Annotated in this window: 60 protein-coding genes and 1 pseudogene (1 of these 61 only partly in view); 28 read left to right on the top strand and 33 right to left on the bottom strand. The window is 66.2% G+C overall.

Going from position 1 to position 54,810, the window contains the following annotated elements:
- The 3 genes in view from NG698_RS18525 to NG698_RS18515 are tightly spaced (each overlapping or abutting the next) and all read right to left on the bottom strand, a layout consistent with a single transcriptional unit that may run on beyond the window.
- Positions 1–438, bottom strand: partial view of an NAD(P)(+) transhydrogenase (Re/Si-specific) subunit beta gene (locus NG698_RS18525; protein WP_252611505.1) — the beginning only. It extends 936 nt beyond the left edge of the window; 438 of the gene's 1,374 nt are visible here — the first part of the coding sequence; the start codon lies at positions 436–438; its stop codon lies off the left edge, out of view.
- Positions 435–770 (bottom strand): NAD(P) transhydrogenase subunit alpha part 2, encoded by a 336-nt coding sequence (locus NG698_RS18520; protein WP_252611503.1) that lies wholly within the window; start codon positions 768–770, stop codon positions 435–437. Before NG698_RS18520 ends, NG698_RS18525 begins: the two co-directional genes overlap by 4 nt.
- Positions 770–2,023, bottom strand: coding sequence for a Re/Si-specific NAD(P)(+) transhydrogenase subunit alpha (locus NG698_RS18515; RefSeq protein WP_252611501.1), 1,254 nt, complete (start codon positions 2,021–2,023; stop codon positions 770–772). The genes NG698_RS18520 and NG698_RS18515 overlap by 1 nt, the downstream gene beginning before the upstream one ends.
- A gap of 345 nt (positions 2,024–2,368) precedes the next feature.
- On the opposite strand from NG698_RS18515, the gene NG698_RS18510 reads away from it, so the two are divergent.
- Together NG698_RS18510 and NG698_RS18505 are read left to right on the top strand one after the other, a co-directional pair.
- On the top strand, positions 2,369–2,611 hold the full coding sequence (locus NG698_RS18510) for a helix-turn-helix transcriptional regulator (protein ID WP_252611499.1): 243 nt from the start codon (positions 2,369–2,371) through the stop codon (positions 2,609–2,611).
- On the top strand, positions 2,604–3,932 hold the full coding sequence (locus NG698_RS18505) for a type II toxin-antitoxin system HipA family toxin (RefSeq protein WP_252611498.1): 1,329 nt from the start codon (positions 2,604–2,606) through the stop codon (positions 3,930–3,932). Before NG698_RS18510 ends, NG698_RS18505 begins: the two co-directional genes overlap by 8 nt.
- Before the next feature lie 11 nt (positions 3,933–3,943).
- On the opposite strand, the gene NG698_RS18500 is transcribed toward NG698_RS18505, so the two are convergent.
- From NG698_RS18500 to NG698_RS18445, 12 genes are all read right to left on the bottom strand, one after another.
- A complete protein-coding gene (locus NG698_RS18500; protein WP_252611496.1) occupies positions 3,944–4,756 on the bottom strand; it encodes an IclR family transcriptional regulator domain-containing protein in 813 nt (270 codons plus the stop codon).
- 48 nt (positions 4,757–4,804) lie between these two features.
- Entirely contained in the window at positions 4,805–5,497 is a 693-nt protein-coding gene (locus NG698_RS18495) for a 3-oxoacid CoA-transferase subunit B (protein ID WP_252599658.1), read from the bottom strand.
- 2 nt (positions 5,498–5,499) lie between these two features.
- Positions 5,500–6,159, bottom strand: coding sequence for a 3-oxoacid CoA-transferase subunit A (locus NG698_RS18490; protein WP_252611494.1), 660 nt, complete (start codon positions 6,157–6,159; stop codon positions 5,500–5,502).
- A 3-nt stretch (positions 6,160–6,162) separates the two neighbouring features.
- On the bottom strand, positions 6,163–7,377 hold the full coding sequence (locus NG698_RS18485) for a thiolase family protein (RefSeq protein WP_252599660.1): 1,215 nt from the start codon (positions 7,375–7,377) through the stop codon (positions 6,163–6,165).
- Positions 7,378–7,482: 105 nt separating this feature from the next.
- Positions 7,483–7,962 (bottom strand): 4-carboxymuconolactone decarboxylase, encoded by a 480-nt coding sequence (gene pcaC, locus NG698_RS18480; RefSeq protein WP_252599661.1) that lies wholly within the window; start codon positions 7,960–7,962, stop codon positions 7,483–7,485.
- Positions 7,959–8,777 carry an alpha/beta fold hydrolase gene (locus tag NG698_RS18475; protein WP_252611492.1) on the bottom strand — a complete coding sequence of 273 codons (819 nt, stop codon included), beginning with the start codon at positions 8,775–8,777 and terminating at the stop codon, positions 7,959–7,961. The genes pcaC and NG698_RS18475 overlap by 4 nt, the downstream gene beginning before the upstream one ends.
- Positions 8,770–10,230 carry a lyase family protein gene (locus NG698_RS18470; RefSeq protein WP_252611514.1) on the bottom strand — a complete coding sequence of 487 codons (1,461 nt, stop codon included), beginning with the start codon at positions 10,228–10,230 and terminating at the stop codon, positions 8,770–8,772. Before NG698_RS18470 ends, NG698_RS18475 begins: the two co-directional genes overlap by 8 nt.
- Before the next feature lie 14 nt (positions 10,231–10,244).
- Positions 10,245–10,808, bottom strand: coding sequence for a protocatechuate 3,4-dioxygenase subunit alpha (pcaG, locus tag NG698_RS18465; RefSeq protein WP_252611490.1), 564 nt, complete (start codon positions 10,806–10,808; stop codon positions 10,245–10,247).
- A 1-nt stretch (position 10,809) separates the two neighbouring features.
- Positions 10,810–11,592 carry a protocatechuate 3,4-dioxygenase subunit beta gene (gene pcaH, locus NG698_RS18460; protein ID WP_252599664.1) on the bottom strand — a complete coding sequence of 261 codons (783 nt, stop codon included), beginning with the start codon at positions 11,590–11,592 and terminating at the stop codon, positions 10,810–10,812.
- A gap of 48 nt (positions 11,593–11,640) precedes the next feature.
- On the bottom strand, positions 11,641–13,563 hold the full coding sequence (locus NG698_RS18455) for a bifunctional sugar phosphate isomerase/epimerase/4-hydroxyphenylpyruvate dioxygenase family protein (protein ID WP_252611488.1): 1,923 nt from the start codon (positions 13,561–13,563) through the stop codon (positions 11,641–11,643).
- Complete coding sequence (locus NG698_RS18450) at positions 13,563–14,444, bottom strand: shikimate dehydrogenase (RefSeq protein WP_252611486.1); 882 nt, start codon at positions 14,442–14,444, stop codon at positions 13,563–13,565. Before NG698_RS18450 ends, NG698_RS18455 begins: the two co-directional genes overlap by 1 nt.
- A gap of 139 nt (positions 14,445–14,583) precedes the next feature.
- A complete protein-coding gene (locus NG698_RS18445) occupies positions 14,584–15,399 on the bottom strand; it encodes an IclR family transcriptional regulator (protein WP_252611484.1) in 816 nt (271 codons plus the stop codon).
- A gap of 232 nt (positions 15,400–15,631) precedes the next feature.
- On the opposite strand from NG698_RS18445, the gene NG698_RS18440 reads away from it, so the two are divergent.
- On the top strand, positions 15,632–16,951 hold the full coding sequence (locus NG698_RS18440) for an MFS transporter (RefSeq protein WP_252611482.1): 1,320 nt from the start codon (positions 15,632–15,634) through the stop codon (positions 16,949–16,951).
- Positions 16,952–17,099: 148 nt separating this feature from the next.
- Here the strand turns inward: NG698_RS18440 and NG698_RS18435 are convergent, their stop codons facing one another.
- Positions 17,100–18,176 carry an ATP-dependent DNA ligase gene (locus NG698_RS18435; protein ID WP_252611481.1) on the bottom strand — a complete coding sequence of 359 codons (1,077 nt, stop codon included), beginning with the start codon at positions 18,174–18,176 and terminating at the stop codon, positions 17,100–17,102.
- Positions 18,177–18,414: 238 nt separating this feature from the next.
- Here NG698_RS18435 and NG698_RS18430 point away from each other — a divergent pair, with 238 nt between their 5' ends.
- Positions 18,415–18,651, top strand: a complete 237-nt coding sequence (locus NG698_RS18430; protein ID WP_056341782.1) for a hypothetical protein — start codon at positions 18,415–18,417, stop codon at positions 18,649–18,651.
- A 137-nt stretch (positions 18,652–18,788) separates the two neighbouring features.
- On the opposite strand, the gene NG698_RS18425 is transcribed toward NG698_RS18430, so the two are convergent.
- The 3 genes from NG698_RS18425 to NG698_RS18415 form a co-directional block, all read right to left on the bottom strand.
- Entirely contained in the window at positions 18,789–19,076 is a 288-nt protein-coding gene (locus tag NG698_RS18425) for a MoaD/ThiS family protein (RefSeq protein ID WP_058930693.1), read from the bottom strand.
- A complete protein-coding gene (locus NG698_RS18420; RefSeq protein ID WP_252611479.1) occupies positions 19,069–20,205 on the bottom strand; it encodes a WD40/YVTN/BNR-like repeat-containing protein in 1,137 nt (378 codons plus the stop codon). The genes NG698_RS18425 and NG698_RS18420 overlap by 8 nt, the downstream gene beginning before the upstream one ends.
- Before the next feature lie 126 nt (positions 20,206–20,331).
- A complete protein-coding gene (locus NG698_RS18415) occupies positions 20,332–20,532 on the bottom strand; it encodes a hypothetical protein (protein WP_056342139.1) in 201 nt (66 codons plus the stop codon).
- Positions 20,533–20,816: 284 nt separating this feature from the next.
- On the opposite strand from NG698_RS18415, the gene NG698_RS18410 reads away from it, so the two are divergent.
- From NG698_RS18410 to NG698_RS18385, 6 genes are all read left to right on the top strand, one after another.
- A complete protein-coding gene (locus NG698_RS18410; protein ID WP_252599672.1) occupies positions 20,817–21,440 on the top strand; it encodes an LPXTG cell wall anchor domain-containing protein in 624 nt (207 codons plus the stop codon).
- Positions 21,441–21,556: 116 nt separating this feature from the next.
- Complete coding sequence (locus tag NG698_RS18405) at positions 21,557–22,315, top strand: class F sortase (RefSeq protein WP_252599673.1); 759 nt, start codon at positions 21,557–21,559, stop codon at positions 22,313–22,315.
- A 69-nt stretch (positions 22,316–22,384) separates the two neighbouring features.
- The gene (locus NG698_RS18400) at positions 22,385–22,903 is read left to right on the top strand and encodes a universal stress protein (protein WP_252599674.1); all 519 of its coding nucleotides are present in this window, start codon (positions 22,385–22,387) and stop codon (positions 22,901–22,903) included.
- 322 nt (positions 22,904–23,225) lie between these two features.
- Positions 23,226–23,573, top strand: a complete 348-nt coding sequence (locus NG698_RS18395; RefSeq protein WP_252611477.1) for a metal-sensitive transcriptional regulator — start codon at positions 23,226–23,228, stop codon at positions 23,571–23,573.
- A gap of 63 nt (positions 23,574–23,636) precedes the next feature.
- Complete coding sequence (locus NG698_RS18390; RefSeq protein ID WP_252599676.1) at positions 23,637–23,867, top strand: heavy-metal-associated domain-containing protein; 231 nt, start codon at positions 23,637–23,639, stop codon at positions 23,865–23,867.
- Positions 23,868–23,891: 24 nt separating this feature from the next.
- Positions 23,892–26,318, top strand: coding sequence for a heavy metal translocating P-type ATPase (locus tag NG698_RS18385; protein ID WP_252611475.1), 2,427 nt, complete (start codon positions 23,892–23,894; stop codon positions 26,316–26,318).
- 89 nt (positions 26,319–26,407) lie between these two features.
- Here NG698_RS18385 and NG698_RS18380 read toward each other — a convergent pair whose 3' ends face one another.
- Positions 26,408–26,680 (bottom strand): DUF2277 domain-containing protein, encoded by a 273-nt coding sequence (locus NG698_RS18380; RefSeq protein WP_104062916.1) that lies wholly within the window; start codon positions 26,678–26,680, stop codon positions 26,408–26,410.
- 234 nt (positions 26,681–26,914) lie between these two features.
- Between NG698_RS18380 and NG698_RS18375 the strand changes: the two genes are divergently transcribed.
- The gene (locus tag NG698_RS18375; protein ID WP_252611473.1) at positions 26,915–27,178 is read left to right on the top strand and encodes a WXG100 family type VII secretion target; all 264 of its coding nucleotides are present in this window, start codon (positions 26,915–26,917) and stop codon (positions 27,176–27,178) included.
- Positions 27,179–27,337: 159 nt separating this feature from the next.
- Here the strand turns inward: NG698_RS18375 and NG698_RS18370 are convergent, their stop codons facing one another.
- Positions 27,338–28,342 carry an EamA family transporter gene (locus NG698_RS18370; RefSeq protein ID WP_252599678.1) on the bottom strand — a complete coding sequence of 335 codons (1,005 nt, stop codon included), beginning with the start codon at positions 28,340–28,342 and terminating at the stop codon, positions 27,338–27,340.
- Positions 28,343–28,413: 71 nt separating this feature from the next.
- Here NG698_RS18370 and NG698_RS18365 point away from each other — a divergent pair, with 71 nt between their 5' ends.
- Positions 28,414–28,959: a CGNR zinc finger domain-containing protein gene (locus tag NG698_RS18365; RefSeq protein WP_252599679.1), complete on the top strand. Its 546-nt coding sequence runs from the start codon at positions 28,414–28,416 to the stop codon at positions 28,957–28,959.
- On the opposite strand, the gene NG698_RS18360 is transcribed toward NG698_RS18365, so the two are convergent.
- The 3 genes from NG698_RS18360 to NG698_RS18350 form a co-directional block, all read right to left on the bottom strand.
- Positions 28,956–29,327, bottom strand: a complete 372-nt coding sequence (locus NG698_RS18360; RefSeq protein WP_058930682.1) for a hypothetical protein — start codon at positions 29,325–29,327, stop codon at positions 28,956–28,958. The genes NG698_RS18365 and NG698_RS18360 overlap by 4 nt on opposite strands.
- A 103-nt stretch (positions 29,328–29,430) precedes the next feature.
- Positions 29,431–30,021, bottom strand: a complete 591-nt coding sequence (locus NG698_RS18355; RefSeq protein ID WP_252611472.1) for a hypothetical protein — start codon at positions 30,019–30,021, stop codon at positions 29,431–29,433.
- Positions 30,022–30,046: 25 nt separating this feature from the next.
- On the bottom strand, positions 30,047–31,399 hold the full coding sequence (locus tag NG698_RS18350; RefSeq protein WP_252611469.1) for an MATE family efflux transporter: 1,353 nt from the start codon (positions 31,397–31,399) through the stop codon (positions 30,047–30,049).
- Between the two features lie 128 nt (positions 31,400–31,527).
- Between NG698_RS18350 and NG698_RS18345 the strand changes: the two genes are divergently transcribed.
- The gene (locus tag NG698_RS18345) at positions 31,528–31,962 is read left to right on the top strand and encodes a DoxX family protein (RefSeq protein ID WP_252611467.1); all 435 of its coding nucleotides are present in this window, start codon (positions 31,528–31,530) and stop codon (positions 31,960–31,962) included.
- A 96-nt stretch (positions 31,963–32,058) separates the two neighbouring features.
- On the opposite strand, the gene aztD is transcribed toward NG698_RS18345, so the two are convergent.
- Positions 32,059–33,354, bottom strand: coding sequence for a zinc metallochaperone AztD (gene aztD, locus NG698_RS18340; RefSeq protein ID WP_252611465.1), 1,296 nt, complete (start codon positions 33,352–33,354; stop codon positions 32,059–32,061).
- Between the two features lie 64 nt (positions 33,355–33,418).
- Here aztD and NG698_RS18335 point away from each other — a divergent pair.
- Together NG698_RS18335 and NG698_RS18330 are read left to right on the top strand one after the other, a co-directional pair.
- Positions 33,419–33,751, top strand: a pseudogene (locus NG698_RS18335) (rhamnogalacturonan lyase family protein); the annotation flags it as partial.
- A gap of 123 nt (positions 33,752–33,874) precedes the next feature.
- The gene (locus tag NG698_RS18330) at positions 33,875–34,843 is read left to right on the top strand and encodes an acyl-CoA thioesterase (RefSeq protein ID WP_252599684.1); all 969 of its coding nucleotides are present in this window, start codon (positions 33,875–33,877) and stop codon (positions 34,841–34,843) included.
- A gap of 63 nt (positions 34,844–34,906) precedes the next feature.
- Here the strand turns inward: NG698_RS18330 and dnaB are convergent, their stop codons facing one another.
- Complete coding sequence (gene dnaB / locus NG698_RS18325; protein WP_058930676.1) at positions 34,907–36,289, bottom strand: replicative DNA helicase; 1,383 nt, start codon at positions 36,287–36,289, stop codon at positions 34,907–34,909.
- Between the two features lie 690 nt (positions 36,290–36,979).
- Between dnaB and NG698_RS18320 the strand changes: the two genes are divergently transcribed.
- Both NG698_RS18320 and NG698_RS18315 read left to right on the top strand, forming a co-directional pair.
- A complete protein-coding gene (locus NG698_RS18320) occupies positions 36,980–37,435 on the top strand; it encodes a hypothetical protein (RefSeq protein WP_056341733.1) in 456 nt (151 codons plus the stop codon).
- Between the two features lie 2 nt (positions 37,436–37,437).
- The gene (locus NG698_RS18315; RefSeq protein ID WP_252611463.1) at positions 37,438–38,010 is read left to right on the top strand and encodes a hypothetical protein; all 573 of its coding nucleotides are present in this window, start codon (positions 37,438–37,440) and stop codon (positions 38,008–38,010) included.
- 67 nt (positions 38,011–38,077) lie between these two features.
- Here the strand turns inward: NG698_RS18315 and NG698_RS18310 are convergent, their stop codons facing one another.
- Together NG698_RS18310 and NG698_RS18305 are read right to left on the bottom strand one after the other, a co-directional pair.
- Complete coding sequence (locus NG698_RS18310; RefSeq protein WP_252611461.1) at positions 38,078–38,458, bottom strand: TFIIB-type zinc ribbon-containing protein; 381 nt, start codon at positions 38,456–38,458, stop codon at positions 38,078–38,080.
- Between the two features lie 102 nt (positions 38,459–38,560).
- The gene (locus NG698_RS18305) at positions 38,561–39,187 is read right to left on the bottom strand and encodes a CE1759 family FMN reductase (protein WP_252611459.1); all 627 of its coding nucleotides are present in this window, start codon (positions 39,185–39,187) and stop codon (positions 38,561–38,563) included.
- A 452-nt stretch (positions 39,188–39,639) separates the two neighbouring features.
- Between NG698_RS18305 and NG698_RS18300 the strand changes: the two genes are divergently transcribed.
- The 8 genes from NG698_RS18300 to NG698_RS18265 all read left to right on the top strand — a co-directional run bounded on the left by NG698_RS18300 (position 39,640) and on the right by NG698_RS18265 (position 46,508).
- Positions 39,640–40,731 carry a hypothetical protein gene (locus NG698_RS18300; RefSeq protein ID WP_141138841.1) on the top strand — a complete coding sequence of 364 codons (1,092 nt, stop codon included), beginning with the start codon at positions 39,640–39,642 and terminating at the stop codon, positions 40,729–40,731.
- Complete coding sequence (locus NG698_RS18295; RefSeq protein WP_252611457.1) at positions 40,679–41,563, top strand: glycosyltransferase; 885 nt, start codon at positions 40,679–40,681, stop codon at positions 41,561–41,563. The genes NG698_RS18300 and NG698_RS18295 overlap by 53 nt, the downstream gene beginning before the upstream one ends.
- The gene (locus NG698_RS18290) at positions 41,553–42,836 is read left to right on the top strand and encodes a lipopolysaccharide biosynthesis protein (RefSeq protein WP_252611456.1); all 1,284 of its coding nucleotides are present in this window, start codon (positions 41,553–41,555) and stop codon (positions 42,834–42,836) included. Before NG698_RS18295 ends, NG698_RS18290 begins: the two co-directional genes overlap by 11 nt.
- A complete protein-coding gene (locus tag NG698_RS18285; RefSeq protein ID WP_252611454.1) occupies positions 42,833–44,611 on the top strand; it encodes a glycosyltransferase in 1,779 nt (592 codons plus the stop codon). Before NG698_RS18290 ends, NG698_RS18285 begins: the two co-directional genes overlap by 4 nt.
- On the top strand, positions 44,608–44,946 hold the full coding sequence (locus tag NG698_RS18280; protein WP_104062931.1) for a hypothetical protein: 339 nt from the start codon (positions 44,608–44,610) through the stop codon (positions 44,944–44,946). Before NG698_RS18285 ends, NG698_RS18280 begins: the two co-directional genes overlap by 4 nt.
- A complete protein-coding gene (locus NG698_RS18275; RefSeq protein WP_252611452.1) occupies positions 44,943–45,167 on the top strand; it encodes a hypothetical protein in 225 nt (74 codons plus the stop codon). Before NG698_RS18280 ends, NG698_RS18275 begins: the two co-directional genes overlap by 4 nt.
- Positions 45,164–46,216: a metallophosphoesterase family protein gene (locus NG698_RS18270; RefSeq protein ID WP_252611450.1), complete on the top strand. Its 1,053-nt coding sequence runs from the start codon at positions 45,164–45,166 to the stop codon at positions 46,214–46,216. The genes NG698_RS18275 and NG698_RS18270 overlap by 4 nt, the downstream gene beginning before the upstream one ends.
- A 112-nt stretch (positions 46,217–46,328) precedes the next feature.
- The gene (locus tag NG698_RS18265) at positions 46,329–46,508 is read left to right on the top strand and encodes a hypothetical protein (protein WP_308293052.1); all 180 of its coding nucleotides are present in this window, start codon (positions 46,329–46,331) and stop codon (positions 46,506–46,508) included.
- Between the two features lie 149 nt (positions 46,509–46,657).
- Here the strand turns inward: NG698_RS18265 and rplI are convergent, their stop codons facing one another.
- The 4 genes from rplI to rpsF all read right to left on the bottom strand — a co-directional run bounded on the left by rplI (position 46,658) and on the right by rpsF (position 48,456).
- Positions 46,658–47,110 carry a 50S ribosomal protein L9 gene (gene rplI, locus NG698_RS18260; RefSeq protein WP_056341694.1) on the bottom strand — a complete coding sequence of 151 codons (453 nt, stop codon included), beginning with the start codon at positions 47,108–47,110 and terminating at the stop codon, positions 46,658–46,660.
- 17 nt (positions 47,111–47,127) lie between these two features.
- Positions 47,128–47,367, bottom strand: coding sequence for a 30S ribosomal protein S18 (gene rpsR / locus NG698_RS18255; protein ID WP_003800144.1), 240 nt, complete (start codon positions 47,365–47,367; stop codon positions 47,128–47,130).
- 128 nt (positions 47,368–47,495) lie between these two features.
- Entirely contained in the window at positions 47,496–48,077 is a 582-nt protein-coding gene (locus NG698_RS18250; RefSeq protein WP_056341689.1) for a single-stranded DNA-binding protein, read from the bottom strand.
- 73 nt (positions 48,078–48,150) lie between these two features.
- Positions 48,151–48,456: a 30S ribosomal protein S6 gene (gene rpsF, locus NG698_RS18245; RefSeq protein WP_011693941.1), complete on the bottom strand. Its 306-nt coding sequence runs from the start codon at positions 48,454–48,456 to the stop codon at positions 48,151–48,153.
- Between the two features lie 362 nt (positions 48,457–48,818).
- On the opposite strand from rpsF, the gene NG698_RS18240 reads away from it, so the two are divergent.
- The 3 genes from NG698_RS18240 (at position 48,819) to NG698_RS18230 (ending at position 53,615) form a co-directional block, all read left to right on the top strand.
- Entirely contained in the window at positions 48,819–51,575 is a 2,757-nt protein-coding gene (locus NG698_RS18240) for an AAA family ATPase (RefSeq protein ID WP_308293051.1), read from the top strand.
- A 244-nt stretch (positions 51,576–51,819) separates the two neighbouring features.
- Entirely contained in the window at positions 51,820–52,983 is a 1,164-nt protein-coding gene (locus NG698_RS18235) for a DegT/DnrJ/EryC1/StrS family aminotransferase (RefSeq protein WP_252611446.1), read from the top strand.
- Positions 52,980–53,615, top strand: coding sequence for a NeuD/PglB/VioB family sugar acetyltransferase (locus NG698_RS18230; protein ID WP_252611444.1), 636 nt, complete (start codon positions 52,980–52,982; stop codon positions 53,613–53,615). Before NG698_RS18235 ends, NG698_RS18230 begins: the two co-directional genes overlap by 4 nt.
- Positions 53,616–53,833: 218 nt before the next feature.
- On the opposite strand, the gene NG698_RS18225 is transcribed toward NG698_RS18230, so the two are convergent.
- Positions 53,834–54,676 carry a glycosyltransferase family 2 protein gene (locus NG698_RS18225; protein WP_252611442.1) on the bottom strand — a complete coding sequence of 281 codons (843 nt, stop codon included), beginning with the start codon at positions 54,674–54,676 and terminating at the stop codon, positions 53,834–53,836.
- Positions 54,677–54,810: the final 134 nt, after the last annotated feature.

Here is a 54,810-nt window from a genome sequence, read left to right as displayed (position 1 = left end):
CATGAGCTCCTGGAGTTTGGCGAAGGTGACCCCGGATCCGGCGAAGGACACGGTCCCCACCAGGAGGGTGAACACGATGGCGAGGCGGACCCAGGGGTCGGCGGTGTGGCTGAGTTCCAGCAGCGCCACCAGGGCTGCGGCGCCGCCGCCCACGCCGTTGAAGAGGGCCACGAGCTGCGGCATCTGAGTCATCTGCACCCGCCGGGCCACCGGCGCTGCCACCGCGGTCCCCACCGCGATGGCACCGATGATCCAGGGGATGTTGTCCAGCCTGGCGGAAACGAAGACCGTGACGACGGCGAGCAGCGCACCGAAGGCACCGATCAGGTTGCCGCGGCGGGCAGTCCGGGGCGAGCTGAGGCCGCGAAGGGCAAGAATGAAGAACACCGCGGCGGCGAGGTAGAGGAGGGAGGTCCAGACAGGATCGAGGAGGGTCACTTTGCGTCCTGCCTGCCGGTGGCTTCCTTAGCCGGGGCTCCCTGGCGGGCGACGTCCTTGCGGGCACGGAACATGTGCAGCATCCGGTCCGTCACCACAAAGCCGCCCACCAGGTTGGCGGTGGCCAGCACCACGGCGAGCAGCGCCACGGCCAGGATCCACGGGTCCGCCGCCTGGCCGGCCACGATAATGGCGCCCACCAGGATGATGCCGTGGATGGCGTTGGCGCCGGACATCAGCGGCGTGTGCAGGGTGCTGGAGACCTTGGAAACCACTTCGAAGCCGACAAACACCGCCAGCACGGTGACCGTCAGCAGACTCATGCCGTCCATCAGATTCCCCCCTCGTTCTGGACCCTGTCGATCTGGAGCCCCTCGATCCGGATCCCGTCGTTCCGGACCCGATCGTCCTGGACCCGGGGCGCATGGTCGGGCAGGGCGGGGACAAGAGCCGCCAGTGCCTCTGCCGTGGGCAGGTGCCGCACCGCGCCGTCGTGCGTGAGGCACGCGCCGGCGATCACGTCGTCCTCGAAATCGGGGGCAACGGTGCCGTCCCGGACCATCAGGGCGAGCAGGTTGGCCACGTTCTTGGCATACAGGCGGGACGCGTCCTGCGCCATCGCGGACGGTGCGTCCTTCAGCCCCACCAACGTGACGTGGCCCTGCCCGTCGGCGGTCGGAACCAGGATGTCCTCGCCGGGAACAGCGCCCTCGACGTTACCGCCGGACTCCGCAGCGAGGTCGACTACGACGGAGCCGGGGCGCATGCCCTGCACCATTTGGCGGCTCACGAGGAGCGGTGCGCGCCTGCCCGGGACGGCCGCCGTCGTAATCAGGACATCCGCCACGGCGACGTGCGGGGCGAGGAGTTTTCGCTGGAGGGCGCCGCGGTCGGCACTGAGTTCGCGGGCGTAGCCACCCGATGCCTCCGCCGTTTCCAGGTCCAGCTTGATGAACGTGCCGCCCATCGACGCAACCTCGTCAGCGGAGGCGGGCCGGATGTCGTTGGCGGAGACCCGGGCCCCCAGCCGTTTCGCGGTGCCGATGGCCTGCAGCCCGGCAACCCCGGCTCCGAGCACCAGCACGCGGGCCGGCGGGACGGTGCCGGCGGCGGTCATGTACAGCGGAAAGAAGCGCGGGAGCCGGATCGCGGCTTCGAGCACGCAGCGGTAGCCAGCCACCAGGGCCTGGGAGCTGAGTGCGTCCATGGACTGGGCGCGCGAGATGCGGGGCACCAGTTCCAGGGCGAAGGCGGTGACGCCGGCCTCCACGAGCGCCTGCACGGTGGCGAGTTCGGACGACGGCGAGGCCAGGCCAACGGTGACGGCGCCCCTCTTCAGGGCTGCCGCCGTCGGGGGTTCCAGCGGGCGGACGTGGACCAGGACGTTCAGTTCGCCGGGATCCAGGTCCTGGACGATGCGGGCGCCGGCGTCGGCGTAATCGTGGTCTGAGTAGCCGGCGGCGGCCCCTGCTCCTGCCTCGATCAGGACGTCCAGGCCAAGCCCCGCCAGCTGCTTGACCGTTTCCGGCGTGGCGGCCACACGCCGCTCACCCTCATGACGTTCCCGCGGTATGCCCAGTTTCAAACCGCCAACTCCCTTACGGACGAGTGCTGCAGTACCTCTGGCGTTGGCTCCCAGCCGTGGTCCGGCTGTTTCAGGGCGGGGCTTCGAGTAGCGGGACTGCTGCACGTGGTTGGCTAGAGTCTATGGCGCTTTGATGGGATGCGGTGGCTATGTTGCTGCGGGTCAACCGGTTGGCTGTCTTTTGGGGCGTGTCTGCGGCTGCCCCGGGCATCGGTCCGAAGCTTGAAACGCCAGCGAGTGTTTGAATATCCACACATCCGACGATGTTGGTATATTCAAACAATGCGCAATGTTGTAATATTCATACACTTGACAGTGTTGCCATAATCAATCATGAGGAGTGGCATGCCCGCCTTCGAAGCCCGCAGCCCCAAGGAATTCGGCGCCGCAGTAAAGCACGTGCGCACTGGACGCGGATTGACGCAGGAACAGCTGTCGGAGGAACTCGGTATCCCCCGCCTGTATCTTGCGAGCCTTGAGTCCGGTACCCCGACCCTATGGGCCACACGCATGTTCCGGACTCTTCGTCGCCTTGGAATCAGGGTGACCATCAGCTACGACGTTCCCGCAGGATCCACTGGTGCCTGACCACTTGGACGTCTATCTCTACGATGATCACATTGGCACGGTAACGCCCACGCGGCGGGACCGGCGGCAGGTGACATTCACGGTGAACCCTTCATTCGCCGGGGCGCCGGGGCTTCTCAGCGAGGGTTTCTCACTCGTCCCGGGGACAACTGTCGACACCCGGCAGGTCTCCAATTTTCTCGGCGGTTACGCCCCCGAAGGAAACCACCGCATCCAGCTTGCACGTAAAGCCCGCATTGATGAGAGTGACCTGTTCGCATTCCTCAAGAAATACGGGCTAACCATGGCCGGGGCCCTCTCCTTCCGAACCGATTCGCCCGGCGACCATGCCCCCGGCGCTTACCGGCCTCTCAACAAGCGAGAAGTGATCCGTAAGCTCGAAACAGCCCAGCGGGACTTTGACCTGGGAAATGAGCCAGACAGCGGCCGCTCGATGCTCCCGGGGTTCCAACCAAAAGTTCTCCTGGCGAAATTCGCTGATGAGTGGGCCTACCCGGAGAATCGGGCGCATTCGACTCACATTCTTAAGCCGCCGCCACCACACCGCCCTGCAACAATCTTCGATGAGTACTACTCCCACGAACTGTCACGACACATGGGTCTGACAAGCTTCCAGAGTGAGCTGGTCACCTACAACCGAGTCACGTTCCTTGCCATCCAGCGATACGACCGCATCGTGGAGGGAGAAGCCGTCCGTCCCATCCATCAGGAGGACGCTGCACAGGCTCTCGGCCTCGACTGGACTGACTCCGCCGTCAAGTTTCAGAATCCCGAGCAGCCCCACTCGCCGCTAAGGCCCACGGCCCGGAAGATCGCGGAACTCTTTGGATCCTTCGGCGACGGGACAGATCTGGAGATTTGGTTGCAACACCTGGTCTACAACGTGATCATCGGCAATCATGACGCGCACGCGAAAAACGCCTCCATAGTTCATGATCCGAAGGGGGATTCACGGATCGCCGACCTCTACGACGCCGTCCCCATTCTGCACATTAACGACGATCCGTCGCGGATCGGTTCACGGAAGATTGGCGACGAGCTGTCGTTGGCGATCGGCGATGAGTTCAACCACCACCGGATCACCCTTGATCATTTCTACGCCGAAGCCGCCAGCTGGGGTGGAATAGGAAAACGACGCACCGAGTCGGTCATTCGCGACACGCTTGCCCGCCTGGCTGTTGCCCTGAACGAAACGCCGGTCATTTCCGGCGGCAGCCCCGCTCTCCGGGACAGGATCGGCTATAACCTCGACCGGATTGAATCCGGAAAGTCGATCGGAAAGCCAAAAAGGCCGATCGCCGCCTGGTCGAAACGCGCCTGACCTTACGGAGGCTACCGCCGGGCGGTCAGGTCCGCCGAGACGAGCTTCGCGGTAGCCACGATTCCCCGGGTCACTGCGGCCAGATACGCTTCCGGGTCCGGCTGGGCTGCTACCGACTGGGCCTGGAGGGACACGTTAACCGCGGCCACCACTTTGGTTGGCCCGTCGTACACGGGAGCGGCAACGGACATCAGCCCGATTTCAAGCTCCTGGTCCAGCAGGCACCAGCCCTGGGCGCGGACGGTTTCCAGCACCACCAGCAGCTCGGGGACAGTGCCCAGCCCGCGCGGCGTCAGCGGTTTAATCTCCGCCGCTTCCAGGTAGTCCTTCAGTCCGGCGGGCGGCAGGGCCGCGAGCAGCACCCTGCCCATGGACGTGGCATAGGCCGGGAACCGCGTGCCGACGGTGATGCCCACGTTCATGATGCGGCGTGTGGTCACCCGGGCGACGTAGGCGATGTCCGTGCCGTCCAGCACCGCCGCAGATGTGGATTCGCCCAGCTTGAGGGACAGTTCCTCCAAGTGGGGCTGGGCCAGCTGCGGCAGGGACAGCCCGCTGAGGTAGGCGTAGCCGAGCTGCAGCACCTTGGCCGTGAGCGCAAACGTTTTGCCGTCGGTCCGTACGTAGTCCAGCTCAACGAGGGTGTGCAGGAAGCGCCGGGCCGTGGCTCTGGTCAGGTCCGTCCGGGCAGCCACCTCGGTGAGGGTCATGACCGGGTGGTCGGTATCAAAGGCGCGGATCACGGCCAGCCCGCGCGCCAGCGACTGCACGTACTGGTCACTCGCCTGCGGGGCGGCCCGTGAGTCTGCGGGTGCATTGGTCATGGTTACCAATCCTATTCGGCGCTTGAGTGCCAGTTCGCGCCCCGTGGGTTAGAGCGCGACGGCGGCGGCTGACTTGAGCGGCACGGGCACCAGTTCCTGGAGTTCCTCGAAGGTGCAGCCGAACGTCTCGCGGACTGTGACGCCGTCGGGCCCGGTGAGGAAGACGGCCTTGTCCGTGTACACGCGGGTCACGCAGCCCACGCCGGTGAGCGGGTACGTGCACGCGTCCACGATCTTCGACGCGCCGTCGCGGGTCAGGAGCGTCATCATCACAAAGACGTCCTTGGCACCCGTGGCGAGGTCCATCGCGCCGCCCACAGCCGGGATGGCGTCCGGGGCGCCGGTGTGCCAGTTGGCGAGGTCGCCCGTGGCCGAGACCTGGAATGCGCCAAGCACGCAGATATCCAGGTGGCCGCCGCGCATGATCGCGAATGAATCCGCGTGGTGGAAGTAGGATGCCCCGGGCAGCTCGGTGACAGGGATCTTGCCGGCGTTGATGAGGTCGCCGTCGATGTCGTCACCCACGGCTTCCGGGCCCATGCCCAGCATGCCGTTCTCCGTGTGGAGCGTGATGTTCTGCTCCGGCTTGAGGTAGTTGGAGACCAGGGTGGGCTGGCCGATGCCCAGGTTCACGAAGGAACCCGGCGCGATGTCGCGGGCCACCAGTTCCGCGAGCTGATCGCGGCCAAGCGGCTTGTCGGACGTCTGAATGCTGGCCTGGCTGTTGGTCTGTGCGCTCATGTTCAGGCCACCTTCACGATGCTGTTGACGTAGATTCCGGGGGTCACAACGTTTTCGGGATCGAGCCCCCCGGTGGGGACGATCTCGGACACCTGGACCACCGTGTGCTTCGCGGCGGCGGCCATGATGGGACCGAAGTTCCGCGCGGTCTTGCGGTACACGAGGTTCCCCACGCCGTCGGCCTTCAGTGCCTTGATCAGCGCGACGTCGGCGAGGATGGGCGTTTCGAAAACCTGGCCGCGGCCGTCAATAATGCGGGTTTCCTTGCCCTCGGCCAGCATGGTGCCGTAGCCGGTGGGCGTGAAGAACCCGCCGATACCGGCACCGGCGGCGCGGATCCGCTCGGCCAGATTGCCTTGCGGCACCAGTTCCAGCTCGATCTCGCCAGCGTGGAACTTGGCGTCGAAGTGCCACGAATCGGACTGCCGCGGGAAGGAGCAGATCATCTTCTTCACCCTGCCTTCCTTGATCAGCAGTGCGAGGCCCTGATCGCCCTGGCCGGCGTTGTTGTTCACCACGGTCAGGTCCTTGGCGCCGCAGTCCATCAGCGCGTCGATCAGTTCGAACGGCTGGCCGGCGTTGCCGAACCCGCCGATCATCACAGTGGAGCCGTCCTTGATGCCGGCAACGGCGTCGGCCACGGTATCTACAAAAGTCAGCATCTCTTAGCCCTTCACTGGTTTTGCCGGCGGGGCGGCGGTGACGTTTTCGAGGACGACGGCGAGGCCCTGGCCCACGCCGATGCAGATGGCGGCGACGCCCCACCGCTCACCGGAGGCCTGCAGGGACCGGGCGAGGGTGCCCAGGATCCGGGTGCCGGACGCTCCCAGCGGGTGGCCCATGGCGAGTGCGCCGCCGTGGCGGTTCACGATGGTGGGGTCGATGTCCCAGGCGTTGATGCAGGCCAGTGACTGTGCGGCGAACGCTTCGTTAAGTTCGACGGCGCCCACCTGGTCCCAGCCGATGCCCGCCTTCGCGAGGGCCTTGTTCGCGGCCTCCACCGGGGCGTAACCGAAGAACTGGGGGTCGTTGCCGTGCGCGCCGCGGCCGGCGATGCGGGCCAGCGGTTCGAGCCCGAGCAGCCCGGCGGCGTTCTCGGAGCCGATCCAGGCCGCGGAGGCGCCGTCGGACAGCGGGGAAGCGTTCCCGGCGGTGACGGTGCCGTTCTCGGTGCGGAACACGGTCTTCAGCCCGGCCAGCTTCTCTGCCGAGGACCCGGCGCGGATGCCCTCGTCCCGGACCAGGTCGGTGCCGGGGACCGGTGCGACGAGGTTGTCGTAGAAGCCCTCGTCCCAGGCGGCGGCGGAGAGGTTGTGCGAGTTCGCCGCGAACTCGTCCTGGGCCTCGCGGGTGACGCCGTATTTCTCGCGGAGCCTCTCGGTGGCCTCGCCGAGGGAGATTGTCCACTCCTTGGGCATGGCCTTGTTCACCAGCCGCCAGCCCAGCGTGGTGGACGCCAGGGTCATGTCCCCGGCCGGGTAGGGCTTCTCCGTCTTAGGCAGGACCCAGGGGGCGCGGGACATCGACTCGGCGCCGCCCACGAGCATCAACTCGGCGTCGCCGGCGTTGATCTGGCGCGAGGCGATGATCGCCGCGTCCAGGGAGGAACCGCAGAGCCGGTTCACGGACGTGCCCGGGATCGAGACCGGCAAGCCGGCCAGCAGCGTGCCCATCCGGGCGATATTCCGGTTCTCCTCGCCCGCGCCGTTGGCGTTGCCAAACACGACCTCGTCAATCCGCTCGGGATCCAGCCCGGGGGCCCGCTTCACGGATTCGGTGATGACGTGGGCGGCAAGGTCATCCGGGCGGACGGCGGCAAGGCCGGAGCCGAACTTGCCGAACGGGGTGCGCACGGCGTCGTACACAAAAGCCTGATTCATAACTGGTCCTCAAAATTCTGCGCGGTTCCCAACTAGGTAGCACGAACTGTCGTTTTGAGGGCTCATAACGACAGTTAGTGCTACCTAGTTGGGTGGGTGGGTGGGCTAGTGGGGTGGGGTGGGCGCGTTATCCGGGGTGGTGGGTGGGGTGGCGGCGTCCAGTTCTTGGAATACCTGCTGGGCGGTCTTGAAGGCTGTGTTGGCGGAGGGAACTCCGCAGTAGATGGCGGTCTGCAGCAGGATTTCCTTGATCTCGTCCCGGCTCAGGCCGTTGGTGATGGCCGCGCGGATGTGCATGGCCAGCTCTTCCCAGTGCCCGTGCGCCACCATCGCGGTGATGGTCACGGCCGAGCGCATCTGCCGCGAGATGCCCGGCCGGGTCCAGATGCCACCCCACGCGATCCGCGTGATCATGTCCTGGAAGTCGTCGGTGAATTCGTCCTTGTTGGCGTTGGCCCGGTCCACGTGCGCGGCGCCCAACACTTCGCGGCGGACCACCATGCCGCCGTCGTAAATCTGCTGGCTGGTGGCGTCCGGCTGGACGACGCCGTGCCGTTCATCGCCCGGAAGTTCTGCGCCGCTCATTTGGCTGCTCCACGGGATTCGCTCCAGGTAATGAGGCTCCGCAGCAGGTCAGCAACGTGGGCGGGCGCCTCGGCCGGGGCCAGGTGGGCCACTCCCCCGAGCGTCACGGCGTTCGCAGTGCCGCCCCCGGCGGTAATGCCGGCAACAATTTCTTCCGCGAACGACGGCGGCACAACAGTGTCTGCCGCACCCGCCACTGCCTGGGTGGGGACGGTGATGCTGCCGAGTTCGGCACGGACGTCAAAGCCGGCAAGGGCTTCGCAGCAGAAAGCGTAGCTGAAGCGGTCGGTGTCGCGGAGGGCATGCAGGAGCCGGCTGCTCCGCTCGGGCTCACGGTCCATAAAGCCCGGCGCGAACCAGCGCTGCGCGGAGCCCTGGATCATCACGGGAGTGCCCTGGCTGCGCACGGTTTCGGCACGTTCCAGCCACGCCTCGGGGGTGCTGATCTTGGCCCCGGCGCACTGGATGGACAGGCTCTTGAGGCGTTCGCCGTGCTTGATGCCCAGCTGCAGGCCGGTGGCACCGCCGAGCGAAACCCCGGCGTAGTGGAAGACTTCGCCCGGGGCGATCGAGTCCACCAGGTCCACCACTGAATCCGCCAGGCCCGCGACGTCGAAGGTCTCGGTTGCGGCGGGTGAGACGCCGTGCCCGGGCAGGTCCCAGGCCACCACGTCGTAGTCGTTGCTGAGCAGGGTGGCCGCGTCGGACCACAGGACGGAGGACGTACCCAGTGATGGTCCAACCACCAGCAGGGGACGATCGCCAAAAGCCCGTTCGGGCGACAGCAGAACTGCCTTCAGGGTCGGTTTAGCCACGGTTGGCTCCGTTCTGGGTAGGTTTGGAAAAGTCGGGGTACGCGGCCAGGATGCGTCGCGATATTTCGGCTGCCTGGCCCAGGTAGCTGGCCGGGTCCAGGAGTTCGTCGAGCCGCAGATCGGTGAGCACGCCCGCCGGGATAGCCTCGCGGAGCAGCCGGCGGTAGGTGGCGCCCTGCTCGGCGGCGGGCGCCTGGAGCGCCCGGTCCACCACGGCCTGCAGCTGCTCCTTCCCGCTGCGGCCATCCTGTTCGGCCAGCAGCGGGGCAACTGCGGCGCCCACGCCTTCGGCCAGCAGCAACGGGCCGGCGAGCTCGAGGTTGCGGCGCATGGCGTCGGGGAAAACCTGCAGGCCCTCGGCAAGTTCCCGCAGGTGCCCGGCCGCGCCAAGTGCCAGGCGGAGAAGCTGGCGCAGGGCCGGCCATTCCGTATGCCAGGCGGCGTCGGGGCGTTCGTCGTTGAAGTTGGCGGCGGCCAGGTGCAGCTGGGCCACCAGCTGCGGCGCCTGGAGTGCGGCGCTGCGGATGAAAACCGACAACACGGGGTTCTGCTTCTGCGGCATGGCCGAGGAGACGCCGCGTCCGGCGGCGCGCGGTTCGCCGAGCTCGGCCACCTCGGGCCGGCTCAGAAACAGAACGTCGGTGGCGATCTTGCCGGCGGCATCCAGCGCCGAGGCCAGGGCATGTCCGAGGGACGTGACGGCCAGACGGTTGGTGTGCCAGGGCGCGGGCGCCGCGGCCAGGCCCAGTTGCCGGGCCAGTGAGTCGGCCAGATCAAAGGGGCTGGTGGCCGAGCCGGAAGTGAGCACGGTTCCGGCGGCCAATGTTCCGGCCGCCCCGCCGAACTGCACCGGGAACTGCACGGTGCCCAGCTGCCGGCCCGCGGCGGCCAGCCCATGGAACCACTGCGCCGCCCGCAGCCCGAACGTATACGGAAGCGAGTGCTGGGTCAAGCTCCTGCCCACGCCCAGCGTGTCCGCATGCTGCTCCGCCAAGGAGGCGAGCGCCGCCGTCGTGCATTTCAGGTCCGCAAGCACCGCCTCAACGGTGTTGCGCGCGAGCAGCATCAGAGCCGTGTCCAGAACGTCCTGGCTGGTCAGCGACGCGTGGACCGCCTTTACTGCGCCGATGCGGGCACCGTCCAACGCCGAGACATGCGTCCGCAGATCTGCCAGCAGCGGGATGACGGGGTTGCCGCCGCCCTGGGCCCGGAGCGCGATGTCTGCTGCGTCGTACCGCCCCGCCTCGGCGGCGGAGGCCACGACGGCGGCGGAACCGGCAGGCGCCAGGCCCGCCTTCTCCAGCACGGCGGCCCAGCCGGACTCGACGGCGAGGATCGCCGCCAGCACCGTGCGGTCACCGGTCAGCGCCGTCACCAGGGGCGACGCCGAAACAGGACTGAGCAGGCCGACGTCGCCGTCCGCAGCGGTTCCGAAGTGGCCGGTACCTTCCATGCCGGCGGCGTCCGTCACTGGAAGTCCAGGAAGACTGTTTCGCCCTCGCCCTGCAGGCGGATGTCCCAGGTGAGTCCGCCGTCGGGATCGCGGCGGGCCATGAGGGTCTTGCGGCGGTCCGGGTCCAGGGAGCTGAGCAGCGGGTCCTTGGCGAGGGCTTCCTCGTTTTCCGGCAGGTACATGCGGGTGAAAAGCCGGTTCATCAGGCCGCGGGCAAATACGGCCACGGAGATGAAGGGCGCGGCACCGGGTCCGGTGGGGCCGGGGTTCACGGTGGTGAAGGTGTACACGCCGGAGTGGCCCACGGACGCGCGGCCCCAGCCGGTGAAGGTGTAGCCGTCGCGGACCAGGGAGCCGGTCTGCTGCACGATCCTGCCGTCGGCGTCGGGCTGCCAGATCTCCAGGATGGCGTCCGGGATGGTCTCCCCGGCGCCGTCGTAAACGGTGCCCTGGAGGCGGAGGGAACCGGGCGAGCCGGGAGCCAGGAGTTCGTTGTCCTTATCGAACGGCAGGGCGTAACCGTAGAACGGGCCGACGGTCTGGCCGGGGGTGGGAACAAGATTGGTGGTTGTGCTCATGTTATTCCTCGTCTCCTGCTGCGCCGAGCGCCTCGTTTTCGGTCCAGGTCCGCTTGGAACCGGTGAGGACGATGTCCCAGTTGTAGCCCAGCGCCCACTCCGGCTCGGTCAGGTTGTGGTCGTAGCTGGCCACCAGCCGGTCGCGGGCGTCTTGGTCCACGATGGACTGGTAGATGGGGTCCAGCGGGAAGAGCTGGTCCCCGGGGAAGTACATCTGCGTGACGATCCGCTGCGTGAACTCCGTGCCGAACATGGAGAAGTGGATGTGGGCCGGCCGCCAGGCGTTGACGTGGTTCTTCCACGGGTAGGCGCCGGGCTTGATGGTGGTGAACCGGTACGAGCCGTCCGGGCCGGTGATGCAGCGGCCCACTCCGGTGAAGTTGGGGTCCAGCGGCGCCGGGTGCTGGTCGCGTTTGTGGATGTAGCGGCCGGACGCGTTGGCCTGCCAGATTTCCACGAGCTGCCCGGCCACGGGGCGGCCGTCGCCGTCCAGGACCTTGCCGGCCACGATGATCCGCTCGCCCTGGGGTTCGCCGTTGTGCTGGATGGTCAGGTCCGATTCCAGGGCGTGCACGTCCTGGTGGCCGAAAGCCGGCGAGTACAGCTCAATGGTTTCCGGGTCCGCGTGGTGCAGGCTTTTGGTGGGGTGCCGCAGGATGCTGCTGCGGTATGGCGCGTAGTCCAGCCGGGGCTGGGTCTCGGCCGAGGCGCCGTCCTTGAGCGCCCGCGCGTAGGCATCGCCCATGGCGTTTATCTCTGCACTGAGATCCTGCTGTGTCTCCACTGCGGCCTCCTCTTCTCTGGTTGTTGCTTCTGAGTGGTGGTGCTGTCTTTACCGGTGCTGCAGGTGGTCGTACTGGACTGCGTGGCGCACGGGGGCGTTGGGGGCGCCGTAGCCGTCGTAGGCCGCGCGGCGTTCCACCATTTCGAAGAACACACTGCCTACGGTGGCCGTGTAGAAGTGGAGGAATTCGCCATCCGCGTCCCGGTCGTACAGCAGGTTCAGTTCCTGCAGCGTGGCCAGGAAGTCCGGTACCAGCCCGAAGCGTGCGTCCAGGTCCTCGTAATAGTTGGCCGGGATCTGCAGGAACTCCAGCCCGCGGGCCTTGCAGTCCCTGGCGGTGGCCACCAGGTCATCCACGGCGAAGGCGATGTGTTCCTGGTAGGTCCTGCGCTGCTGGTTCAGCGGCGCCAGGTTCAGCACCAGCCGCACGGCGCGGTCCCCGGTGGCCATGACCTGCGAGCGGACCAGGCCGGTGGGGCTGGGCACCTCCGCGAACGGCTGCGGCTCCAGGGCCAGGGCGCTTGTGTAGAAGAGGACGGCCTCGTCGAAATGCTGCCACGGCTGCGCCAGGTTGACGTGGTCGATCACGGCGGAGGGTCCGGCGGCTGGCTTTTCGAGCCCCTCCCCGAATTCGCTGGTCCAGGCCGCGGTGCCGTCGGACGTGCCCTGGCACAGGAATATCTCCGTGGAATCCGGGGCGGCGAAGCCCTGGAACGCTTCCTCGTTGGCCTGGCTCTTGCGCGGGACCGCGGGGGCCTTCAGTTGCTGGGCGCGGGCGGAGGCAATCACGGGGGAGGCGACGTCAAAGCCAAGGGCACCAATAACAGGAGCGATGGCGGGCGACGCATCACGCGCTGACGTGCCCACCGTTGAGTCGTCCCCGTCTGCTGGTGCGGCCTCGTTGATGATCACCCGGGCGTGGCCCAGGCTCCAGAGCTGCACGTCCTTGGTGCGGTGCCGGCCGTTGAACTCGAAGCCCAGCTGGCCCAGGACGGTTTCCAGTCCTTTGGTGTCCGCGGCCCTGACTTCGGCGAAGTTGTAGCCTGCCGGTTCGGCTACCTGCGGGAGCGTGGCGAGTTCCATTGGATAACGACGGCGGCCGGGGGCACGGGTGCCAGCGGCACCCGTGCCCGTCTCGCCGTCAGAAGCAGCATCCAGCCACTTGGCGCTCTGCTCCTCCAGCCAGATGAGCGAGCGCATGGCGTCGACGGCGGTGCGCTCCACATCCGACTGGCGGAAGACGTCGTTGAAGATTTCCAGCGACACCGGGCCGCTGTACCCTGCCCGGACCACGTGGCCCATGAACTTGGCGAGCTCGAACTGGCCCTCGCCCGGGAAAACCCGGTAGTGCCGGCTCCAGGAGAGGACGTCCATGGAGAGCTTGGGGGCGTCCGCCACCTGGACGAAGAAGATCTTTTCCGGGTTGAAGGCCTCGATGGGGGCGGTATCCCAGTTGCGAGAGAGGATGTGGAAGGAGTCCAGGCACGTGCCCAGGTTGGGGTGGTCCACGGCTTCCACCAGCTTGTGGGCGTGCTCGTAGTCGCTGACGTACTTGCCCCAGGCCAGGGCCTCGTAGGCCGCCTTGACGCCGTGGTCCCCGGCCAGCGCAGCCAGTTGGCCGAGCTGTTCCACCCGGAGGTCGTCGCTGTCGATGCCGGCGGTGGCCACATTCGAGCAGACCAGGACGGTGTCCATGCCCAGCCGCGCCATGAGCTTGAATTTGGCTTCGGCACGCCGGAGGTTGGCGGCCAGGAGGTCTTCGGACACGCTGTCGAAGTCGCGGAACGGCTGGTAAAGATCCAGCGTGAGGCCGAGGTCCGCCGCCATCTTGCGGACGTCCTCGGGCGTGAGCGGCGACGTGACCAGGTCCTGCTCGAAGATTTCGATCCCGTCAAAGCCGGCGATGGCGCAGGCCTGCATCTTTTCCTTCAGGGTGCCGGAGAGGCAGACCGTAGCGATTCCGGTGCGCATCAGGCAGCCACCTCTTCCTTGGCCACAAGCTCCAGGAAGTGGCCGCGCATACGGTCAGCGTCGGCTTCCTGCCCGGTGAAAATCCGGAAAGAGTCCGCCGCCTGGCCCACGGCCATGCGGCCGCCGTCCAGGACCTCGCAGCCTTTGGCGCGGGCGCCGCGGACCAGTTCGGTGTCGATCGGGCGGTAGACGATGTCCGCCACCCAGTGCCGTGTTTCCAGCAGGTCCAGGTCCAGCGGGACGCCCGGGTGGGCGGCCATGCCCACGGGCGTGCAGTGCACCAGACCGTCGGCCAAGTGCATCAACTGCGGCAGCTCCGCCGTCGTACGCGCTGTGACGGTGCGGCCCGGGAAGAAGCCGGCCAGCTCGGCGGCGCGTGCCGCGCAGCGGGCGGGGTCCACATCCACCAGGTCCAGCGCCTTCACGCCGGCCGTGAGCAGGGCATAGGCGACGGCGGACCCAGCACCTCCCGCGCCAAGCTGGACCACGCGGTCCAGCCGCGCGCCCGGAAGGCCGGAGGCAAGCGCGGCGGCGAAGCCGGAGAAGTCGGTGTTGTGGCCGATGAAACGGCCGTCCTCGATGACGACTGTGTTGACGGCCCCGAGCCTGAGTGCATCCGGCGAAACCTCGTCCAGGTGCGCCAGCACAAGCTGCTTGCACGGATGGGTGATGTTCAGGCCGTTGAAGCCCAGGCTGCGGGCACTCTTGAGCAGATCCCCCACGGCATCGCCGGAAAGCCCGAGCTCCAGCAGGTCAATGGGGCGGTAGAGGTAGCGCAGGCCCTGCACATCGCCTTCGCGTTCGTGCATGGGGGGAGTGAGTGACGGCATCACGCCATCGCCGACCAGTCCCACGAGGTAGGACTCAGTTCGATTGCTCATCCGGGCAGCTCCTTTTGATACGGCACCCGGCGGGCAGCGGCGCTCGAGGCGTCTGCGGCGGGTCGGGTGATAGGGATTACAGTACAACACTTGTTCACTTCTCGCACGATTGTTCTAGATGCGAACATTTTGGAGTTATTTACCGTTGCGGCAAGCGCGCTGCCAGCTCCGCCGCGGCATCGTGCAGCAGGGGCACATGGGCCAGCAGGGCTTCCATGCTGAGGCGGAACACGGGAACGGCGGTGGCAAGGGAGGCGAAGGCGTGGCCCTGAGAATTGAGCAGCGGCACGGCCACGGCGCGCATGCCGTTCTCGTTCTCCTCATCCATCACGGCATACCCCTGGCGGCGAACCAGTTCCATTTCGGCGCGGAAGGCACCCCGGTCCGTGATGGTGTGTTCGGTGAGCGCTTCCAACTGGAGCTCCTCGATCAGGGCTTCCCGCTCCGCGTCCTCGGCAAACGCCACGAGGGCCTTGCCCACGGCGGTTGCATGCAGGGCGCCAAGGTGGCCGGGGTCGCTGGTGACGCGAAACGCCTGGGGGCCGTCAACCTTGTTAACGGTGAGGTGATGATGGCCGTCGCGGACGCTGAGGATGGTGGCCTCCCCCGTCTGCTCGGTGACGCGACGCAGGACCGGCAGGGCCGTGCCGGCAAATCCGTGATGATTGGAGACCCGCTGCCCCAGCTGGAAGATGCGGAGGCCCAGGTGGTAGCGGCGGCCGTCCGGCTCATAGTCCACAAAGCCGTCGCGCGTCAGGGAACCCAGGAGGCGGTAGGTAGTGCTGAACGGAAGTTCGGCCCGGCGCGAGATCTCCGCGGCGCTGGCACCGCGGGGTTCGTCGCCCAGGAGGACCAGCAGGCCCAGGGCCTTGCCCACCATGTCGGTACGGTCACCCTTGGGCGGCTGTGACTCGGCGGCAACGTCATCGACTGCTGTGGTTTGATTCACACTCATACGTCGATGTTGCCACATCGTGGGAACTATTTCTAGATGGTGATTATTTTCTTGACAAGTGACTGCGCTCACAGCCATCATTGCTGTATCGCACAAGTAGCTCCCACCATGTGGCTACTGGTCCGGGTCTTTCAACGGACACCAGCCGCACCGCGCTCCGCCATCACTCAGGCAGGTGCGGCTGCGCCCTCCAGATCCATCCGCGACAACGTCGTCACATCAAAGGAACTCCATGAGCCAGACACTTCCGTCCGCCGGGCCGGGCACCGTTGCCCCGGCCGGGACGCCAAAGAAAGCAGCCCTCGCCAGCTTCCTGGGCAGCGCCGTCGAATACTACGACTTCTTCATCTTCGGTTCCGCCGCCGCCCTGATCTTCCCCACGGTGTTTTTCCCGGACGCCGGGGCCAACGCGGCCATCATGTCCTTCGCCACCTTCGGTTTCGCCTACGTGGCACGGCCGGTGGGCGCCGTCATCCTGGGCCACTTCGGTGACCGGGTGGGCCGGCGGAAGGTGCTGATGTTCACGCTGCTGCTAATGGGCGCGTCCACGTTCCTGATCGGCTGCCTGCCTGACTTCAACACCGTGGGCTGGTGGGCTCCGGCACTGCTGGTGCTGGCAAGGCTTTGCCAGGGTCTCTCCGCCGCGGGCGAGCAGGCCGGGGCGTCATCCATGACGCTGGAGCACGCGCCGGACAACCGCCGCTCCTTCTTCACCTCGTGGACCCTCACGGGCACCCAGGGCGGCCAGATCCTCGCCGCCCTCGTCTTCATCCCCGTCCTGGCCCTCCCGGACGAGATCAAGTACGGCATCGGCTGGCGCATTCCGTTCTGGCTCAGCGCTGTGGTGGTGCTGGTGGCGTTCTTCATCCGGCGCACACTGCACGAACCGCCGGCCTTCGAGGAAGCCCAGAAGACCGCCCAGATCTCCAAGCTGCCCGTTGCCGACCTCCTCAAGGACCACTGGCGCGATGTGCTCCGAGTGGTCTGCTGTGCCTTCATCGCCGCTGTCTCCACCGTGTTCGGCACCCTCGCCATCAGCTACGCCAAGACCGTCGCCGGTGTTGACGGGACCACGACGCTCTGGCTGGTCGTCGGCGCCAACCTGGTGGCCCTGGGCACCCAGCCGCTCTTTGGCATGCTCGCCGACAGGATCGGCCGCAAGCCGGTCTTCATCTACGGCGCACTCTCCAGCGCCATCCTCACGCCGGTCTTCCTGCTCAGCCTGGAATCCGGAAGCGTCCCGCTGATGTTCCTCGCAGCGATCGGGTTCTTCTCCTGCGGTTACGCTGCCTCCAACGCCGTCTGGCCGTCCTTCTACGCCGAGATGTTCAGCACCAAGGTCCGCTTCTCCGGCCTGGCCATCGGAACCCAGCTCGGCTTCCTGATGGCAGGCTTCGCTCCCGCCATCGTGGCAGCGATGGGCGGCATCAGGCCCGGCGGCTGGGTCCAGATCAGCATCTTCACCGCCGTCATCTGCGGGATCTCGGCCATCTCCGCCCTGACAGCCAAGGAGACCTTCAACGTCCCCACCAAGCAGCTTGGCCTGAAGTAGGCCCGGCAGCCCAGACGTTACAGCCCGGACGCTGCTGCCCAGTTGCTTACCGGAAGGCCCGGCGTGTCCCCAGGACGCGCCGGGCTTTTCCGTACCCGCGCGGGGCAGATGGGCTGGAACGTTCGACGGCGGGAAGCGGGCAGGGTGCCTACGGCCGTCCGGTGTCCAGGACCGAGGCAAGGTCGAAGCTGACCGGTTCCTCCAGTTGGGCGTAGGTGCAGGATTCGGGATCCCGGTCCGGCCGCCAGCGGTTGAACTGGGCAGTGTGGCGGAAGCGGTCGCCCTCCATGTGGTCATACCTGACCTCCACCACCAGTTGTGGCCGGAGCGGCACAAAAGACAGATCCTTGCCCGCGCTCCACCTGCTGCCCTCCGCGTTGCGCGGGGTCCGTTCGCCTTCCTCCTGCTTGGCCCAGGCCCAAGGATGACCGTCGAAGTCCGTGACCAGCGTCTGGAGTCCCTCGAACAACTCCTGCCGGCGCTTCATGGGGAAGGCGCCGATCACGCCCACGCTCGCCAGGCCGCCGTCGTCCTTGTACAGGCCCAGCAGCAAAGAGCCGATCGCGTCCGGTCCGCTCTTGTGCACGCGGTAGCCGGCCACCACACAATCGGCCGTACGTTCGTGCTTGACCTTGAACATCACGCGTTTGTCCGGCTGGTAGCTCCCCTCCAGCGGCTTGGCCACAATCCCGTCCAGGCCTGCACCTTCGAACTGCTGGAACCATTGCTCGGCGGTGGCCTTGTCCTTGGTCGCGGCGGTGAGGTGGACGGGAGCCTTGCTGGCGGCGAGCGCCTTTTCCAGCGCTGCCCGACGCTCGGCGAAGGGCCGGCCGGTGTAGTCGTCGTCGCCCAGGGCCAGCAGGTCAAAGGCCACAAACTTGGCGGGCGTCTGTTCGGCGAGGAGCTTGACCCGGCTGGCGGCAGGATGGATGCGCTGCTGCAGGGCATCGAAATCGAGCCGGTCACCGGAGGCCCCCACCAGGACAATCTCGCCGTCCAGCACACAGCGGGGCGGCAGGTTTTCCTTCAGGGCTTCCACGAGCTCAGGAAAATACCTGGTCATTGGCTTTTCGTTGCGGCTGCCGATCTCCAGCTCATCGCCGTCGCGGAAAATGATGGACCGGAACCCGTCCCACTTGGGCTCATAGCTGAGGGCCCCGTCGGGCATCCCGCTGACGGCTTTGGCGAGCATGGGCGGGACGGGAGGCATCACGGGAAGTTGCATAGTGCTCATTCTTGCCCGGGAGGCCCGCCGGCGGTAGGCCTGAACCGGCACGATGCCCAACTGAAGGCCGCAGCGGGGTTTGACGTGTGGGATTCGCCGAATCTGTAGTGCCGGCGGAAACGAATCGATCGCGGAGAACTAACCGGCTCCTAACGTTGAGGAAACCAGGGCGCAACATTGCCCAGCCACACTGGAAGTGCCGGCAAGCGCAGGCACCAGCTCCAGCCAGGAGGCCCCCATGTTGAAGGAAGCCAAAGCCCATGTAACAAGAGTCCGCGCCCTGGACCAGCTCCACCGCGGCGATGAAATCGAGGCCCGCCTCTCCGTAGGCCCCAGCTACGACGACGTGGTCATCCGCCGTGGCCGTGTCCAGGAGACAGCACCGGGAATCGGCGTTGTCTGGATCATGGACCATCACACCGGCTCGCGGAAAGCGATCAATACGGACGAATGCAGCGTCTGGCGCATTGCCTGACCGCGTGTTGGGCCGCTGGCGCAGCACTACTTGCGGAATCTTGCACCCTTGAATCTTGTACTCCGGAGTCTTGCACGACGAGGGCGGGCGCAGTCAGTCAGGACTGCCCGCCGGACCGCCCGAGAGATACTTCGGCCCTAACCTCCGGCCACCGACTGGATGACCAGTACCTCCTGGCCGGGCGACACCTCAGTTTCCAGGCCCTGGAGCCGACGCACTTCGTCACCGGCAACGTAAATATTCACGTACCGGCGAAGCGCCCCGGTTTCGTCCCGCAGCCGCCTGGCCAGCACCGGGTAATCCCCGGTCACCGAATCCAGCAGGCTTCCCACCGTCACCGTCCCGTCGGCGGGCGCAGTCAGGATGGACTGGCCGCCGGCCAGCGGCTGGAGGATGCTGGGTAGTACGACGCTGATGTCAGGCACCGCGGGCCGCTGCCGTTTCCGGAACCGGCAGTCCAGCCGTAGAGACTACGCAGGCGCGGACACACAGGACGTCGGGGAGATGGCTGACAACCTCAGCAAACGTCTCCCCCTCATCCGCGCTGGCGTACACGGTGCCGCCGCGCGTTCCGAAGTAGACGCCGGCCGGCTCGGATGAATCCACGCCCGCGGCGTCGCGGAGGACGCTGTTGTACTCCCCCTTGGGCAGGCCCGTATCCAGGCGCTTCCAGGTGGCCCCGGCATCGTCCGTTCGGTGCACGGCAAGCTTCCCTTCGGGCGGGATCCGCTCGCCGTCGGCCTTGAGCGGCACAACCCAGGCGGTTCCTTCCCGGCGCGGGTGCGTCAGCATCACAAAACCGAAGTCGGCCGGAAGTCCCTCGGCGATGGAGTTCCAGTTTTCGCCGTTATCATCCGTGCGGTAGACGCCGTGATGGTTCTGCGCGTACAGCCGTCCTTCCACCGCAGCATCCGCCGCGATCTTGTGGACGCACTGGCCGAACTCAGGATTGGGGTCCGGCATGAAGTAGGCCGAAATACCCTTGTTGCGGGGTTCCCAGGACTCACCGCCGTCGAGCGAGCGGTACACACCGCCGGTGCTCATGGCGACGTGGACGTTGTCCCCGGCCGGATTCACCACGATGGAGTGGGCGGCGGCGCCGCCGTAGCCCGCACCCCAGTCGCTGCGGTGAGGGTGGTCCCATAGCCCGCGGTTGAGTTCGAAATGCTCGCCGCCATCGGTGGATTTCCAGACCGAAATCGGTTCGGCACCTGCCCATACCACCCCTGGCCGCGACTCTGCGTCCGGGTAGATCTGCCAGATGCGCTCCACGGCCGCGCCGGTGTCTTCGGGGAACGTGATGGCGCCCTGTTCAGGTTCGGTCCAGGTGGCGCCGAGGTCATCGGAATGGGCCACAGTCGGGCCCCAGTGCTCGGACCTGACGCCCACCATGATCCGGGTACGGCCGTCCCGTGTGTCGATCCCGATGCTCGGGATTTCGCTCATCAGGAAATGCGGGCCGGAGACGGACCATTGCTTCCGGTCCTGGCTGGTGGCCAGCCAGAGGCCTTTTTTGGTCCCGATCGCTAAGACAAAGTTCTCTGCGGTTGCCATGCACCCATGCAAGCACCCCGGCCGGAGGGCCGCAACGCTTTTCTTCGCTATGTGGACTGGTCCGAGGGGACTGCTCCGGGTGTACCGGTCCGGCGTGGCCGTGCCGGCGGCGCCAGGGGCGTCCGGTCAGTCGACGAATTCGGACTGCGTCTCGATGAAATCCCAGTCGGCTTCGGTGAGGACAGCCACCGGGGTATCCGGATGCGGCCCGCCGGCTTCGGCGATGCCCTGCAGCACCGGCAGCGGCAGTTCCGCCGCACGGAGGTTTTCTCTCAGCCATTCCTTGGTTTGCAGGTCCAGATCCAGCCACCACATGTAGATTTCCATGCCGGTCACGCACCTTTCGTATGCTCCAACGTTAGGCGCCGCTCTGTCCACGTTCAAGGGTGGAAAACTCCAGTAGCGGGCTCCCATTTCCGCGTACCCACAGGTAACGGCGCAGGTCAAAGGCGGAAAAAGACGAGTACCCGCTACTCGCGACCGCGCTCGTCCGGCGCCCCTAGCCTGAATCCACAAGCAAAACTGATCATGCTGCTGGGGGCATTCAGAGAACCGCCGCTTCTCCCTCGCCGCCATGGTCCTTTCGGAAATATCTGGGGAGACGAAAAACCATGAAACGAACATTCGCAACCTTGGGAGTGGTGGGGCTGACAATGCTCAGCGTCACGGCCCCGGCCAGCGCGGCAGACAACTTCACTCTTTGCCACAACGGACACACCATCAGCATTGACCTTAGCGGGGTGAACGGCCTAGGTGCCCATAGCGGTCACTCAAGGGACATCATCCCTCCCAATGAGCTGCTGCCTGGCGGATTGAACTGGGACGTTCAAGGGATGGCGGACTTTGACAATGACTGCGAGGCCGTGACGCTGCCGCCGGTTGTTGTTCCGCCCGTCGTCGTGGACCCACCGGTTGTTGTGGATCCACTGGTTGTTGTTCCGCCCATCGTCGTGGACCCACCGGCAGTGGTGGCTGGGGCCGCCGGCGCGGTCACACCGGCTGCGCAGACGCCAGCACCCCAGGTTGCCGCCCCTAAGGCCGCGGCCGCCAAGGCGCCCGCCGCGGCAGCAGCCGCTGTCAGCAAGGGCACCAACCAGGGCTTCAACGCACAAACCGCTGCGGGCGGAACAGATGAAGGTACTACGTGGCTGGCCGGCCTGGGTGTCCTGCTGGGTGCAGGCGCCGTGGTTGCGGTGCGCCGCAAGTCCCGCACGGAATCGCCGACGGCGGGCTGACGCCGCCAGCGCTGCCACAGACTGTCACCGAGGGCGTCCCGCCAAAACCTGGCGGGACGCCCTCGGCGCAATTTCAAGCAGGCGCACCTTCAACCCTCTGAACGCAAAGGAACATCATGGCGAAGCACTCCAGCACCCACGGCGTCCGGGGTGGCGTTCTGCGTGTCCTGGAAGTCCTGCGCGTCCGGGCATGGAACCGTGGAGATCTGGCAATCCTGCTGTGCGGAGTCCTGGGTTTCCTGTCCCTCACCTTCGGTGCTCCGCTGCTCAAGCACGGGGAAGCCGCCGTCCCCGCAGCGGAACTGTCGGCACGGTCCCGGGCCACGCCGTCGTCCGTTCCTTGGCCGCTGTCCGCCACAGGCGGGGCGCAAGGGGCACCTGCCGAGTCAGCATCGGCCGCAGAAACCGCCGCCCCCGGCCCGGTCTTGCCGGAAGCCTCCGCGCCCCTGCGCATCCTCTATCCTGCTGCGGCAATCGACACGGCCGTCCATCCCCTCGAACCGGACGCCTCGGCCGTGGCCACCCGGACAGTGGAGCCGCCCACCACCATGGACGGGTATTGGCTGACACCGTTCGGGACTCCCGGCAACGGGTCGGGCAACACCACGTACATCATCGGGCACAGCTGGGAGGGCCGGGACGCCCCGTTCAATCACCTCAGCTCCGCTGCCGTCATTGGCGACACGTTCGAGGTCGTCACCGTAACCGGCACCATCCCTTACCGCGTGGACAGCGTCACCACATACCTCAAGGACAGCCTCAAGGACAGCCCCATCTGGGACATGGTGCCCAGCCGTGTGGTCCTGATCAGCTGCTACACGGAAGACCCGTGGGGAAAAAACGTGGTGGTCTCGGCGTCGCCCGCTGCCGGCTGACACGTCCATGCTGACGTCCACGCGCCTGACGCCCTGTTCAAGTGGCGCCCAGCGGCACAGAATGGCCTTATGAATCCAGAACGTTTCAGTGGCCCGCCTCCACTCTTGGTCGGCTTGCTGCCCGATCAGCATCCGGAGGTGCTGAAGACCGCAACATCCCTCGCAGCCAAACTGTCAGCGCCGTTGCTGTGCGCCTATGTTGACGAGGCCAGCTACCTGGTGGAATGGGATCCGACCAGATCCGCGCACCGACTGTCGCTTCACCCGGACAAGGACGACGACGATATCCGATCGGTCACCTCCGGCCTCAGGGCGGTGATCGAGCGAGCCGTGGCCGACGCCGCGACGTCGGGCGCCCCCGTTGATTGGACCCTGCGGACCCTGGCGGGGGATCCGGGCCGTGCACTGGCCCGTCTCGCCGCGGAAAGCAACTCCCCCATGATCGTCGTGGGAACGTCGGAGCGGGGCCTGACCCACCGGATCTCCGAACTGCTCAACGGATCAGTTGGACTCTGGCTGACTCATCATCAAAGCCGGCCAGTGCTGGTGGTTCCCTACCGGAGACCGGCGCATCAGGACGAGGCCTGAGCCGGGAGCCTGAGCCGTTGGCCTCGGCTCTTCGGGGCCGTTTCCGGGGGTCCGAAATAATAAAGCGAAAGTAGTTATTCGAGGTGGTAGCGGACGGCTGTACCGGCACGTAAGCTAATTCAAGCAGAAGGATCCGGTCGCAGAGGCTGGATTAATCTGCCCCAAAAGCTGCTCCGGAGTGCGTATCCCCCAATAACGCACTCCGGAGCTTTTTTCTGCCCTCCGGCAACCGTACCTACCCCTGGCTCGTGGCGAGCATCCCCGAATTGGATACCCCCAGGGGGTACTTGCTATATACCCCTACGGGGTATATATTGGCAGCATGGAACCTTCGCAGGAAACCTTGACCACACACGCTGGCACCGACCCGGCGCCTACGCATGGCTACACCGCCAACAAAGAGGCATACCTGCGCAGGCTCAAGCGCATCGAAGGCCAGGTCCGCGGCATCGCCCGGATGGTGGATGAGGACAAATACTGCATCGACATACTGACTCAGGTCTCCGCGGTCACCAAAGCGCTTCACGCCGTGAGCCTGGGACTCGTGGAGGAGCACATCGGCCACTGCGTAGTGGGTGCCGCCGCGGAACCTGACCCTGACCTTCGCGCTGAAGCCATCGACGTCAAAGTCAAGGAAGCTACAGAGGCCATCGGCCGCCTCCTGCGCTGACCACCTGCCACTGACCACCCATTCACGGCCGGCCACCGCCGGCCCCCTTTCAAGGAGCCAGCCATGAGCAGCACCTCCACCACCGTCAACGTGTCCGGCATGACCTGCGGCCACTGCATTTCGTCTGTCAGCGAGGAACTTGAATCGCTCGCCGGGGTTGAAACGGTCGACGTCGAACTCAACGCCGGGGGCATTTCCACCGTCACCATCACCTCAAGCCAGGAGCTGTCGCCGTCCGAGATCGGCGAGGCGGTAGCCGAAGCAGGGTACCTGGTTGTTGCCAACGACGCGTAACGCTGTCTGATCGGGGGATCCATCATGAGCACAGACCATCTCCATCACCAGCCTCAAAGCCGGGTGGTTGAACTGGACATTGAGGGCATGACCTGCGCCTCCTGCGTGAACCGCGTGGAAAAGAAGCTGGGCAAACTCGACGGCGTCGAAGCCTCCGTCAACCTCCCGCTGGAATCCGCCCACGTCACGGTCCCGGCCGGCATCACGGACCAGCAAATAGTGGACACAGTCAACGCCACCGGCTACAAAGCAACCGTCCGCCTCCCGCGCTACCCGAGCCAAAGCACCGCCCACGAGCACCACGCCACCGATCACGACCAGCCTCAGCACGGCGGTACGGAAGACGGGCACAGCGCCGACTCCGGTGGCATGCGGAAGCGTGCGTCTAAGGGAGGAACGACCGAGCACGCGGAGCATGGCGCCGGAGTCGGCGCGCAAGGTGACCACATGTCCCACGGCCCCGCCTCCTCGCAACTGCGCCCGCGCCTGATCGTGGCCGCGATACTGACGCTCCCGGTCCTCGCGATTTCGATGGTTCCGGCCGTGCAGTTTCCCAACTGGGGCTGGGTAGCCGGGGCCTTGGCGTTTCCGGTGGTCAGCTGGGCGGCCTGGCCCTTCCATCGCGCTGCGGCCGTCAATGCCCGCCACCTGGCGTCCACCATGGACACTCTCGTCTCCATCGGCGTCGCTGCCGCTTACCTTTTCAGCGTGTGGCAACTGGCCCTGGATCCCCGTATGACCGAACACCCGGCCATGGAGGGCATGGAAAGCGGCGGGCTGTACTTCGAAGTGGCCGCCGTGGTCACCACCTTCCTGCTCCTTGGCCGGTTCCTCGAAGCCAACGCCAAACAGAAGGCCGGCGACGCCCTCAAGGCGTTGCTGAACCTTGGCGCCAGGGACGCCACCATCCTTCGCCACGGCTCCGAACATAAAGTCCCCGCCGATCAGCTCCGCGTGGGAGATGTCGTTGTGGTCCGCCCCGGCGAAAAAATCGCCACGGACGGAGAGGTGATCGACGGAATTTCAGCAGTGGACGCATCCCTGCTGACCGGCGAATCCGTCCCGGTGGAGGTGGAGCCCGGGAGCAAGGTCACGGGCGCCACCATCAACACTTCCGGCCGGCTACTGGTCCGGGCCACACGCGTGGGCTCCGAAACCACGCTGGCACAGATGGCCCGGCTGGTCTCGCAGGCGCAGACCGGCAAAGCCCCCATCGCCCGCCTCGCCGACCGGATCAGCGCCGTCTTTGTCCCCATAGTTCTTGCCCTCGCCGTGCTCACGTTTGCGCTGTGGCTCGCATTCAGCAGCCCGGTGATTGAGCCTGCCGAGCTCAGGGCAGCTTTCACCGCCGCAGTCACCGTCCTGGTCATCGCTTGCCCGTGCGCCCTGGGCCTCGCCACTCCGGTGGGACTGCTCACCGGAACCGGCCGGGGCGCCCAGCTGGGCATCCTGATCAAAGGCCCGCAGGTCCTCGAAGACACCCGCACCGTGGACACCATCCTGCTCGACAAGACCGGCACCGTCACCACCGGAAAACTCGCCGTGGCCAACACTCTCGCGTTTGACGGATACCAGGGCAAGGACGTGCTGCGGCTCGCCGGCGCCGTCGAAGCGGCATCGGAGCACCCGATCGCACACGCCATCGCGGCCGCGGCCCTTGAGGCACAAACCGGGCACGACGACGGCGGGCGGCTCCCCGCCGTCGAACACTTCCGTTCGGCACCCGGCGGCGGAGTGGTGGGAACCGCTGATGGGCGAGTGATCCTCGCGGGCCGCACCGGCTGGCTCACGGAGAACGACGTCCGCCCTTCCGGCGCGCAGATGGAGGCGCTGGCCGATGCGGAAGCTACCGGTGCCACGGCCATCTGGGTGGCGGTGGACGGCACCCCTGCCGGCATCATCAGTCTCCGCGACACCGTGAAGCCGGGATCCGCGGAAGCTGTGGCAAAGCTGAAGAGGCTCGGGCTGCGCCCCATTCTGCTGACCGGGGACAACGCCGCGGTGGCCGCGCAGGTCGCTGCCGCCGTCGGCATTTCCCCTGACAACGTTTATGCAGGTGTTCTGCCTGCCGGGAAGGTCGACGCCGTCCGTCGGCTCCAGGCGGGCGGGGCCATTGTGGCGATGGCCGGCGACGGCGTGAATGACGCCGCCGCGCTGGCGCAGGCTGACCTGGGCATCGCCATGGGTTCCGGTACCGATGTGGCCATAGAGGCGGCGGACCTCACCGTCATGGGCAATGACCTGGGACAGGTGGCGCAGGCCATCGAATTGTCCCGGCGGACGCTGGCCACCATCAAGGCCAACCTGTTCTGGGCGTTCTTCTATAACGCCGTCGGCATTCCCGTGGCCGCCCTGGGCCTTTTAAACCCGATGATTGCCGGTGCCGCGATGGCGGCGAGTTCCGTCCTGGTGGTGGCAAACTCGCTCCGGCTGCGCAGCTTCGGCAAGTAGGCAGAGCCCACCCAACTAGGTAGCGCTAACTGTCGTTATGAACGCTCAAAACGACTGTTGGCGCTACTTACTTTCAGGGGAAGCGCCGCTCAGGCGGTGCCGAAGCGCACGGCCGCCCGGGCCCTTGCCTTGGCGGCCTCTTCGTCCCGGTGCTTGGCGGGAGCGTGGGTGACCAACGAATCCAGCAGGTGTTGGGTGATGTGGGCGATCTCGTGCACCGCCGCTTCGAAGGCGTCCTCGTTGGCCTTGGACGGCTTGGTGCTGCCGCTGACCTTGCGCACATACTGCAGCGCGGCGGCATGCACTTCCTCAGAGGTGGCATGCGGTTCGAAATTGTGGAGGGTTCGGATGTTCCGGCACATATGCCCATGCTAGGCTCTGGAACGCTTCGGATCGACCCCCCGCCCACCGGTGATCGAGCTTGTCGACATTCAACCACCGGGAGCTGTGGCCCATGGGGAGTGGTGCATGGGCAGCGGTGCCCATCGACAGTGAATTGGGGCCGGGATAGGTTCCAGGTAATGGATCTTCCGGATGAGCCGGGGGCCGCTGGGATGCCGATCTGGATCGGATCCAAGGCAACGAGGAGAAAACTGATGGCTATTTGGGGCGCAGATGTAGAACAGCTCAGGACTCTTGGCAGCAAGCTGCAGGCCGGTGCTGGCGAGATCGAGCAGCAGAGGTCCAACCTGACGCGCGTGCTGGACAGCACCAACTGGAAGGGCCCGGACGCCGACCATTTCCGCGGCGAATGGTCAGGCACGCACACCGCGGCGCTGAACCAGGTCATCCAGGCGCTGAAGGATGCCAGCAAGAAGGCCACCAAGAACGCCAGCGAGCAGGACCAGGCTTCACGCTAACCGCAGAAGCCCTACTGCGAGGGCCCGGACACTGCACAGTGTCCGGGCCCTCGCGGCATTTATCGGCGGGTGCTCAACGAAAGGGAGGCACGACGGCGGTGCCCCGGCCTGTGGCACCTGCCTTTTAGGGCAAGTCCTACAGGGCAAGGCAGCCGGCACTCAGGGCACAGGTTCGACGTCGTTCGCGTGGTCCAGCGGCGCGGGCGCACCGACAGTTGCAGCGGCCGTGCCGGAGCGCAGCTCGTCCAGCCGGACCAGAACCACCCCGCCGACAATGAGGACGCCGCCCAGGAGCTGGATGGCGCCGGGCAGCTCACCCAGAAGCAGCCAGGCCCAGGTCACGGCGAACAGCACCTCGGTCAGCGAAACGAAGGACGCAACCTTGGAGCCAAGGGCGCGGGCAGCGACAACGCCGGAAACGTACGCCAGGACTGTTGCCAGGATGACCAGGCCACCCAGGGAGACCCACCAGGGCGTGATCCAGGGGCCGAGCCTGGTATCCGCGGTGCTGAAGGCCATGGGAAGCAGTCCCGTGGCGGCCGCCAGCCACATAACGGCTGCCCCCACCAGCAGCCCGGCGGACGCCAGGACGATGGGCGGCAGGGAATCATTCTCCTTGGCCGTGATGAAAAAGTAGATGGCAAGGCATACGGCAGCGGCCACCCCCCACAGGACCCCGATGATGTCGATCTTGACCGTTCCGGTGAGGTCCAGGACGAGAACCAGGCCGCCGAGCGACAGCACTGTTCCGCCGAAGGTCAGCGCCCGTGGCCGCTTCTTGCTGGCTCCCCATAGCCAAAGGACGATGAGGACGGGAGCCAGGTATTCAAGCAACAGCGCTACACCCACGGACAGGCGGGCTACCGCGTTGAAGTAGAACAGCTGGCATGCGGCCACTCCGATCAGGCCGAAAAGACCGATGGTGACCCAGTTGTCGCGCAGCTGGTACCACCGTCCGCGCAAGGCCAGAACGGCAGGAACGGCGAGGATCAGCGCGGCACCGGTCAGGCGGGCCGTCACGGCAGCGCCCGGGGACCAGCCGGTTTCCAGGAGCGCTTTGGCGAAGGAGCCGGAGAGCCCGAAGACGGCAGAGGAGAACAACGCGATTCCAAGGCCCGAGCCAAGGAATCCGCCCGCGGCTGCGGGGTTAGGGGCGGCAGTCACCGACGCCTCCTGTCAGGAGTAAAGTGGGATAATGGTCCTGACATTACGCCCGACCCCAGTAAGGAGTCAAGATGGTCTTTGCCCCTGACACCGAAATAGCCCTGCGCGCCGTCGTCAACCTGATCAACACCGCCGCCAACGGACGCGAATCGCTCGCCACGGTGGCGGACCTGGATCATTTCCTTCAGTCCGAGGGGTTCAGTGGAGCCCGCGCCCGCGATGCGGCGGAGCTGTCGAGTGTCCACGAACTGCGCGGGCGGCTTGCCGCCCTCTGGACTGCAGACGAAGACTCTGCTGTGGCAGGCGTCAACCGCCTGTTGCGCGAGGCCAACGCACTCCCCCAGCTAATGAAGCACGATGAGTGGGACTGGCATCTGCACGCCACTGCCAGGGACGCGCCGCTGGCAGAGCGCATGGGCACCGAAGCCGCCATGGCCTTGGCGGACGTCATCCGGAGCAAGGAGATGGACCGCATGCTCGTGTGCGAGGCCGAGGACTGCGATGCCGTGGTCCTGGACCTCAGCCGCAACCGGTCGAAACGGTATTGCGATACCGGGAACTGCGCCAACCGCGCGCACGTGGCAGCGTACCGCGCGCGGCAGGCTATTGTTCGCTAGGAGTGGCTGGAGCCGGTACCGTCAGCGTCCGGAGTCTCAGGGGCGCCGCCGGCCTGGCTGGGGCCGTGTCCCCCGAATCCGTGCGACGGTTTCCGGGCGGAACTCAGGTTGACGCCGGATCCCTTGCCCAGGTGTTCGGAGTTCTCCTTGTGGCTCATGGCCAGCATGGCCGCGATCACCAGCGTGACGATGAACGCGATGCCGGCGCCCGTGAAGGCGAGGTCGAACCGCGGGGTCTTCGAGCTGCCGCCGGAGGCGAAGATCAGCACCGTAACGAAGGCGAGGACGGCCCAGAACGCAGAGAACATCAGCGGCCCCTTCACCGAGGTCCGCAGCTTGCGCGGTTTTCCTGGTTTCTGGTCTGCCAAGGTAGTTCCTCTCCTACAGCCATGCCGAAGGGCGTGCTGGTTCGAATGTGTGGGGTTGTTCCGGGCGCGTTTTCTACGCCGGGTAGAACCTTTCGCTTCTAGTTTACGGCTTCGTGGAGGCGGGCCGGGAATCGTGCCTTAGCGTCAGCCCCGACAGGACCCAGAGCACACCGGAGATGATGGCTCCGCCGCCGGCGACGCCCAGCAGGGCATGGGCTCCGAGGCTGATGAAGAAGGGCAGGATCGTCGCGGTACCAAGGCCGATGATGCCCGAGGCCAGCCAGTCGCGGGCCAGCACGTGCCGGCGACGATACTTGAGGCCGCAGTACAGCTCCACGGCTCCGGCCAGGCCAAGTCCCACTGCCGCGACGACGCCGAAGACGCGGTCCCCGTGAAGCAGCGCCAGGGCAACACCGGCGCCTGCCAGGGCGGCCCCTGCGGCGGAGAGGATCTTGCCGGGCATGCCGTCACGCGCGTAGCCGGTCTTCGGGATGGCCCAGAGGACCAGCAGGCCCGTGGCCAGCAGGTACAGCCCGCCCGCCCAGCCCATGACCTGGACCGACGGTCCGGCCCAGAAAATGGTCGCGGCGCCGAACAACAGTGCGGCCACGGCCCGGAGCAGAACCGGCTTCCACAGGTCTGCCTGCTGGGCGGTGCCGGCGGGAGCATCTGTGGGCGTCAGTGGTTGGTTCACCGGTCCAGTTTAGTGGCCGCCGGCCCTATGGCGAACCCAGCACCATCCAGCGGTCCGCCCGGGCGCGCAGGCCCAGCGTCAGCGCCCGGGCGGCCATGTACCCCAGCGCAAAGGCGGCCCACAGCCACACCAGGCCTGCGGCGGCGGACATGCCGGAGACGGCAACGGCCACGAGCATGGGGACGTAGACAGCGAGGTTGACCACGCCCGCCAGCGCCAGGTACCTGGCGTCCCCGGCGCCGATCAGCACGCCGTCCAGGACAAAAACAAACCCGGCAAGAGGCTGACCGGCTGCCAGGATCCACAGGGCGTAGGTCAGCACGGACTGGACGCCGGCGTCGGAAGTGAACAGCACCCCTGCCCAGGGCGCCGCGACGGCCAGCAGGGCTCCCGTGACCACGCCGAATCCAATGCCCCAGCGGATCATGGTCCGGGTCAGGTGCCGCGCCCTGACGGCGTTGGAGGCGCCCAGTTCCTTGCCGATCAAGGCCTGGGCGGCGATGGCAAGGGCATCGAGGGCAAAGGCGAGGAACGAGAAGATGGTCATGGCCAGCTGGTGTGCCGCCAGGTTGACGGCACCTTGCCCCGTGACCACAAATACCGTGGCCAGGATGGCGATGCGCAGGCTCAGCGTGCGGAGCATAAGCCACGAACCGACCCGGGTCATTGCGCGGATGCCGCTCCAGTCGGGCCACAGGCTGATGCCGTGCCGGGCGGCATTGCGCTGGACCATCACCAGATAGACGGCCGCCATGGCCCATTGGGCCACGCTGGTGCCTGCCGCCGAGCCCGCAACGGACCAGTCCAGCCCGTAGACCAGCCACAGGTTGAGGACAATATTCAAGGCAAAGCCTGCGGTGGCCACGAGCAGCGGCGTCCTGGTGTCCTGCAATCCGCGCAGGACGCCGGTGCCTGCGAAGATGAGCAGCATGGCCACCAGGCCGGGCATGGACCAGCGGAGATAGTCAACGGCGAACGCGCGAACCTCACCCTCCGCCCCCATCAGGGCCACCAGCGGTTCAGCAGCCCAGAAGCCAGCCACAGCCAGGACCAAGCCGAGCAGAAGTGCCAGCCAGACGCCGTCGCGCCCGGCCGCGAGTGCCTTGCCCAGCTGGCCGTGTCCCATCGCGCGGGCCACCGCCGGGGTGGTGGAGTAGGCGAGGAAAACCATCAGGCCGACGGCGGTGTGCAGCACGGCGGAGGCGAGCCCCACCCCGGCCAGCTGGGCCACGCCGAGATGGCCCACAATGGCCGAATCCGCGAGCAGGAACAGCGGTTCGGCGATCAGTGCGCCGAACGCCGGCACGGCGAGCCGCAGGATTTCCCGGGCATGGCTGGCGGGACGCTGGACGGCAGCGGGGGCGGATTGGTTGGGCACGGTTTCAGCCTAACGGCCGGCACCGCCCACCTGGCTGCTCCGCTTCCGTGACGCCGGAAGTCATGACAAAGGACACAATGGCGGACCATTAGTTGACACTTCAACTAATGGTCAGAGAGACTCGATTTATGAATCATTCACGCCTCACCACCACTGCCATCACCGTCCTGCGCGTCGCCCTCGGCTTCCTCTTCGCCGCCCACGGCTGGCAGAAGTTCAACGAATGGACCATCGCCGGCACCCAGGCCGCGTTCACCCAGATGGGCGTTCCGGCAGCCAACGTGTCAGCGCCCCTCGTCGCAGGCCTCGAATTGGCTGGCGGCATTGCCCTCATCTTGGGCGTACTCACCCGCGTGGTGGCCGCCCTGCTGGCCGTAAACATGATCGGCGCCTTCTTCCTGGTGCACGCCTCGGCAGGAGTCTTCGCCGACAAGGGCGGGTACGAACTGGTGCTGCTCCTGGGCGCTGCCGCCCTGGCACTCGCACTCACCGGAGCCGGCCGCGTGTCCGTGGACCGCGTCCTGTTCGGCCGCAAGGGCTCCAAACTGGCAGTCCTCGCCTAAGCGGACTCCTCCTCAACGAGCAGCGCCCGACGGCGGACAGGCACCCAGGTGCCGGTCCGCCGTCGGGCTTTTAACGTCTTTGCCGTGGCAGGAGCGTCAGCCGGTCACCCCGGTCAGTTCGTTGGGCACGTGGTCCAGGTCCGTGTTGTTGATGATTTTCCCGGATTTGAGATCCACGGCATGGATCCTGGAAGCAGCCGGTTCTGTGACGTAGGCGGTTGAACCCTGGACAAACAGGGTCGGGCGGGGATCTTGCCAGGCATCCGGCTCCGTCCAGGCGCCAACCACGGAAATGGCAGTGCTCTCTTCGCCCGTCGTCGGATCAATCACATGAAGCGCCCCGTCGGTGCCCAGCACCAGAGCCTCCCCGCCCGGACCGCGGCCCAGGGAACGGAAGGAATAGCTGGCGCCCAGGTCCACCAGCTGCAGCGTCCCGGTGTCGGTGTTGACCAGCGAGATCCGGGTGGGCCGCTCCAGGTCAGCGTCCCTGTCCACCTTGTAATCGCCGAGGATCACGGGAGATTCATGGCTTCCGGCCTGGTTGCCCATGCGGCCGTACGGGTCAGGGCCTGCAACCTTGGTGAAGGCGCCGTTGCGGTAGACCAGCATGCCGTCCTCACAGCCCACCACCACGGTTTCATGGCCCGCCACTGCCTCACCATGCACGCCGGGGCACTCCTGGTTGCGGAGCAGTTCACCGCGTCCCTGCCCGCCGCCATTTTCCGGCGCACTCAGCAGCGCCAGGCCAGTGCGGCCCTCCTCGTTCCCGAGGGTGACCAGCAGCTTCCCATCCTCCAACGCGATGGCGACGCCGTGGTGGGCTTCGGGTGCGGTGTAGGTGCTGGTCTCGGGCAGGCCGGCCTTGAGTGCGTCAGTCAGCGCGGCCGGATCAAAGACCTCCACCTTCCCTGAACCGTCATTGAACAGCACTGTCTTCCCGGCGTGGTTGACCACGTGGCCGGCCTTGCTGGCGCTGAAGGCCCGGTCCGTCAGCCGAGGTGCGGCGGCATAGGAGTGCCCATGGTCGCCGTGCGCCTCGGTCCACACACCTGCATCGAAGACGCGGAAGGAATCTCCGGTGGCCACCAGAACGTGCCGGCCGTCGCCCGCCGGGCTGAGGCGGTTGAAGCCTTCCAGCGGCACTTCCTCCACGGGCTTCAGCGTCTTCGCATCGAGAACGCTAATGCCGGCGTCGTGGGTCAGGACCAGCCGAGGGGTGGGGGCCTGGCCTTCCTTCGCCCGCCCTGCTGTGGCAGAAGCGGAAGTGCCGGCCGAGTCAGGGCCTGCGCCCTGCGACGGTCCGGAGCCCGCGCCCGGAGCAGCCCCGCATGCCGTGAGGAGCAGTGCCGAAACCGCGAGAACTGCCGGGAGAGCCTGCGGATAAGTGCGCATATGGCCGGGATGTGAGTGAGTTTTTATCATATCGCTAACGATAGTCATTATCAATAGTGATGCAAATTGGATGACCTCGGCTGCGTCATGGCTGACGGCGGCCGGAACGAAGTCGAACAACAGCACCAAGGGCACTCCGGCCATCCAGGCCGATCTGCTCGGTGACTGGCGTGAGGAAATTGCGTGGCCGTCGTCGGACAGCACGGAACTGCGGATCTACACCACCAGCGCCGGCACTGACGTCCGGCTCCGCACCCTGATGCATGATCCTGTGTATCGGCAGTCGGTTGCGCGCGAGAACATCGCCTACAACCAGCCGCCGCACCCCAGCTTCTTCATCGGAGTGGGCATGAAACTGCCCGCACAGCCGGATATCACCTATACCGGCGCAAAGTAGCCTCCAGTAGTCCACCGACAGAACTGCCCTGTCCGCCCCAAAAGGGCGGGTGGGGCAGTACCTGTTGCGGGTATGTGTCGGCCCCGACCCTCCGGTAACACCGCGCCTCAGTAAGATCGCAGCATGACTGAGACCGCGGCCAATTCCGTAACCCTCCGCTTCCTGGCTGCCCCCACGGATGTGGGCCACAGCGGCTCGGTGGATGCGGGGACCGTCCTCGAATGGGTGGACAAGGCTGCGTACGCTGCCGCCGTGGGCTGGGCCAAGTCCTACTGCGTCACCGCCTACGTGGGCAACATCCACTTCGCGGACCCCGTGAACAGCGGCGACATGGTGGAGGTGGAGGCCACCATCGTCTACACGGGACGCTCCTCCATGCACATCCGGACCGTCGTCTCGTCAAGCGACCCCAAGGGCGGGCCTGCCACGATGCGCAGCCAGTGCATGGTGATCTTTGTGGCGGTCGGCGACAACGGCAAGCCCATACCCGTCAAACAGTTCGAACCGATCACGGCCGCGGAGATCGAACAGCGGGACCACGCCCTGGCGCGGATCAAGGTCCGTGAACGGATCGTCGAAGCCATGAACGCCCAGGAATATACCGACGCCGGGACCGCCGAACGCGTGACGCTGCGGTTCATGGCGGCCCCCACGGACGTGAACTGGGGCGGGAAAGTGCACGGCGGAATCGTGATGAAGTGGATCGACGAAGCCGCCTACGTCTGCGCGTCCCGCTACTGCGGCATGGACACCGTGGCGGTCTTCTCCGGCGGCGTGCGCTTCTACCGGCCCCTGCTGATCGGCCACGTAGTGGAGGTCGAGGCCAGGCTGGTCTACACCGGGACGAAAGGCATGCACATCGCCGTACATGTGCGCTCCGGAGATCCGAAGGGCAAAGAACTGAACCTCACCACGTATTGCCTCACGGTGATGGTGGCCCGCGACGCCGACGGCAACTCCGTGCCCGTCCCCGGCTGGGTGCCGGTCTCGGCGGAGGACAAACGCCTGCATGCCCACGCCCGCGAACTGCTCGAGATCCGTGGGACCGCCCCGGGGAACCGGCTGCCCAACCACCTGCTGGGGCAGGGCTAAGACGGAGGGATCCATCTGCTGGGGCAGGGCTAAACCAGCCAGCCAGCCCCGGCGGGAACGACCTTAGAAGCCGCTGCCGCCGGCGTCGGCCGCCATGTTGGCGAAGCGCGAGTAGTGACCCTGGAATGCCACCACAATGTCCTTGGTGGGGCCGTTACGGTGCTTGGCGATCAGAATGTCCGCCTCGCCCGCACGCGGGGATTCCTTGTCGTAGACGTCCTCACGGTGCAGCAGGATGACCATGTCCGCATCCTGCTCGATGGAGCCGGATTCGCGGAGGTCAGAGACCATGGGCCGCTTGTCCTGGCGCTGCTCGGAGCCACGGTTGAGCTGCGACAGGGCGATGACCGGAACCTGGAGTTCCTTGGCCAGCAGCTTCAGCGCACGGGAGAACTCGGAGACTTCCTGCTGGCGTGACTCCACCTTCTTGCCGGAGCTCATGAGCTGCAGGTAATCCAGGATCACGAGCTTCAGGTCATGCTGCTGCTTGAGGCGGCGGCACTTGGCCCTGATTTCCATCAGCGACATGTTCGGGCTGTCATCGATGAAGAGCGGGGCATCATTCATCCGGCCCATGGTGGTGGCGATCTTGGACCATTGCTCGTCCTTGATGGTGCCCTTGCGAAGGTCCTGCAGGCCGATGGTTGCCTCTGCGGACAACAGGCGCATGGCGATTTCGTTCCGGCCCATTTCGAGCGAGAACATCACAGTGGCCAGGTTGTTCTTGATGGCGGCCGAGCGGGCGAAGTCCAGGGCAAACGTGGACTTGCCAACTGCCGGACGGGCGGCAATAACGATCATCTGCCCCGGGTGCAATCCATGGGTGAGTTCATCGAGTTCGTAGAACCCCGTTGGCACACCGGTCATGCCTTCCCCGCGGTGTCCGGACGCTTCGATCTCGTCCACCGTGGCTTCCATGACGTCCTTGAGGACCACATAGTCCTCTGCTGTGCGCCGCTCCGCGACGGCGTAAACCTCGGCCTGTGCCTGGTTGACCAGGTCCTCCACCTCACCGTCGGAACCGTATCCCAGCTGGACGATTTTGGTGCCTGCGTTGACGAGCCGGCGCAGAATGGCGCGCTCTGCCACGATTTCGGCGTAGTAGCCGGCATTGGCGGCCGTAGGGACAGTCTGGATGAGCTCGTGCAGGTAGGCGGGTCCGCCGATCCGGTTGATCTCTGCGCGCTTGGTCAGTTCGTCCGAGACCGTAACCGCATCCGCCGGCTCGCCGCGGCCGTAGAGGTCGATGATCGCCTCGTAGATGGTCTCGTGCGCAGGCCGGTAGAAGTCCTGTCCGCGGAGGATTTCCACAACGTCAGCGATGGCGTCCTTGGACAGCATCATGCCGCCGAGGACGGACTGCTCAGCGGGAATGTCCTGTGGTGGCTTACGGCTGCCTTCTGATCCGCGGGTACCCTCGATCGAGTCCAGGTGCGTTACTGACAAAGCTGCCGTCCTCCATAGTGTGCCGCGACTTGATGCGGCGAGTAAGTCATTCACCTGCCGGGATGCCCTCCTGCGGGACCTCCACGGGACGGCATACGTTCAGGTCTATCAGCGGCCTCCGACAATGAAGCGCGGCGGGCCCGATTGAAGCCTCCGCAACGTTGAGTCTGCGCAACGCGCGTGGGAGTTATCCCCATGTTCCGCTAGTTATCCACAGAAAGCGCCGCAGCAGCCGGACCGAAGTCCTCCACTGCTGCGACAGCACATGTGCGCAACGGCGTCACAGCACCCCAAAAGCAGGTATCCCGCAACGGTAGCCGCCACCGCCCCAGCGTCCAAGCCCGCCAACCCGGAGGGCTGTGGATAACCTGTGCACTAAGGGGCATAGCTTGTGCACAGCCTGTGGGTGGACCTGTGGAAACAAAAAAACTTTTGCCGTATATAGGCGTCTGACCTGCGAAAACGTTCGTCGAAGATGTGGACTAAATTCTTTTTTTCGCAACCTTCATCCACAGCTTGCGGCGTGGCGCTGTTGAAAGATCCGGATATCCGAGCGCCTCCACCGGCGATTCATACCGGTTTAGTGATGCATCGCACACCTGCCGGCATCTTTTGACGCCACAGCGAATCGGCTGTATGCAACGGCCGGAATGTGCTGTGGATAACGGGCATCTGGCATAAGCTCTGATTATGGGCGATGTACTGATGGTGTTTCTGCCGGCTGGCGTGTTGGCGGCAATAATCTGGGCATTTACGACGGCCCTCAGACCCCGTAATTCCGGGACGTCCGACGCCGAGAAGTACCAGCAGGACCTGGCGAGGCGCTCTGCGGAGCACTATGCCGAGCAGGTACGCGTGGCAACAGCCGTGCGTGCCCGCCTGGAAGCCAACACCCGGCCCAGCCAGAACGAACAGCAGCAATCGCAGCAGGAAGACCATGCCCGGGCAGCACGGCGCGGGCAGTCCGGAGCGGGTGCCGGCCAGTATGGCTATGCGGCGCTCCCCGGCGGGATTCTGGACCCTCAGCTGGCCATGCAGTTGCAGACAATGGCGCACGACGGGCACAAGATCCAGGCCATCAAACTCCTCCGCCAGGCAACCCAAACGGACCTGGCGACAGCCAAAAAGTATGTAGATCGGCTTTAGAAATGGAATCGCTCGTGATCCCCGTTATCATCCTCGCGGTCGTGGCCGCCGGTGTCGCATTGGCTGCCCGGGCGGTCAGCAGGCGGCAGGCGGCCGCCAAGCAGGCCGGCACGGCCCCTGCGCCGGATCCGATTGAGGTGGCCCGCCGGGCCGCCACCAAGCTCTCCGAGGACCAGCACCGCAGGTTGTACGCGCTGATTGCCCAGGGACAGGCGATGGCGGCCATCAAGCTGTACTACGAGGCCACAGGAGAAGGACTGCGGGCATCCCGGGACGCGGTGGGGGCGTTGGCCGCCCACCCGCAGGCCTACCGCAGCCCTGCCGCTGAAGCGGCGGAGGCGGAGCCCGACGATGACGACACGCCCCAGCGGTTCCCCTACCGCTACCGCGCCATTGCCAGCAAGGGCGATGTAACGCGTGAGGTCAGCAGCAATATGCTCAACGACGAGATCTACGGCCGCATCCGCACGTTGGCGCGCAGTGGCGACACCGAAGGCGCCGCCACTGCGCTGACCAAGCACTCGGACATCTCCATGAAACAGGCACGCGAGTTCATCGCCCTCCTGGACGACTAAGGATCCTGGGCGGCTACGCTCCCGGACCCCAAGGCTCCCAGCCGCGGCACAGTGCGCCGTCCGGCCGTCAGAAGTCGAAGATGTCTCCCAGCCAGCCTTCCTTCTTTTTGGGCCGCCGGCGGTCGTGGTCGCGGTCATACCCCGGCTTGTCGTACTTCCGGTCGTCGTAGCGCGGCTGGTCGTAACGGGGCTGCTCGTACCGCGGCTGCTCGCGGCGGGGTTCAAAGTTCGGATACAGCGGGGGCGGAACCGGAGCAGCGACAGGCGCCGCGGCCACCGGGCGCGCCGGCGTAGGAGCGCCGCCGTCCATAGCGTCGTTGGCGCGGTCGATGATTTTGTCCAGCTCACCGCGGTCCAGCCAGACGCCGCGGCACTGCGGGCAGTAGTCGATCTCGACGCCGCTGCGTTCGCTCATGATCAGGTCAATTGAATCCACAGGACATTTCATGTTCCGGTCAACGACCGGGGACACCGAATAGTTCAGACGCCGGGATCCCGGGCGCTGACGGGGGAGCTTTGCGGACGGGCGCGGACTTTGCGGACCGGCGCCTTAGCGTCCGCCGGAAATGCCTGCCAGGAGCTGTTCGAACGGCAGGGACTCCAGTGCCGCCGGCTTGCGGCCGGGCTGATCCTCCGCGAGGAGGGCGGCGAACTCAGCCGCCGCACGGTCGATCCGCGACGATAAGGGCGAGCCGCCGTCGTCCGTTTTACCCCAGTCCTGGGGGCCGGCGAAAACGGCCGTAGCGGCCATCCTGGTGCGCAGGTAGCTGAACAGCGGGCGCATGGCGTACTCGAGGACCATCTGGTGGCGGTCGGTACCGCCGGTGGCGCCCAGCAGGACGGCCTTCTCGTCCAGGGACTTGGGGTCCAGGACGTCGATGAAGGACTTGAACAGGCCGCTGTAGGAAGCGCTGAACACCGGGCTAACGGCAATGATGCCGTCGGTTGCCTCCACGCCGGCAATGACATCCGCCAGGCGAGGGGCCGCATAGCCGGTGACAAAGTTGTTGGCGATGTCCACCGCGAGGTCCCGGAGCTCAACGACCTCAACCTTCACCTCGAAACCCGCATCGGCGAGGCGGTGCTCTGCTGCAGCGGCGAGCTGGTCGGCGAGCAGCCTGCTCGAGGACGGCACGCCCAGGCCGGCGGACAGTACGGTGATGCGGCGGGTTTCCACTTGGACTCCTGAGGTTCGGTACAGCCTATGATACATGTGTTTGCATGTATCGAGATAACCGATGCCTGTCCGCGTCTATTCCAGCGGTGCCAGGTCACCGGCGGTTGCACTCCAGGCGGCATGAAATGAGCATCTGCGTTTTCCTGGATGCGCGGGAGGGGCACCCCTTCTACCTAAAGCGTTACGGGATAAGTCCCCACTCCACCTAACAGGTCACTCGGCGCTGCCCCTCCACACCTAGCTCTGGCGGGAGCACGAAATTCCCTATGTAGGACGCGATACAAAAAGCGAGTACTCAGTACTGGTGTTTACCTGGCCGGGCTGGTCATATGCTCAATTTACGGGCAGGGTCACTCGGCCGGGGGTTTCGAATTCCTCTAGAGGCACTGGCTGGATTAGTCGCCGGGGCCGAGACACCATCCGACCGAGACCACCCCAGACAGGAGACGACCATGCGCACCTGGCAGAGCAAGGCACTGCACTTCGACATCCACGGCCGCATCACGATCCGCGTCGACGCAAAGGCGCCGTCAGCGACCCAGCTCCAGAGCATGTTGGCGTGTTTCGCCACCGACACCGAACGGCCGGCCGACATCGTCGTCGACGCCGGGCCGGAGCCGATGCCGGATGCGGGTCTGCTCGAGCACGAGCTCGCGTACACGGGGAACAGCGTGCGCTTCCAAGCCGATCGCGTCCAGATCGTGAGAGACGCAGAGCAGTGGCGCATTCACGGACCGGGTGAGCTGTTGACCTCCGTGGTCCCTGTTCTCGATGTCGCCATGGTCGGTCGAGGAGCCGGCATGATCCACGCGGCAACGATGGCGTACCGGGGTCACGCGATTGCGCTTCCCGCCGCCGGAGGGACCGGTAAGACGAGCACCGCTGCCAAGCTGATGCGGCGCGAGGGGTGGTCGTTCATGGGTGACGACTGGGCCTTCCTCGCCGAGGACGCCACGCTGCTCGGCTACGCGAAGCCGATGTTCATCAAGCCGCACCACCGGGCCATCTACCCGCACCTGTTCGAAGGTGTCCGGAAACCCCTCGTCCCGTCACAGCTCTCGAAGAGCGTCGGCCGTCTCACGACGGTGGTGCATCCTTACGTCATCCGTTATCCGCGCCTCGCGGACTTCTCCCGGCGATGGTCGCCGGAGCACCGCATGGTCGAGGCGGGGACCGCGTTCCCGGGGCGAGAAGTGACGACCTCGGCCCCGCTCGCGGCCGCCATCTACATCGAGCGCTTCGAGGGCGCCCGGTCTCGGATCGTCGAGCGGACGAGCGACTGGATGGTCGACCGCATGATCGGCAACTTCCACATCGAGATGGCGGGCTTCTCGCAGCGGGTCGTGACTGGCTTGGCGGCCACGTCCGTCCTCCCGTGGCGCGAGCACTTCGCGGCGAAGGGGGTCGTGCTGAGCAAGGCACTCGACGGACGTCCCTGCCACCTGCTGCAGGTGCCCTCCGCGTACACGGCGGACGAAGCGTCGGACGACATTGTCCGGTATCTCGAGGAGCTGCTGCCGTCGGTCCTCGACCAGGAGGCCTGAAGTGCGGGACACAGAGAGTCACAGCCCTGCCGAGATCACCGCGGTCGTTCCGGCCCGCAACGCGGAGCACCTGCTCCCGCGCTGTCTGGGGGCCCTGCGTCAGTCAGGTGTAGCCGAGATCATCGTGGTGGACGGATGCTCCACCGACCGCACCGTCGACCTCGCCCTAGCGGCCGGTGCCCGGGTCCTGAGTGACGAGGGGCGCGGCCTGCCATGGGCTCGAACGCTCGGTGTGCAGAGCAGCAGCACCCGTTGGGTCCTGCTCGTCGACGCCGACGTCGTGTTCGGGCCCACGGGGGTTGCCGACCTGCTCACGGAGCTGGTCGAGGGCGGCTACGACGCCCTCCAGGCCGGTCTGGAGAGTGTCGCTGGACCGGGCTACTGGGGGCAGGCGCTGGCACATCACCATCGCACCGGCCGCAGCCGCAACTGGTTCGGGCTTGTGGCGACGGTCGTCGACCGGGACCTCATGCTGGGCGTGGGTTTCGACGACTCGTTCAAGTCGGGAGAGGACATCGAGCTGCGTTGGCGGATGCGGGAGTCAGGGCTGCGAACGGCGGTGTCACGCCGGGTCGTCGTCGAACATCGTTTTGCCGCAGACGACTTCGACTTCGCGCTCGACCAGTTCCTCATGGACGGAACGGGACTGGGACGGATGGTCCGCAAGCACGGCTGGCGCGGTGCGAGGTTGGCGCTGCTGCCCTTCGCCGCGGCAGTCCGGGGCAGCGCCTTGAGCCTCGCCGCGGGCCAGCCACGGTGGCTGCGCTACTACTTCGCCTTCTGCTGGTATAACTACGCCGGCCTGGCGAAGGGGTTGCGTCGTGAGCGCTGAGCGGGGGACCACTGTCCGGGACGGCTCGACCGTCCGGCACTCCGCTTTGCGCAGCTCCCTCGGCCTCATCGTGGGCAAGGCTGCCCAGATTGGCTGGGGTTTTGCCTTCTGGGTCGTGGCCGCGCGCGCGACGTCAGACCGTGAGGTCGGGCTCACCATGGCCGCGGTCGCGGCAGTGATGATCTGCACGCAGCTCGCGGTGCTGGGTGCCGGGTCGGCCGTAATCGTCGCGGTGGGGCGAGGAGAGCCCCCCGCACGGGTGCTGGACTCGGCGTTCGCCATCGTGGGGGTAGCCGGCACCGTGCTGGCCCTCGGCTACCTCGTGCTGCAGTCGGCTGTGGCGCCGGACACGGCGTCGACATCGGTTCTCTTCTGGCTTACGTTCCTCGCGGCTGCCGTCACCGGCACCTTGGTGATTGTGCTGGACCAGGCGCTCGTGGCGTTGGGACGCGGTGCCAGCGCGACCTTGAGGTACGCGTTGGGCGGCGGGGTTTCACTCGGGGCTGCAGCGCTCGTGTCCTGGCAGGCGCACGGCGCCTCCGCCGACGTCGTAATGGCCTGCTGGACCCTCGGGAATACGGTGGCGTGCGTCGTCGGTGTGATCCAGCTGCGAAAACTGATTGGCTACCGGCCGCGACCATCCTTGCGCTCGGCGCGCGGCCGTCCACTGCTGGCGGTGGGTATTCCGTACCAGCTCCTCACCCTCACCGAGCGCGCCCCCGGGCTGGTGCTGCCGCTCCTGCTGGCCCACACGGTGGCGCCGGAGATCGCTGCCTACTGGTATCCCGCATGGATGATGGCCTGGGCCGCCTACTCCGCTCCGATGTTGATGGGCATCGTCCAGTTCTCCGAAGGCGTCCGCGACCCGCACCGCCTGGTGTCTACAACCTGGGCGAGTCTCCGTTGGTCGCTTGCCGTAGGAGGTCTGGCGGCAGTCGTCCTCGTCCTCCTCGCTCACCCGCTGCTCAGTCTGCTGGGCGAGCGGTACGCCGACGCATCCGCGGACGCTCTGCGGTGGTTGGCGGCCGGACTGGTGCCGTACGCGGTGCTGCAGGCGTACAACGCCGTGTGCCGGGCTCTCGGCCGCTACACAGAGCCGATCGTAGTAGGCGTGACGCTCGGAGTCGCCCTCTGCACCTCAGCGCTGTTCGTCGCCGGAACGGGCCCCGGCGCCATGGCCCTTGCGTGGCTGGTGGTGCTCTCCATTGGGGCCGTTGCGGCCGGCCTCCGGTTAGTCGCCGTTCTCCGGCGCATCACGAAGGAGTCACGATGACCACCACAATTGAAGCACCCAACCGCATCCAGGGACGCTGGAAGCCCCGTGACGTGTGGTGCGCACTGGCGGGAGTAGTGTCACTGGCTCTTGCCGTGTGGGCCGCGTCCACGGTGGCAGTGCCCGTTAGCAGCGATCTGGGGCTCGCAGCCGTGCTCCCCTACCCGTTCTGGGTGGGGGTTCTGATCCTGAACGTCGCCTTCATCGTGGCGCTGCGCGGAGATGCCGCGGGCCCGGCGCGCCGCCCGGTCATGTTGTGGCTGGTCGTGGTGCTGGTGCTCGTGCTCTTCGGGACCGCAGCCTTCGTGACGGACGTACCGCGGGGTGAGGTCGCGTTCCGTCATCTCGGCATTGCGGACGCCCTCTCGCGCACCGAGGGGATCGACCCCGACATCGATGCTTACTTCAACTGGCCGGGTTTCTTCGCCCTTCTGGCGACGGTGCTGAAGGCGACCGGTCTCGACCCGGTGACCGTTGCCCTGTGGGCACCGGTGCTCAACATGGGACTGTGGCTCGCTGCCCTGAGTGTGCTGACGGGCTACCTGACGCGCGATCCGCGGCGGCGCTGGCTCGTGCTCTGGATCTTCTGCCTCGGCAACTGGCAGGACCAGGACTACTTGTCTCCCCAGGCCTTCGGCTTCTTCCTGTACCTCGTCGTGATCGCGCTGGTCCTTGGCCCGTTGGCCGCGCGGACCCCTAAGTTTCTCGGCTTCGGACGCGCCGACCTGACGGCGTGGTGGCTAGGGCGGTCGCCCGCAGAGCACCGGCCGGGGCACCGGGTGAGCGCCCTCGCGGTGACCCTCTTGCTCATCACGGTCATCTGTGCGAGCCATCAGCTGACGCCGTTCCTGGTGCTCATCACCGTTACCGCTCTCACCTTGAGCGGACGTGTCTGGCCCAGCCGGCTGCCCCTGATCACCGCGGTCGTGCTGGCGCTTTGGCTCGTCTTTCCCGCCAGTGCATACCTCGCCGGGAACCCACCCCTGGCGGAAGGAGGACTGCTGGCCGCGATCGACGCCAACGTCGTCGACCGCGTGAGCGGGACTGCCGGCCACGTGCTCGTGGTGCAGGTCAGGGTCCTTCTCACCCTCGTGCTGTGGGCGCTCGCCACGGCGGGGGCCGTGCGCGACTGGCGCAGGGGGCGTCTCGACATCCGGGTGGTCCTCCTCGCCGTCACCCCACTGCTGCTCTTCCCCGTGCAGTTGTACGGCGGGGAGATGCTCATCCGCGTCTCGCTTTTCGCGTTGCCCTTCATCGCTCTGCAGGCGTGCTCGGTCCTGCTTCCCGCGGACGGCAGCACACGCCCCTCCTCCCGCGCCGCGGGTGGCCTTGTGCTCACGTGCCTCCTGCTGGCCGGGATGACCGTGACAGGCCGGTTCGGGAACGCCCAGTATGACGTCTTCACCGACAATGAGATCACCGCCGTCGCCGCTGTGAAGCGTCTCGCGCCCCCCGGCTCGATGATCATCTCGGCGTCCACCCCGACGCCGTGGCGCAGCGAGGCATACCTCGAACACCGGTACCGGACGATCGACTTCATGTGCAAGTCCGACTTGTCGACGGCGACGTGCGGCCCACTCGTCTACGAAGACGCCAGGGACAACCCTGCCGGTGCCGTCGTGCTGCTCACGCGCTCGTCGGAGGCGAGTCTCGTGCTCCGGGGCGTCAGCAGCGAGGGCAGCTTCGACGAGCTGGAGGCGTGGTTGAGCGCGCAGGACGGCGTGGAGCTCGTGTTCAGCAACGTTGACGCACGCGTTTACCGGGTGACACCATGAACGCCGGCATCAGCCGGCCCACCGCGGTGCTCGGTCTCGCGGCCGTCGCACTGTCGCTGGTGACGCTCCTCGGGCTGCCGACACCGCTGCAGGCGGTCGCCGCGATAGCCGTCCTCATCCTGCTTCCAGGGCAGGCACTGGCCCGCCTCACGCCGGTTACCGACTTCGCGCTCCGCGCGCTGCTGGTCCTGGCGCTTGGCCTCGCCGCCCTCACGGCGGTGTCCACGGCGATGTTCTACCTCGCTGTGTGGTCGTGGCAGGCATGCGTTGTCACGATGGGCGTCATCACCATCCTCGCGTGCATAGCACGCGCACGACAGGAGGCCGTTTCATGATCGATCTGTCGGTACTGCTCGCGACAGCCGCGCTGGTCGTCACCCTCGCCCTGCTCGTTACCCTCGTCGGGCTTGAGGTCCGACGCGTTGGGCCGGAAGCCGGTCAGCCCACGACACGTCCGAGGCTACTCGGCCGGACAGTGAGCCGCAGGGTCGTGGCCGTCATGTGGATGGTGTCCCTGCTCTTCTTCCTTCCACGTGTGTTGGAACTGCTAGCGTGAGCCGCCCGGCACGGTGGTGGCTCCTCAGCGACCTGCACCTGGGTGTGTCCGACGACGACCCCCGGTGCCCCGGCAAAGTGCTGCCCGATTTCCTGCGCCGCGAGGTGCTCGCTGCCTCCGGTCTGCAGCAGCACGTCGTCTTTGTCGGTGACACGTTCGAGCTGGCTGGGGTCAATGAGGACGAGAGCCTGGCCCGGCTCGAGTCCATCCTCGTCCGACATCTCGAGACGTTCCGGGCGCTGGAGGAGTGTGCGGCGCGCGGCGTGCACCTGCACTTCGTGTGCGGAAACCACGATGTGGAGCTGGCCCGGCCCTCGGTTGCGGCCCGCCTGTCGGCGCTGCTGTCCCCCGCAGAGCCCACGCGGGTCCGGGTGCACCCGTGGTTCCTGCACGTGCCCCATGTGCTCGTGGCCGAGCACGGGCACCAGCACCACGCGCTGCACCGGATTCCCGAGGTGCTCCGCGCGGCGGTCAACGGCACCGACGAGCTGGACCTTCCGCCGCTCGCCGCCTGGCACGCCCATCCGTCGAGGTCGCGCCTGGGCCGTGCCGGGGCCGTTGCCCGGTCGTGCCTGGCGTCGGAGCTGGCGGAACGTCGCATTCGGGAGCCCGCGTACGACGAGCTGTTGCAGGGCGAGTCACTGCGGCTCGCGCTCGACGGGGTGACCGTTCGGGACCTGGCGCGCCTGTCCCGGTTCCGGACGGTGTCGGCGCTCCCGGTCGCCGCGACTCGCATAGTGCTCTCGGCCGCCGGGCGCAGAGTCACCGGCGAGAAGGCTCCTGCTGCAGCGGGCCGGTTCGCACGTACCCTCGAGGCGCACGGTTCCGGAGTGGCCTGGTACGTCTCGGGCCACACCCACCGGGCCCTCGAGTCGGCGCTCGAGGCGTGCCCCACCCGATACGTCAACACCGGCACGTGGTGTTCGGACGTCCGCGGTCGCGGACCTGACCAGTCGGACCGTCGGGCGTTCCCGTACGCCGTGGTCGACGTCGCCCGCGACGGCACCACCAGCGGCGGGCTGCGGTACTGGCGTCCGGACGGTGGCTGAGCCGGGCATCGCGCCGGCGGCGCGCGGGGGGGAGTATTGCGGCTCACCGCCGCTGGCTACCATCCGGACCGGCGCGGCTGACAAGTGACCTGGGCTCTGCGAGACTTCCGTCATGGCTGAAAACAAGACCCAGGCAACCGGCGCCTCAGTGGACGAATTCCTGGCCGCAGTCGGGGACCCTGTCAGGCACCGTGATGGCCAGCGGCTGCTGGCGCTCATGAGGGAGATCACCGGCAAAGAGCCCGAGATGTGGGGGCCGACCATCGTGGGCTTTGGGCGGTACCACTACTGACTGACGCGCGACATGGCACTTAACCGCAGTCCCGGGCACCGACACTGCCGCCAAGTGCCATGTCGGCGCAGCGCAGGGCACAAAAAACCCCGCCGCCGGTGACGGCAACGGGGGTTTTTGTGCAGTTTGAGGCTGCGTAACCGGAAAGGCTACTTGCCTGCGACTACGTTGAGTTCGATCACAGCGGCAACGTCAGCGTGGAGGCGGACGTTGGCCTGGTAGGAACCAACCGACTTGATGTGTGCCGGCAGTTCAACCTTGCGCTTGTCGATTTTGCCAAGGCCAGCGGCCTCAACAGCGTCGGCTACGTCGGCCTGCTTGACGGTGCCGAACAGGCGTCCGGTCTCGCCAGCCTTGACGACGAGCTTGACCGGCTTCGCGGAGAGTGCAGCGGCCTGCTTCTGAGCGTCTTCCAGGGAAGCGTGCTCGCGGGCGGCGCGGGCAGTCTTGATGGACTCAACCTGCTTCTCGCCACCCTTCGACCAGGTCAGGGCGAAGTTGCGGGGCAGCAGGTAGTTACGTGCGTAACCGTCCTTGACCTCGACAACGTCGCCAGCGGCACCGAGACCGGTTACTTCGTGGGTCAGAATGAGCTTTGCCATGTTAGTCAGTCCCTTCCTTAGCCGCGGCCAGCGCCGGAGTAGGGCAGCAGTGCAACTTCGCGGGCGTTCTTGATTGCCTGGGCGATCTTGCGCTGTTCCTGCACCGTGACGCCAGTGACGCGACGGGCGCGGATCTTTCCGCGGTCGGAGATGAACTTGCGCAGCAATGCTACGTCCTTGTAGTCGATGACAGTGATGTCAGCGGCCTTCAAGGGGTTGGACTTTGGTTTGGGCTTACGGAGTTCAGCCTTAGCCATCGTGGAGCTCCTATTCTATGGAGCCCGTGGATGTTGATCCACGGGATGGTGGTGGTCCGACGGCGGCAGCCACGTCAGATGCCTTGCGGCACTTTCGGCGGTCCCGGCGTCGGGCCTAAATGATTGGTTTAGAAGGGAGGTTCGGAATCGGGGCCGTTGCCCCAGCCGCCACCTGCATTGGAGACACCGGGCGTCGCCCAGGGATCCTCCTGTGCAGCCGGCTGGTTGCCGCCACCGAAGCTTCCACCGGAGTTGCCGCCCTGGTTTCCACCAGTGTTGCCGCCTCCGAAGCCGCCGCCGCTGTTGCCGCCGCCGAAGCCACCCTGACCACCCTGACCACCGGAGCGTTGGGTGCGGTTGACCTTGGCATTGGCGTAACGCAGGCTCGGGCCGATTTCATCGACTTCGAGCTCGATAACGGTGCGCTTTTCGCCTTCTTTTGTTTCGTAGGAACGGCTCTTCAAACGGCCGGAAACGATCACGCGCATGCCCTTGGTGAGGGACTCTGCGACGTTCTCGGCTGCTTCACGCCAAACCGCTGCGCGGAGGAACAGGGTTTCCCCGTCCTTCCACTCATTGGACTGGCGGTCAAAGGTGCGCGGGGTGGAAGCGATGGTGAAGTTCGCGACTGCCGAACCTGACGGTGTGAACCGCAATTCCGGGTCACTGGTGAGATTACCGATGACCGTAATAGTGGTTTCGCCTGCCATCTACTGCCTCCTTGTTCGATCCTGGGTGAAGAATTCGATCCTGCGGGGTAAAGAATGAAAATCGGAGCTGAAATTACTCAGCAACAACCTTCTGCTCTTCGGGGCGGGTGATCTTGGTGCGCATGATGGTCTCGTTAAGAGACAGCTGGCGGTCAAGTTCCTTGGCGGTGTCCGGCTTGGCGGTGAAGTTCACCACGGCGTAGATACCTTCGGACTTCTTCTTGATTTCGTAAGCCAGTCGACGACGGCCCCAGATGTCAACCTTTTCGATGGTTCCACCATCGTTGGTGATGACGTTCAGGAACTTCTGAAGCGACGGCTCAACGGTACGCTCTTCGACCTCGGGGTCGATGATTACCATCAATTCGTAAGGACGCATATGTGAACCCACCTCCTTTGGGCTAAGCGGTTACGGCATTTCCGTAACAGGAGGTTCATTTGCGATGCCGTGCAATGCCCGGCCAACAGAACGGAGGCAGGGCGCAGCACAGACTTCAATATCTTAGTGCATTTGGACCGGATAGGCGATTCGCGCTTGACTCAAGGCTACGCGTAGCGCGCGCGTCGCCGGAAGCGTCCGGCGGGCTATGTGGATAACCCGGGAAACAGGCTCCGCGCATGAGGCAAAAGTCTCTGGTGCCCGCCGCGGAACAGGGCTATATTTGCAAGAACGGCTGGGTACCGTGCTGGACGCAATGACGCGGCCAGGAAAGCCGGTCCGCGTGTCGCGCAAGCGGCTGGATGGACCCAGGATTTTGGATAGAGCAAGCAGTTCGGTCTCCTTCTTCGATGGATGGGGACCACATGTCGTTAATAGGCAGAAGCAGGGAATTGGACCGGATACTCTCCGTAATCCGGGGTCCTAAGGATTCAGCCCTCAAGGTGGTGGGCCGGCGTGGGATGGGCAAATCCGCCCTCCTGTCCGAGATTCCCCGCCTTTCCGACTTCCGAACCGTTTTTCTCACCGCGAGCGTGTCCGAGTCCGACTGGCCGCTCTCCGGCCTTACCGCGCTCCTCACCGGCATCGACGACCCCGTCCTTAACCGTTTCGCCGATGAACTACTGCGCGATTCCAGCGGCGCCATGAACGTCCCCACTGTCTCCACCATGTTGCTCAACGGACTGCACCAGCGCTCGTCATCCCGGACGGTCATCGTCATCGATGATGCCGACCAGCTGGACCCCAGCAGCCAGGCCGTGATCGGATACCTGGCACGCCGGCTGACCGGGACGGACATGGCACTGTTTATGAGCGTGCGGGAAGAGACTGCCGAAAGTCCCTTCGCCTCCCTGCCGGCCCTCCAGTTGGCGCCGCTGAGCTACAACGACACGGTCCGCATGTTGGAGTCCATTCCGGCTCGGCAGACCGCGACAGCGGCGGTCCACGCAGTTGCCGCGGCCACCCAGGGGAACCCGCTCGCCGCCGTCGAGCTTTTTGGGCTGCTGCTGGAACGCCAGGCCGAGGGAAAATACGCACTCCCCGTCCCGCTCCCCGGCAAAGGCAGCTTCGAGGCCGAGTTCGCCGCCACCGTGGGCGGGCTCTCGCCAGGTGCGAGGCAGGTCCTGGACCTCCTCTCGCTGTCCTGCCGCAGCGATATCGCCACCCTGGAACGGGCATGCGACCAACTGTGGGGCGGGATCGACGAACTGCTGGCAAATGGCATGGTCAACCGGTCCGGACCACACCTGAGGATCCAGGACCAGCTGCTCCGGGGCTACGTTTATGCTGCCATGACACCGGCAACGCGGACCGCCAGCCACCGTGCCATGGCGGCCGCAGCGGAGCCCGCGGATCCCTATGCCCACCGCTGGCATCTGAGTTTTACCGCTTTGGAGCGGCAGACTCCGTTTGGCCTGCTCCGGTTTGCCGTTGACCTGATCCGAAGCGGCGAGGTGCCCTTCGCCGTCGAGTACATTGAACGGGCCCTGACCATCAACCCTTGGGAAGCGGAGACCACCGCCAGGCTCACCACGGTGGCCGAACTGCTGTTGAACAGGGGTGAGTTCGTCTACGCCAAGCGCTACCTGGACTGGGCCCAGCGGGTGACGCGGAACCCTGCCTTGGTCCTTCGACTGACAGGCCTCGCCTTCGAGATCCAGTTCATCCAGGGCGGCGCCGTGCGCTCCAGCATGGTGCTCCGGCTGGTGAAGGAATTCGGACAGCATGATCCGGCATTTGCAGCCCGCCTGCTCGTGGCCGCTGCGCTGTACTACGCGGACCGTTGGGAGCTTGAGGATGCCACCGGCCTGGTGCAGTACGCCGAGAAGTACCTGGACCATGCCTCCCCCGACTGCCTGGCACTGGCGGACAGCGCCCAGCGGCTCATCGAGGTGATCGGCGGGAAGTCCGGACAGTTCGGCCGCAAGCCCGACGGCGGGAACGAAACCGTGGCGTCCCTTCTGGTACAGGGCCGCGCGCTGGCCTACGCCGAACACCATGCTGCCGCCCAGGAGGCCTTTGCCCGGGTGCGGAACGTGCTGGAGGCCAATACCGTCAATTGGCGGGAAACCGCCGATTTCTTTGCTGTGGACAACGAAATCCGTGCCGGCAACGTCCGGAAAGCCGTGAAACTGATCGAGGACCTTGAACTGGCCGAACCGGAAACCAAATACCACCGTGGAATGCGGCACGTCTTCCGGGTCTGGCGGGCCAATGCGCTCGGAAACGAGCAACTCGCCCACGCCTACGCAACAGACGCACAGCACTTCTCCGGGGCGGAAAGCCACCCGGCCATCACGGCGCAACTGGCCGCGTGCCAGGGGCATTTTGCCCTCATGCGCGGAAATCTCGCCGAGTCCTTCGCGCAGCTGTCCCGGGCAGCGGAGATCGGCCAGGCCTTCAGCAACCCGACTCTGCTGCGCTGTGAGGCCGATCTGGTGGAAGTCCTGGTCAGGCTGGGCAGGCACAGGGAAGCCGCCCAGGCACTGTGGCACTTGGAAAGCCGGGCGGTGGGCCTGCGTTCGCCATGGCTCATGATGGCGGTTGCCCGGAGCCGGGCGATGCTGGCTGACGGCGAGCAGTCCCTCCAGATGTTCAATGATGCACTTGCAGGCAGGAACGCCCAGGAGTCCCTGCTGGAACGCGCCAGGACACTGCTCTGCTACTCCGAACGCCTCAACGCCTTCGGCCGCCTTCGGAGCGCCCGGGACGGTCTGCTTCGTGCCAAAGTGATGTTCGACGAAGCGGGTGCCCATGCCTGGGCCCAGCACGTGGACTCGCTGCTGCTCGACGAGCGGGTGGAACCAGCCGGCACGCCCGACAATCCGGCGATGCTGATGCTTGCAGACCACGAACGCGTGCTGGCCCGAATGGTGGCCCGCGGGATGCGGAACAAGGAAATCGCGGCCACCCTCTATGTGTCCGTCCGGACCGTGGAGGTGCGCCTGACTGCGATTTACAGGAAGCTCGGAGTCGAATCACGAGCCCAGCTGACGGCCCTTGCGGCCGGCAAGGAAGCCGCCTTCGCTAAGGAGCCGTTCGTCCTTCCTGCCGTCTAGGACAGTAGCCGGGCGGCGTGCCCCCTGATGGGGTGCATCCCGCCGCCGGGCCCCGAGCTGAGGCACCGGCGTTGCAGGTAACCGCAGTTCCCGCATTGTTCCCGGCCAGCGCCCGCAGTACCGCTTCCGTTCCGCCCCGGAACGGGACGGAAGGGACTAATTTTGCAATAGGCAATGAACATCCCGGAGCTGCACGTGGGAAGGACTCGGACATGAGAACGGCCACCAGGAAGGCCGGTGCACGGTGACTGCGGAAACCGTCCTTGCCCGCATCAACGTCATGGAACCCTGGCTCGGCGACAAAGAAGCCCGAGCCGTGGCGGACGTCCTGGCCTCCGGTCTGCTCTCGCAAGGGCCCAAGGTCAGGCAGTTCGAGGCGAGGTTCAGCGCCTCTCAAGAAGTGCGCCACGCCGTCGCAACCTCCAGCAGTACCACCGCACTGCACCTGGCGCTGATAGTGGCCGGCATCGGTCCCGGCGATGACGTGGTGGTGCCGTCGCTGGCCTTCATCGCCACGGCGAATGCTGTCACGTATATCGGGGCACGGCCGGTTTTCTGCGACGTGGACCCCGCCACCGGGACTGTGACTGCGGCCACGGTCCGGGCGGCATTGACCCTGGACACGCGGGCCGTGATCGTGGTGGACCAGTCCGGCGTCCCCGTTGACCTGGACCCCGTCCGCGAACTGTGCGACCGTCACGAAATCACTGTGATCGAAGACGCCGGCTGCGCCGTTGGCTCTGAATACAAGGGCAGGCCCGTGGGCACGGGGGCCGACATTACCGTGTGGTCGTTCCACCAGGACAATGTGCTGACCACTGGCGAGGGCGGGATGCTGACAACCCACCGGGCGGACTGGGCGGCACGGGCCCGGAGCCTCCGCGGCCACTCCCTGAACGTGCCGGCGGCGGACCGTCGCGGATCCCGCATTGCCGCGCCGGAGGTGTACGTCGAGGTCGGCTTCGACTACCAGATGACGGATCTGCAGGCCACCGTCGGCATCGTGCAGCTCGGCCGGCTGGGCGAGATAGTGGCTCGCCGACGGGAGATCGCCGCGAAGTATGAGGCAGGGCTTTCCGGCCTGACTGGTCTGCGGTTTGTGGCCGACCCACCGTACGGGACGGCCAACTTCCAGTCCTTTTGGGTCGAAGTCCTCCCGGATTTCGCCATTGACCGCGAAGGGCTCCTGGCCCGCCTGGCCGATGCCGGAATTTCGGCGCGCCGCGGCGCCATGGCGGCTCACCGGCAGCCTGCCTACCGGTGGCGCGAAACTGGCAACGCAGGGCTCCACAACACCGAACGGCTGACGGACCGGACCCTGGTTCTCCCGATTTTCCACGGCCTAGACAACGTGGGCCTGAACCGGGTCATGAACAGCGTACGGGCGGCCGCCGGTGTACGCCGGTGAGCGAACTCGTGCTGATCGCAGCAAGCGGGCTGGCCCGGGAGGTCCTGACCATGGTCCGCGCCAGCGGGCAGTACGACGTCGTAGGGCTGCTCGACGACGACAAGGAAATGGCAGGCGTCACCGTGGACGGTGCGCCGGTGCTGGGGACCATTGACGACGCCTCCAAGTTCACGCACGCACTGGTGCTGGTCTGCCTGGCCTCGGGAAAATCCCGGGAAACCGTGGTGGAACGGCTGGCGGCCCAGGGCGTGCGCGATGCCCGGTACGCCACTGCGATCGACCCCACCGTGGAGTGCCCCGAGGGTTGCCGGATCGGCCGGGGCAGCATCCTGCTGCGGAATGTGACGCTGACGGCTTCGGTCACGCTTGGGGCGCATGTTGTGGCCATGCCGTCCGTAACTTTCACGCACGACGACGACGTGGCGGACTTCGCGACGTTCGCCGCCGGTGTGTCGCTGGGCGGCGGAGTCCGGATCGGCCGGGCGGCCTACCTGGGACTGAATTCCAGCGTCCGGGCACGGACTTCAGTGGGGTCCTACGCGACTGTTGGCATGGGGGCGGCAGTGTTGAGCAACGTACCCGACGGCGAAACATGGGTCGGCGTCCCAGCCCACCCTATCGATCAGGAATGAGGCAGGGAAAGCACTCCGGCGGCAAGGCGCACTCCATGGCGGGGGCCAGCTTCAGTGCAGCCCGCTCCTCGACCGGTCTAAGTTCGTCGACGCGTTCACTCACTGGACCTCCCTCCATGGTGTGCCTATGAGCGCTGTCCCGGCCGATGCGCGGCCCTCGATATGCGCGATCCGGCGCCCTCGCAGATAGCCAGCGGCAGTGCAGGCCAGAACGGCCATCACCGCACCAGCGCGGCCCAAGCCCTGGGGGTTTGATCCCCGGCCCCAATCACGAATCCCGGAAAAAACGGCCCGTGGCAGTACGCTCCGGACGTATCGCCGCTCAGGGCCGAGTGCCCGCTTGTGGCCAACGATCTGGCTGACCTGGGCTTTGGAGATACCTTCGGACCAGGAACGCGACAACATGTAGGGGATGGTTCCCCTGTCGGCAGGGACGTGGTGACGAACCAGAGCGGCCGGCTCGTAGACGATCCGTGACCCGGGTGAGCCCATCTTGGAGCGGATGCAAATTTCGGTCTCCTCGCACCCGAGCGGTTTCGTGCCTTGCCGGCCGAGGGAGACATTGAATCCGCCCACCTGGCGGAGGACTTCGANTCGGAGGCCACCTTGGGCATTCCGCGGTGGCTGCATCCTACGATCCAGTCGAGCTCTTCACCGAAGTAGCCCGGACGGCCCGTTTCCCACACCGGTTCCACGCGGCCGCCGACGGCCAGGACATCAGGATCGTCATAGAGGGCGAGCAGCCGCTCCAGCCAGTCCGGCGCGGCTTCGGCGTCGTCGTCCAAGAAAGCCACGACGTCGGCGTCTGCCAGGCCCACCCCGGTATTTCGTGCGCCTGAGAGCCCCGGGGGGCCAGAGCTTTCAACTACTGTCACGTTGTCCACGATTTCGATGAGCCGCTCATACAGAGCCTCGTTGTGGTCAATGACCACCAGGACCTCCTGGGGCGCGACCGTTTGGGCCCGGACGGACTCGATGACATCCAGTAGCAGGTCCCAACGCTTCGCGGTGTAGGTACAAATGACAATAGAGGCGGTCGGCGGCGGGTTAAGGCTAAACATGCTGGCCTCCCCGAGCCGCGGAGAGGACTGTTTGGGGATCCATAGGCGTCCGCGGGACGCTGACATTTGCGTAGGTATATTTCACCCGGCGGAGGGCTTCAGGTCTGGCGCCTGCGGTGGGCGCCTCCCACATG

This window comes from Pseudarthrobacter raffinosi (genome assembly GCF_023913735.1).
In the GTDB taxonomy this organism is placed as follows: Bacteria; Actinomycetota; Actinomycetes; order Actinomycetales; family Micrococcaceae; genus Arthrobacter; species Arthrobacter raffinosi.
Note: the sequence above shows the minus strand (reverse complement) of the source record. Positions and strands in the feature narration are given on the sequence as shown.

Excerpts from the sequence above, each read along its gene's own strand:
- NG698_RS18430 (WP_056341782.1), top strand. The coding sequence starts at position 18,415 with ATGTTGAAGGAAGCCAAAGCCCATGTAACAAGAGTCCGCGCCCTGGAC.
- NG698_RS18445 (WP_252611484.1), bottom strand. The coding sequence starts at position 15,399 with ATGAGTGTGAATCAAACCACAGCAGTCGATGACGTTGCCGCCGAGTCA.
- NG698_RS18280 (WP_104062931.1), top strand. The coding sequence starts at position 44,608 with ATGAACGCCGGCATCAGCCGGCCCACCGCGGTGCTCGGTCTCGCGGCC.
- NG698_RS18405 (WP_252599673.1), top strand. The coding sequence starts at position 21,557 with ATGGCGAAGCACTCCAGCACCCACGGCGTCCGGGGTGGCGTTCTGCGT.
- NG698_RS18390 (WP_252599676.1), top strand. The coding sequence starts at position 23,637 with ATGAGCAGCACCTCCACCACCGTCAACGTGTCCGGCATGACCTGCGGC.
- NG698_RS18385 (WP_252611475.1), top strand. The coding sequence starts at position 23,892 with ATGAGCACAGACCATCTCCATCACCAGCCTCAAAGCCGGGTGGTTGAA.
- NG698_RS18410 (WP_252599672.1), top strand. The coding sequence starts at position 20,817 with ATGAAACGAACATTCGCAACCTTGGGAGTGGTGGGGCTGACAATGCTC.
- rpsR (WP_003800144.1), bottom strand. The coding sequence starts at position 47,367 with ATGGCTAAGGCTGAACTCCGTAAGCCCAAACCAAAGTCCAACCCCTTG.
- NG698_RS18490 (WP_252611494.1), bottom strand. The coding sequence starts at position 6,159 with ATGCTGACTTTTGTAGATACCGTGGCCGACGCCGTTGCCGGCATCAAG.
- NG698_RS18415 (WP_056342139.1), bottom strand. The coding sequence starts at position 20,532 with ATGGAAATCTACATGTGGTGGCTGGATCTGGACCTGCAAACCAAGGAA.
- NG698_RS18365 (WP_252599679.1), top strand. The coding sequence starts at position 28,414 with ATGGTCTTTGCCCCTGACACCGAAATAGCCCTGCGCGCCGTCGTCAAC.
- NG698_RS18395 (WP_252611477.1), top strand. The coding sequence starts at position 23,226 with ATGGAACCTTCGCAGGAAACCTTGACCACACACGCTGGCACCGACCCG.
- NG698_RS18495 (WP_252599658.1), bottom strand. The coding sequence starts at position 5,497 with ATGAGCGCACAGACCAACAGCCAGGCCAGCATTCAGACGTCCGACAAG.
- NG698_RS18250 (WP_056341689.1), bottom strand. The coding sequence starts at position 48,077 with ATGGCAGGCGAAACCACTATTACGGTCATCGGTAATCTCACCAGTGAC.
- NG698_RS18435 (WP_252611481.1), bottom strand. The coding sequence starts at position 18,176 with ATGCAACTTCCCGTGATGCCTCCCGTCCCGCCCATGCTCGCCAAAGCC.
- NG698_RS18500 (WP_252611496.1), bottom strand. The coding sequence starts at position 4,756 with ATGACCAATGCACCCGCAGACTCACGGGCCGCCCCGCAGGCGAGTGAC.
- NG698_RS18310 (WP_252611461.1), bottom strand. The coding sequence starts at position 38,458 with ATGAAATGTCCTGTGGATTCAATTGACCTGATCATGAGCGAACGCAGC.
- NG698_RS18345 (WP_252611467.1), top strand. The coding sequence starts at position 31,528 with ATGAATCATTCACGCCTCACCACCACTGCCATCACCGTCCTGCGCGTC.
- NG698_RS18320 (WP_056341733.1), top strand. The coding sequence starts at position 36,980 with ATGGGCGATGTACTGATGGTGTTTCTGCCGGCTGGCGTGTTGGCGGCA.
- NG698_RS18450 (WP_252611486.1), bottom strand. The coding sequence starts at position 14,444 with ATGAGCAATCGAACTGAGTCCTACCTCGTGGGACTGGTCGGCGATGGC.
- NG698_RS18510 (WP_252611499.1), top strand. The coding sequence starts at position 2,369 with ATGCCCGCCTTCGAAGCCCGCAGCCCCAAGGAATTCGGCGCCGCAGTA.
- NG698_RS18330 (WP_252599684.1), top strand. The coding sequence starts at position 33,875 with ATGACTGAGACCGCGGCCAATTCCGTAACCCTCCGCTTCCTGGCTGCC.
- NG698_RS18380 (WP_104062916.1), bottom strand. The coding sequence starts at position 26,680 with ATGTGCCGGAACATCCGAACCCTCCACAATTTCGAACCGCATGCCACC.
- NG698_RS18285 (WP_252611454.1), top strand. The coding sequence starts at position 42,833 with ATGACCACCACAATTGAAGCACCCAACCGCATCCAGGGACGCTGGAAG.
- NG698_RS18455 (WP_252611488.1), bottom strand. The coding sequence starts at position 13,563 with ATGCGCACCGGAATCGCTACGGTCTGCCTCTCCGGCACCCTGAAGGAA.
- NG698_RS18300 (WP_141138841.1), top strand. The coding sequence starts at position 39,640 with ATGCGCACCTGGCAGAGCAAGGCACTGCACTTCGACATCCACGGCCGC.
- NG698_RS18485 (WP_252599660.1), bottom strand. The coding sequence starts at position 7,377 with ATGAATCAGGCTTTTGTGTACGACGCCGTGCGCACCCCGTTCGGCAAG.
- rpsF (WP_011693941.1), bottom strand. The coding sequence starts at position 48,456 with ATGCGTCCTTACGAATTGATGGTAATCATCGACCCCGAGGTCGAAGAG.
- pcaC (WP_252599661.1), bottom strand. The coding sequence starts at position 7,962 with ATGAGCGGCGCAGAACTTCCGGGCGATGAACGGCACGGCGTCGTCCAG.
- NG698_RS18520 (WP_252611503.1), bottom strand. The coding sequence starts at position 770 with ATGGACGGCATGAGTCTGCTGACGGTCACCGTGCTGGCGGTGTTTGTC.
- aztD (WP_252611465.1), bottom strand. The coding sequence starts at position 33,354 with ATGCGCACTTATCCGCAGGCTCTCCCGGCAGTTCTCGCGGTTTCGGCA.
- rplI (WP_056341694.1), bottom strand. The coding sequence starts at position 47,110 with ATGGCAAAGCTCATTCTGACCCACGAAGTAACCGGTCTCGGTGCCGCT.
- NG698_RS18275 (WP_252611452.1), top strand. The coding sequence starts at position 44,943 with ATGATCGATCTGTCGGTACTGCTCGCGACAGCCGCGCTGGTCGTCACC.
- NG698_RS18440 (WP_252611482.1), top strand. The coding sequence starts at position 15,632 with ATGAGCCAGACACTTCCGTCCGCCGGGCCGGGCACCGTTGCCCCGGCC.
- NG698_RS18240 (WP_308293051.1), top strand. The coding sequence starts at position 48,819 with ATGGACCCAGGATTTTGGATAGAGCAAGCAGTTCGGTCTCCTTCTTCG.
- NG698_RS18400 (WP_252599674.1), top strand. The coding sequence starts at position 22,385 with ATGAATCCAGAACGTTTCAGTGGCCCGCCTCCACTCTTGGTCGGCTTG.
- NG698_RS18265 (WP_308293052.1), top strand. The coding sequence starts at position 46,329 with ATGGCTGAAAACAAGACCCAGGCAACCGGCGCCTCAGTGGACGAATTC.
- NG698_RS18470 (WP_252611514.1), bottom strand. The coding sequence starts at position 10,230 with ATGGAAGGTACCGGCCACTTCGGAACCGCTGCGGACGGCGACGTCGGC.
- NG698_RS18420 (WP_252611479.1), bottom strand. The coding sequence starts at position 20,205 with ATGGCAACCGCAGAGAACTTTGTCTTAGCGATCGGGACCAAAAAAGGC.
- pcaG (WP_252611490.1), bottom strand. The coding sequence starts at position 10,808 with ATGAGCACAACCACCAATCTTGTTCCCACCCCCGGCCAGACCGTCGGC.
- NG698_RS18375 (WP_252611473.1), top strand. The coding sequence starts at position 26,915 with ATGGCTATTTGGGGCGCAGATGTAGAACAGCTCAGGACTCTTGGCAGC.
- NG698_RS18315 (WP_252611463.1), top strand. The coding sequence starts at position 37,438 with ATGGAATCGCTCGTGATCCCCGTTATCATCCTCGCGGTCGTGGCCGCC.